Origin of the sequence: Phnomibacter sp., assembly GCF_036803085.1 — a bacterium.
Lineage (GTDB): Bacteria > Bacteroidota > Bacteroidia > Chitinophagales > Chitinophagaceae > Phnomibacter.
On sequence record NZ_DAIRUZ010000009.1, the window covers coordinates 57,672 to 115,342 of the forward strand.

A 57,671-nucleotide genomic window follows, 5' to 3' on the forward strand; every position below is an offset into this window, starting at 1 on the left:
GGATTTTGGGCGGCATGGTCGCACTAAACAGCAGGTTTTGCCGCTCTTTGGGCAGGTAGTTGATGATGCGGAGGATATCGCCGTGGAAACCCATGTCGAGCATGCGGTCGGCTTCATCGAGCACCAGGTATTTGAGGCCGTGCAGTTTTACATAACCCATGTTGAGGTGGGCAATCATGCGGCCGGGCGTACAAATAATGATGTCGGCACCAGTGCTGAGGGCTTTTTTTTCCTGGCTAAACAAATCGCCATCGCCACCACCATACACGGGTATGCCGCCAATGTCGGTAAAGTAGCTCATGCCTTCCAGCGCCTGGCTGATTTGTACTGCCAGCTCACGGGTGGGCACAATCACCAAACAGTTTACGGAGTGGTGGTCTCGTGGCTCGGTGAGGAGTTTGTGAATGATGGGCAACAGAAAGGCGGCGGTTTTGCCCGTGCCGGTTTGGGCACTGGCTATCAGGTCGCGGCCTTCCATAATGAGCGGTATTACCTGCTCTTGCACCGGCGTGGCGTTTTGGTAGCCCATCGACTCGATGCTTTCTTGTAACCGGGGATCGAAATTAAATGCGGAGAATGTCAAGGGAAATTGATGTGTTTTTTTCAGCACAAAAATGTGCCGGTTCTTGTGTTCTTATATCAAAAAAGGAAGCTACACTATTTGGGTGTAGCTTCTTTACTTATTCTACATGATGAGAGTTCTTTGTTAAACAGTCAGGCAAACCTTTCAACTTACCAAACCACAAACCCACTACCCCAAAATCTCCCAGGTTTCATTGCCACGGAGCAGCTTCGCCAGGTTGCCTTTGCCTTTTTTAGCTACGGCTTCTTCCAGTTGCATGGCCATTACGTCTTCGTAGCAGGGGCGGTCGGTTTGGTAAAACACGCCAAACGGACGAGGCAGGTGGCCCGGTGTACGGGGGTCATCAAACAAACGCACCAGTATTTGTGCTTTGAAAATATCGTGCTCGTCGTGTACCCACAGGTCGTCGGCCGTAAAGCCTTCGCCCAGTGTTACCACTTCTGGTGTAAAGCCGTTCAGGCGAACACCCTTATTTTTTTCCGCACCAAAAATCATGGGCTGGCCGTGTTCCAAAAACAGCACTTCGTCCGCCTTGGTGCCTTTCTCTGTAAATATTTCAAAAGCACCATCGTTGAAGATGTTGCAGTTCTGATAGATTTCTACAAAGCTGGTACCCTTATGGCCATGAGCACGTTTCAGTGTTTCCTGCAGGTGCTTGGGGTCGCGGTCCATGCTGCGGGCAATAAACGTCGCATCGGCACCCATGGCCAGCGCCAGTGGGTTAAACGGATGATCGATACTGCCCATGGGCGTACTCTTCGTAATCTTATTGGTTTCAGATGTAGGTGAGTATTGGCCCTTCGTCAAACCATAAATCTGGTTGTTGAACACCATCAGGTTTACGTCGAGGTTTCTGCGCAGCAGGTGAATGGTGTGGTTGCCACCAATACTCATGCTGTCACCATCGCCACTCACAATCCACACACTCAGCTCGGGGCGGCTGGCTTTGAGGCCACTCGCTATGGCAGTAGCACGGCCATGAATGCTGTGCATGCCAAACGTGTTCATGTAATACGGAAAACGGCTGCTGCAACCAATGCCGCTAATGATGGCAATGTTTTCCTTCGGAATACCCAGGTCGGGCATCACCCGCTGTACCTGTGCCAATATGCTGTAATCGCCGCAACCGGGGCACCAGCGTACTTCCTGGTCGGTTGCAAAATCTTTTGCGGTAAGCTTGGGGGCTGTTGCCACATCTGTACTCATGCTCAAACAATCATTTTAAGTATTCCTGCGAATTTACCGGTTTCACACATTCCATAGTGTGACAAAAAGCAGGCCGGCTGGCGTGGGCCTCATTTTTGGCCCGGCTTTTTTACGAAAACGTTGCCAACCAGTTTATGCAGTCTCCTGTGCCTGCAGCTCTTCCCAATACTCAGCTGCCCGGCGGGTATGGGGTATCACTATGGTGCCACCCACAATATTGGCCACGGCAAATATTTCATACATCTCTGCTGTGTTCACACCCAGCTCATGGCATTTGCCCAAGTGGTATTTAATGCAATCATCGCAGCGCAGCACCATACTGGCTACGAGGCCCATCATTTCTTTGGTTTTGGTGCTGAGGGCACCTTCGGCATAGGTGTTGGTGTCCAGGTTCCACAGGCGTTTAATCACCAGATTATCCTTGCTCAAAATCACCTCGTTCATGCGGGTCCGGTAGTCGTTGAATTCTTGTATCAGGTTGCTCATAAAATTTGCTAATTTGAAAATGGAACAATTTGACAATAACATGTCGCTGTAAGCAGCGGAGCGAAATTAGGGGCTGTGTGCGTATGTGCACGGCTCAGCCGTAGTTCGGGCTGTCACTGCTACTCCTCGCCCTTGCTGCGCTGCGGCCTGCGGGGTATCCGCTCCATCCCGCAGCCCTTCGGCTTTGTGCTACTATCAACAAACATCCGGCTGCACAGTTCACCGGCATTTGCCGTCAAACAATCTTGGCATATCCTTACATTTCATGTTCAAAATTTATTCTTCATGACATCCATTCGCTTGCTTCTGATTTGTGTTTTACTGGCTGCATCCCAACTGCCCGCCGCTGCCCAAAGCAACCTCATTCAGCTCACCGATATGCTGAAAATAAAACAACCCGGTAGTGTAGATGTAAGTGCCGACGGTAGCAAAGTGGTGTACACCGTTACCAGCATTGTACCCGACGAAAAAAACAAGTGGGAGTACAATTACCAAACGCAAATCTGGCTGCAACAGCTCGATGGCAAAAGCCAGCCCCGCCAGCTCACCACCGCCAAAGAAGGGGCCAGTGCTCCCAGCCTCAGCCCCGATGGACAAACCCTCGCCTTCGTTCGGGTAGCCGATATGAAACCACAAATCTTTTTGCTGTCATTGAGTGGTGGTGGCGAGCCGGTGCAGCTTACCCGCATGACCAACGGCGCCGGCAACCCACAGTGGAGCCCCGATGGCAAACACATCTTGTTTTACAGCAGCTACAGCCCGCAAGACATTGTGAAAGACAGCCTGCTCAATCCCGGAAAAAAACTGCCTACTTGGAGCCTCGAAAAACCGGGCTTTGCCGGCAATGAGCAACTGCTGCCTTCTAACGCAGCCCTCAACCCCGATGGCTCCATAGCCGAAGTGCGTGCATGGCTGGAGCAAAACGAAAAAGACAACAAAGCGAAAGTCATCAGCAAGCTCAACTTTCAGCAGGAAAGCAGCACTTCTTCCGCCATCAGTATCGCCCATGCATTTGTGATAGATGCCATACCCGGTGCAGTAGCCCAAAACATCAGCGCTGGTTTCATGAGTGTGAGCAATGTGCAGTTTATAGGCAACAGCGGCGATGTATTGCTCGAAGCGGCCTTCAACCCCGAGCTGCACCCCGACAGGGTACAACAGGAAACAGCTATCTATCGAAAGTATGCCGGCAGCAATGTGTATCAAATGCTGCTCGGTGCTGCAGACAGCGGCTTCGGCGGCAGCAGTCTATCGCCCAACGGCACCTGGCTGGCCTACAGCTATGGCAAAACCAGTTTTGTAAGCCAACGCAAACTGGCCATTGCCAAAACAGGTGATTTGAGTAAACGCATCAGCATTCCTTTCGATAGAAACATTAGCCAAATAGATTGGACCGCTGATGAGCAGTACCTCTATTTTACCAGCCAGAGCAATGGTGGTGTGGTGCTGTATCGCCTGCACATCGCCAGCAAAAAACTGGAGCAACTCACCAGCTTCAACGAAGGCATAGGCAGCTTTGAAGAAGAAGCGGGCAAACTCGTGTTTTTAAAAACAGACATCAGCAATCCGTTTGAGTTATACCAGGCAGATGCTGTGGCCAAAAACCAACAACGCCTCAGTTCCTTCAATCACGATTGGGTATCGAAGAAAACATTGAGCATACCGGAAAAGCGCAGTTTCAAAAATGAAAAAGGATTGGAAGTAGAATACTGGGTGATGAAGCCTGCCAACTGGGAGCCGGGCAAAAAATATCCCACCATTCTGGAAATACACGGTGGTCCTACTGCTATGTGGGGCCCCGGCGAAAACAGCATGTGGCATGAGTTTCAATACTACTGTGCCAAAGGCTATGGTGTGGTGTACAGCAACCCCCGCGGCAGTGGTGGTTATGGCGAGGCATTTATGCAAGCCAACATCAACGACTGGGGCAATGGCCCTATGAACGATGTGCTCACTGCCCTCGACAAATCGGCCAAAGAATTTTCTTGGATAGATACCAGTAAACTGGCCGTAACCGGAGGCAGCTATGCCGGCTACCTCATTGGCTACATGCTGGGCCACGACCAGCGTTTTAAAGCCGCCTGTGCTCAAAGGGGTGTGTATGACCTGCGTACGTTTTTTGGAGAAGGTAACGCATGGCGATTGGTGCCGAATTATTTTGGCGGCTACCCTTGGCAAAAAGCCACCTACGATGTGTTGGAAAGAGAGTCGCCTATCAACTATGTACACAATGTAACCACGCCACTCATCATCTTCCATGGAGAGAATGATTTGCGGACGGGCGTTATTCAAAGCGAACAGTTTTACAAGAGCCTGAAAGTGCTGGGCCGCACGGTAGAATATGTACGCCACCCCGGTGCCACCCACGAAATCACCCGCAGCGGCAACAACCGCCAGCGCATGGATCAAATGCTACGCACCTGGGAGTTTTTTGAGCGGTTTATCAAGCATTGATAATTCAGTTCATCAATATCAAAGAAGGGAATAACATCAAGCGTTATTCCCTTCTTTTTTTACCTACTGCATTGTTCCTTTCTCAATCAATCGCCACCGCATGCTGTTGCTTGGCGGGTTGGGTGGATATGGTGGTGGGCAAACTTTCTAAAATGGTTTGACGCAAAATATCCAGCAGCCTTTCCTTCACAAAGTGGCGGTACGTTACCAGGCTTATTTCCCGCACCGGTGCTGGTGGTTTAAAAAACCGGATGCAATCCAGTTCGGCTTCGGGCATGTCTTGCAGGGCCAGCTCGGGTATAATGGTGCTGCCTTCGTTGATGGCCACCAGCTTCTTCAACGTTTCAATACTACCCGCTTCATAATCGAGTTGAAAACCTTCGTGTTCCTGCTTTTTCAGTTCGCACAAGTTGAGGGCCTGGTTACGCAGGCAATGGCCCTCTTCCAGCAGCCACAGTTTGTTCACATCAATATCGCTGGCCAGTACATATTTCTTTTTCATGAGCTTACTGCCCGGCGAAGCATACACCACAAACTGCTCGTAAAACAAAGGTTGCTCATTCAGCGTGGGCCGCTTGAGCGGTGTCGCCAGTATAGCCGCATCCAGCTGTTGGCTTTCCAATTGCTTGATGATGAGCTCGGTATTCATTTCCGAAATGTGCAGCTTCACCTGCGGGTATTGCGCCAAAAAACGGGGCAAAAACAATGGCAGTAAAAAGGGGGCCAACGTAGGAATAATGGCCATGCGCAAATCGCCGCTGAGCTGGCCTTTTTGCTGCTGTACCACTTGCTCCAGTTGCTTCGCTTCTTTGAGCACAATGCGGGCCTGATCAATAATGGCTTTGCCTACATCGGTAGGAATAACGGGCACCTTGCTGCGGTCAAAAATTTTCACACCCAGCTCTTCTTCCAGCTTTTTAATCATCATGCTGAGTGTAGCCTGCGTTACAAAACAGCTATCGGCTGCTTTTACAAAATGCCGGTGTGTATCTACGGCTACAATGTATTCGAGTTGCTGCAGGTTCATGCGTGGTTGCCGACAGATTTTGATGGCCCATCGATATGGCAAAATTATAGCAACTATCTATGAGCACATTGTCATTATCAGTTTGATTGATGCTAAGTTCCTGTTTACTTTGAAATGATAATACGAGTACTTTCTATCTGCAGCCAAAATATTTATGTGTGGTGTGATGAAAACGGCCTGCCCCTGTGGCGGGCTTTTTTCATGAAGACAAATTGCGGAGATACGTGGTATACACTGGCCACCATTGGCGCCCCAATGCATCGAGCCCCAATAAATGATTGTGCCAAATGCTGATCATTTGCCCGCCCGATTGCTGTACCCGCTGCTGCATCAGTTGCAGTTCGATGGCCGCATCTGCTGGTGTATCTTTTTGTTCAAATATGGAGTTGGCGTCCATCCAGCCAAAGGGATGAATTTCCAAATCGGTACTACACTCAGCTTCCAAATCGTACCAATAGTAAGGTACACTTGTACCGGCTCTAAAGCCATTGATGGTACCATAACCCATGCTGTATTCTTTGAGAATACCAACTTGTAAGAGCTCCCGAAATGTTTGCGGCAACCGGAAGTTGATGTAATGCATGCGGTTGCTTTGGTTGGGCATTTGCAAAATGTGTTGCAATACTTCTTGCTCTTGTTGTAGAACCGACGCTTGCAATGAAGCAGCCCAACTGGCATGCAAACCCACAGCACTATGCGTGGCTGTTTGCCGCATCAGCGCCTGCAAAGCCGTGCTATTGGGTGAAATGTTTTTATCGTAACCCTTTTGTGTTTGTGCCAACAGAAAAAAATACTGTGCCGGAATGTGTGCAGCTGTATGTTGTTGCTGTATCGCTGCAAATACATCAAACGGATCGGGAGCTTTGTGCTGCAATACAGCTAAGCGTTGTTGTAATGCCGTTTTATCATTGCGCAGCAACGACTTTACAGCGCCGCCCACATTGCGCCAAAAGCCTTTGTGCAAATAACTCCATGCCAGGTCTACATCAAAACTGAGCAAGGTGCTGGCTTTTGTAGGTACAGGTTGCCATTCTGGAAAACGTTCTTGCAAAGCAGTGGTTAACTGCAGCAACCATTCATCTACAATGGGTCTTTTCAACCAGCCCAGCTGAAACAACACGCTGTTGGTATGACTGTACCTACCGTACTCATCTGGTTCATATTTGGGCAAATATTCTTCGTAGCGGGTAATGCAATAAAACGCAGCCGCTAACACATCAAAAGGATGATCGCCGGCTGTGGCTGGGAAAATGATGGCTTGGTTTTGCCAGCGACCTTGTGGCACAGCTTTGTCAGCAATTCCCGTTTCGTACAACAACCCGTCGGGTTGTATCTGATATTGTATTTGTGTAAGCTGTTGCGTTGAATAATTAATGACCGGTTCTTGCAATGGCAGCGCTGCAACAGTAGTAACCAGTGGCAAGGGTTTGCCTTGCAAACGCTGCCCCAGCCATGCCGCCATGTATTGCAGCCGCGGCGTTATTGTATCTACCAGCATTACCATGCGCTGAAAATAAAAAAGTCGGCCTAATGCCGACTTGAAAGTTTTTGTACAGGGCTGCTTATTGCATGCCCCGCTCCAGAGCACTTTTGATGATGCTTTCAAATAAGGTTTGCGAAATGTATTGCGGCACATACGTAATGCCGCTGCTCTGCAGGCCACGGTTAAAGGCCCGCATGTGGTTGCGGCTTCCTTTTGCCAAATTGCCATACACCATGTCTATGTCTTGGTTGTCTGATTTTTCGATGGCTTCGGCCAAATCAAACAAATCGAGGTCTTCAATAGTGGCGCCAACTGTTAATGCAGCACTGGCACTTTGCATGCCATCAGCCACCAGTTTGTTGTAGAGTTGTTGCAATCCGGCATCTGCAAATTCGCCGGGTTGTTTGTTGGCTGCCGGGTCGGTCAGGTTGTACTTGTTGAGCAAATTGAGTACCGCATCCATGTGGCGTTGTTCGCTGGCGGCAATGTTGCCAAATTGCTGCAGGCCCCACTTGACATACAATGCCTGATACACATCCCGGGCCAGTTTTTCTTCTTCCCGCATGTGCAGCAAACTGGCTTGCTCATAAGCACTCAGCGGCTCTGCAGGCAAAGCCATGATTTGCGTATTCATCATGGCGGAATTTTTTCCGGGGCTGGCTTGTACCCGATCGGTTTTGGCACAGGCAACCATCAGAACCAACATAGCAGCAAGCAGGGAAACGGGAGATTGGCGTGTCATACGTGTTGTTGTTAACTGCGAAAATGATACTCCAAAGTGACCACATTCATTGCCGGTGCAATGTGAGCATAGTCACCACAACGTTACTATCATGCCAACCAAGGTTAATGAATGTTATAAAAGAGAACAGCCAGCAATGATTGCTGGCTGTTGTTAAAAATCTATAGTTGTTGTACTTACAGCTGATCCCAGTCGCCAAAGCGCAGGCCAATGTTGTAGGGTGCATGATCCAAACCAGATTTGTACATGCTCTTGGGCGCATAGCTACCGTAGAGCAAAATAGGTCCGAGGCCAATTTCTCCTACGTATTGAAATTTCCAGGGTTCAATATCAAAGTTGCCTTTGATTTTTTGCTTGCCGGCTTCGTTGCTTATTTGCTTGTTGCGGCTGCTGTAAAGGTAACCGGCACTTACACCAGCACTCAGGCTAAAGCCACCACCGTTGGGTTTGGTATCAATACCAATCATCAGCGGAACGGTTATATAATCCAGTGCCAGTTTATTTTTTTCAAAGGTTTTGCTGTCACGAAAAACATGTGGATCGCTGCCTTTTACATAAGAAGTTTTCAGGTCTGTGTCAAAGCGATAGTTATTCAACTCCAGCATCAAACCGTACGATACATTCAGCACCCGGTTTTTGGTAATGCCGGCCCGCTGGCGAACAATCCACAGGTTTACGTTTACGCTTTTACCATTGCGGAGGTTAAAATCGCTGCCGTTGAATGCTGGCGCACCAGCCGCCGGACGAGCATAGGCTTGTGCCGCTGCACTACCATAGTTGGTATTGTCGGTAAAATTGGAGAAGCCGAAATCAAAAGTCATCCAGTTGGTGGTTACATGCTTGGGCTTCTTTTTGCCTGAAGTCCAACGTACGGTGTTATCGCCTTTAGATTCTACCGTAGTAGTGTTGCCCTTTTTTTTAATAATGGTCATGTTGCCTACCCGGATGGTATCCGCGGTTTCGGTGCGTGTGCTGTCTGATTGGCCATAGCTTGCCAATGCGGCTGTAGTGCAGGCCGCTGCGAGTAACATTGTCTTCATTGTTTGTAGGAATTTATTGTGTTGAAAGTGTTTCCTGAAAAATTGCATCAATCTATGCTGTTTACTTCATAGTGGCAGCGCCGTTGTCGTTGGCGGCTACTACTTCGCTTTTGTCAAACGAACGAGTGACCTTGCGGGTTACAGTTCTGAAAACGCCACGCAACTTTTGCTTGTTGATTTTGGCGCCGGCTATGTTGATGCTGTTGTCTTCTTCTTCGGTTTCCATTTCGGTCATGGCTGCATAAGAGGCCTGCATTTTGCTATTGCTGTTGGCTTGCACGGCCAGTGTAGCAGGCATGGCCTCGGTTTGAATATTGGCCTTCATGGCCTTAGGCGTTTGGCCTGCATTAAGGGCTGCCGTTTCTTCTGGCGACAAGCGATAAGCGGCAATCATGCGGGCTCTTTCTTCGTTGCTTTGTGCATTGTCTTGTGCTGTGGTAGCAGGCTGCGTGGTGGCAGTTTGCACGGTTGTGGTTATCACCGGCGTTTGCTTACCCGGCTGATTGACCGCATACTGTGCCTGAGGTGCATCGGGGGTCGGCTGCTTTGGCAACACTTGTTGGTTAGAATCTGCCTGTGCTACAGATTGCACCGATGGCTGTTTGCTGCCAGGCGTATTCACCTTGGCCTGCATTGGCTGCTCTTCGGTTACAGTGGTAGTATTGCTGTTGTTGAAAAAAGCAAACCAACCAATGCCAATCACCGCAGCTGCTACGGCCAGTTTTTTCCAGGCGGCCAACCGAACAACCGGTGCTTTTTCTCCAGCTTCGCTGCGCAACAATTTTTCTTTGTTGGGCATCAGCACGGCTTCGGGTTGCAGCAGCGTTTGCTGCAGCAGCAGCCAGTCTTTGTGCGTTTCGGCATCGGCCAGCACTGCTGCGGGTAATGTGCCGCCATTGTCCAGTGCTTCCAGCAATTGCAACTGAGTGCTGGTCAGGTTGTCGGCATCCCACTGCATGGCTTTGATGAGGCGATGCTTTTGCGGCATGGCTGCGGCTTCGGCAGTAAGGCGGGTGTGTTGCAACAGCTGCCATTCTTTTTGTACCAATGGTTCGTTGCTGAGTGTGTTGGGGTCGGCGGTGGGTGTGCGGTCGAGCAAATCGAGCAGGGATGATTGCAGCGGCGTCAGCTGGTCGGCATCCCAGAGTTCGGGTTGCAGCAGGTCGTCTTTTCCTTCAAATGCCAGTTCGTGGTCGGGTGTGAGGCGGGTGTCCATCAGCAGCTGCAACTCCTCGGCCAGGTCGGGGTGCTTTTCGCAAAAAGCATCCACCTCCAGCATCTGCTGCGGGGCCAGTTCGCCGTCCACATACAGCAGGAAGAAGTTTTCGTAATTGTTTCTGTTGATGGTCATGATTAGAAAATTATACGTCGGTGGTGGGTGTGTGTTATACTACGTTTTCGATGCGTACGAGATAGTTGCGGAGCTGCACCCTTGCCCGGTGCAGGTACACTTTTACCTGGCTTTCGTTCAGGTCCATAATCTTACCTATTTCTTCGTAGCTGTAGCCTTCGTAATCTTTCAGCATTACCAGGCTACGCTGTGTTTCGTTGAGGGTGGCCAGCGCATTTTCCAAGGCCTTTTTCAAATACAGCTTGGGCTGGTCGCCGGTGCCGAGGGCGCCTTCCGGAATTTCCTCTTTGTAGTTCATCCGCTTCACCTTGCGCAAATGATCTATCATTTGGTTGTAGGCAATGGTAAAGAGGTAGGACTTGGCCTTCAGCGGATCCACATTATCGCGGTTGGCCCACAGCTTTTCAAAAGCACTCTGCACCACATCCTGTGCGTCTTCGGTATGCCGAAGGTTTTTGACAATAAACCGATACACGTTGTCGGCGTATTGCTTTACACATTCATTGTACTCTCTTTCGGTCATAGCAGCGTGGTTGAGTGTTTCTTTCTGTGGGGTGGTTGCAAGGTATTACGCCCTTGGAGCCAATTGGTTACAAGGTTCTCAAAAAAAATTTGAAACAAAAACCAGCAACTGTACCAGCGGTCAGGAGGCTGCTATGCCATGGCGGGAAAATGCCTGCAGGTACTGATCGATATAGGCATCAATTTGGGTACGCTTGTATTGCATTACAAACCGTGGATGTGGCAGGGCTTCAATGTGGTTGAACCACTGGTGCTGCTGATTGAGCTGCTGCAGGTACTGCAGGTTTTTGCCTTCGCCTATGCAAAAGGCCACGCTGCGCTGCACGGGCCAGTTCAGTTGGGTATCAAGGCATTGCTGCGCAAAGGGCAGCACGGCTTCGGCCAGCAGGCGATCGTCGTAGTAATTCACATTTTTGCCATCGGCTACAAAGCCCAGCGGACTGATGGAGCTGATGTACAGCTGCTGGTAAAAAGCAGCCACTCCGCCAAAGGCCTCCATCATTTCATACATAAAAATGGAGCTGAGCTCCGGCTTGCGGGGCCAAGGGTTGGCAATGCCGCAACTGTCTTTCAGCCGGATGGGATCGGTAAAGGGAACACCCGTAATGCCGGCTCCCAACCTGCCGGGGTTGATGCCAATCATGATGTAGCGGGGCGCTGCATCGGCATAGTATTTTTTGTAAAACTGCCGGCAGGCCTGCAGCACATCAGCATCGGCAAAGGGGTACAGCACTTCGTAGGGCGGCGGTACCTGCGGCGGTTGTAACTGTTGTATAAAGTTGAGTACCCGTTCGTTCCACTTCATTATTCGGCATTGAAATACGTCCACACAAAATCACTCATCCGGCGGGTCAGTTCCCAGGCTTCGTTGCTGGGTTCCCAGCTGCGGTCTTCGTTGTTTTTGGTAAATACCGCAAAAATGTAAGGCGTCTTATGACCGTTTACATACATCACTTCGCTACGGCTGGCATCTACAGCGCCGTTTTTACTGGCCACAAATACACCGGGCGGAATTTTGCTCAGGCCTTCTTCATCCCAATAGTTGCGGCCCAGTATGCGCATCATTTTATCGCTGGCATTGCCATTGATCACTTCCCGTTGCAGCATTTTTTCAAACAGAGTGGCCATTTCTGCAGGGGTTGTTTGGCCCCAGCCATACTGCTTGCGGATTTCTTCGCGGCCGGGGGTGCGGCTGTTTACTTTGGTGTTGGGCAGGCGCAGTTCATCCATCAGCTGATTGATGCGGGTGCCCGTGCCTGCCAGCTGTTGCAACCACAGGCTGGCCGTGTTGTCGCTGGTGGTGCACATGAGCATGATGACTTTGCTGAGTTCAATTTTTTCGCCGTCTTTAAAGGCACCCAAAATATCTACGCCGGCATAGTACAGCGAGTCGGCATAGGTCAGTTGATCGTGGTAATTGAGTTCGCCTTTTTCCAGCTTATCGAGTATGCCCACCAGGATGGGCACTTTTACAATACTGGCCGTGGGAAACACCGTATCGGCGTTGTAACTGGCTACTTTGCCGGTCTTCAGGTTTTTGATGTAAAAGCCGATATCGCCTTTGAAACCTTGCGTCATTTTCAGCAGGGCTTCTTCCAGCGCCTTGTCATTTTTTTGAGCGGCAGCCAGCAATACGGCACCGCATGCTACCAAGAGTAGCAGCCATTTTTTGCCTTGCATACAAGCAATCATTTGTTGCAAAGTAAGTGGTTTGATATATGTGGCAATGTTTATACGTTTTGCCTTACCTCGTGGTAGAGCCTGCGAGCATCTTCTGCATTGAAGAGTTGTGAACCTTCATTCATCGTAGCTGCCGAACCGCAGGCCACACCCATGCTGATGGCATCGAGCAGGTTGCCGCCTTTTTGCAACATGTAGGTGATGCCTGCCACCATGCTGTCGCCGGCACCTACGGTACTGCGCTTGGGCACTTCGGGGGCGGGGGCAAAAAACTGTTCGCTTTTGGTCACCAGCCAGGCACCCAGCGGACCCATGGACACAGCAGCCATTTCTGCAAAACCATCGTGCAATACCTGACGGGCAGCGTGGGGCACATCCGCCTTGTCGATGTAGTTTTTACCCAACAGCTTGCAGAGTTCGCCAATGTTGGGTTTGATAAGAAAGGCATTGCGGCCACGCAGTGCTTCGAGTGCTTCGCCAGAAGTGTCGACGATGCATTTAGCGCCGAGGGCATTGGCGGTTTTTACAATGAGGCCATAGAAATACGGCGGCAGCCCCGGCGGCAAACTACCACTGGCAACAATGTAGGTGGGGGCAAAAGCTTTGATATCGTCGATGAGGGCTACAATGGCTTTTTCTTCTACCGACAAACCCGGAAAAGTAAACCGAAACTGGTTGTTGGTAGATGTTTCCAACACTATCCAGTTTTCACGGGTTTCTACCTCGGTGTTTACGGCATGGTGCAGCAGGCCATCTTTTTTGAGCAGGCTTTGCAGCATGGCGCCGTTGTGGCCACCTGCCGGAAACAACGCAAAAGATGCCGTGTCGAGTTTTTTGAGTGCCTTGCTCACGTTGATGCCGCCGCCACCGGGCTCGTGTACCACTTCGGCACAGCGCAGCTTGCTTTCTGGCTTCATCTTCTCCACTTTCGAACTCTTATCAATGCACGGATTGAGTGTAACGGTTACGATCATAATGCTGCAAGTTGCATGTAATGATAAAAAGGAACAATGATATTGCTCAATGCACAAACCCTAAGGTGATTGTATGTTTCGCAACAAAGAATCTTGCCGGCGCAGCACACTATCCATGCGTTTCATTTCCTGCCGCAGTTTGGCGGCTTCGCGGCTGGCTTTATCTGGCGCAAAATGCCAGATGACGTGGATGCTGCTGTCCATGCTGTTGGCTGCATCCAGCACCGTGCCGGCTACATCACTGCTGTCATTGAGCAAAGAGATATCGACAAACTGTTCGTCGTTTTGCCGGAACGCTTTGTGCCTCACAATCACCAAATCGGGGAAGGCGGCCTGAATGTTTTCAACATAGGTATTTACCCGGTATTCAAAGCGTTGGCTGGTCCATTTTAGAAATGCCAGCCAAATGCTGGGCACCAGCAAAGCCACACCTATCAAAGTCATCCAACCACTTAGCTTGCGCCGGTTGGGCAAGTGGCCTTTGTAAAAATGTGCATAGCCCAGCAGGGTGCTGGTAAGCCAGGTACCGAGCCCTATAAAAAAACAGTTGATGAGAAAGAAATAAAAGCCGCCGAGAAAAAATCTCCATTGCAAAGTGGCTATGCCGTAGCCTGCAGTACACAGGGGCGGAATACAGGCTGTTGCCACCGCCACACCGGCAATTACTTTCACGGCTTCTTTGCGAATGATGCCAATGAAACCCGCAATGCCGCCTACAAAAGCCAGCATTACATCGAAGATGGTACCTTCTGTAAAACTGCGCAGTTCATTGGTGCTGTAATGAAAGGGCGTTACTACAAAAAACAAGGATGAGGCCAGCAAACTGGTGCTCACCATTACCAGCCAGTTGCGTACACTCAGCCGCATCATGCTACGGCTTTGAATGCTGATGCCAAAGGCAAACCCAATGACCGGCCCCATGAGTGGGGATATCAACATGGCGCCAACGATGGCCGCACTATTGCCTGCATTGAGCCCAATGCAGGCAATAACCATTGCTGCGGATAGCAACCACAGGTTGTGCCCCTTGAATACAATGCCCTCCTGAATTTCCCGATAGGTGTCGCTTTCGTGTTCTTCTTTGGGCAGTTGCCACAATTCTTTCAGTTGCTGTAGCGGCATGTTAAGCGGGTTGGTTCTCGGCCAGCACGTTGGCAATGCGTTGCGTCAAATCTTCGAAGCTGGTGTAGCCACGGGCAATGAGATAAAACTTGCCATCGCTTACCTGCATGAGCACCGCCGGAAAACCAGTGACCTGCAACTGCTTGCACAGCGCCATGTCGTAGTAGGCTTTCTCTTTGTACTCCTCGCTTTTCAGTTTGCTGTAAAATTCATCTGCATCGATATTGTATTTATGCAGCAAATGCCGGTAGGCTTCGTCGTCGCAGAGGTCGCGGCCTTCGTAGTGCAGGGCGTATTGCAAATCGGCGGCAAACAGCACCGCATCAGCCGGATAATATTCTTTGAAAACACTCAGCGCAATAGCGGGTTTTTCACTGCTCATCACCCAGTCGCTCAAGTCGGGGTTATTGATGTGCCACAGATAATCTTCGCCAAACTGAATGCCTGTAAGCTCTTCTACATTTTTGTAGGCCCCCGCAATGTAGCCCGCCATTTTTTCAATGGGCACTGGGCTGTCCGCAGGTATCATACCACCGCTCAGCACTTCAAAATCAATTTGGTCCCGAAGGTTTTCAAATGCTTTTTTGATAACGGGGCTAAACCCATAACACCAACCGCAGTAGGCATCGTAGCAATAAATAATCAATGGCTTCATGCTGCAAAGGAATAAAGAGGGAATAAGAAATAAGCAATAAAGAATAAGAAAGTGAAAAGGAGTCAATGCTAGCTTCGGAAACAAACAATCAGTTTGCAGTTTGCAATTTTCAGTTTGCAGGAAAAGCACGTATGTCCTGCTAACAGCAAATTCCAAATAACCACTTTGTGTTCCTTTGTGCCTCCCTTGTGTCTTTGTGGTTCAAAAAAACCTTCGCACCTAGTACTTCTCCCTTCGTACTTCTCATTCCATTTGGCTGTATATTCATCCGCAAAGCCAACGCTTATGCAAGCCATCGTGTACGAGTTCATTGGAACAGCACTCATTATTTTATTGGGCAATGGTGTAGTTGCCAATACTTCTTTGCAAAAAACCTACGCCGGCGGTGCCGGTTGGATTGTCATCACATTCGGTTGGGCCATGGGCGTGTTTACGGGTGTTTATGTGAGTGCTGCCGAAAGCGGTGCCCACCTCAACCCGGCTGTTACTTTGGCGTTGGCGTATTTAGGCAAGTTTGCCTGGAGCAAGGTGGGCGGCTACCTGCTGGCACAAATAGCCGGAGCGTTTGCCGGTTCGCTGCTGGTGTGGCTCACCTATAAAAAACAATACGATGCCAGCACCGATGCCGGTGCCATCAAAGCTACCTTTTGCACCGCCCCTGCAGTCCGTAGTTTCGGCTGGAACATGCTTACCGAAATGATCGGCACGTTTGCCCTCGTGTTTGGTGTGCTACACATTGCATCGCCCGCCAGCAGCCTCGGTGCCCTCGATGCATTGCCCGTTGCGTTACTCGTGTTGGGTATTGGTCTGAGCCTCGGTGGTGCCACCGGCTATGCCATCAATCCCGCCCGTGATTTAGGGCCACGCATTGCCCACATGCTGTTGCCCATTCAACACAAAGGCAGCAGCGACTGGGGCTATGCACTGGTGCCGATTGTTGGACCTGTACTGGGTAGTGCATTGGCGGCCATGGCGTATCATTTGCTGCACTTACCGTAGTGGTTGTTACAAGTATTTGTCAATGCTTTCCGGGGTTTTCACCCATAACTATCCTTTTATTTGCAGTCTTAAGCATAGGGCTATGGAGTATATTAGTTGTCAGAGTTGTGGTATACCGTTCGACAGAGCGGCAGGTAAGGGCACCAATGCCGATGGCACAGCAAACAATATGTATTGCAGCTATTGCTTTACCAACGGTGCTTTTGTACAACCCGACTGGACGGCGGAAGACATGCGCCAGTATGCCAACAAAAAACTACAGCAAAAAGGCATCCCATCTTTCTTAGCCGACATGCTCACCAGCGGTATTCCCAAACTGGAACGCTGGAACCCAAAAAGTCAGGATTAAAAAACTAGAGCTTACGGGAAAAATACATGTGAACCACAAAGGCACGAAGACACAAAGGGGCACAAAGAGGTTAGTTTTTTTTCTTGCCCGCAACTTCTTCCACCGCGGCTGTTGCCCGAAACCACGAACCAAAAACAAAAACCTGAACCCCCTTTAGGGGGCAGGGGGTTAATGGGCTTTCTTTTCGTACTGCCAGTTGCGGCCCTTGCCAGCAGCTACCCATTCAATGGTTTGTGCCAGGCGCTTTTGGCGGGTGGCTTCCGTTTTGGCTTCGGTAATCCACTGCACGTATTCTTTGCGGTGGCTGGGGGCAAAAGCTTCCCATACGGCCAGTGCCTGCGGTTGTTGCTGCATGGCTTCCGTGATGTAAGCGGGCAGTTGTACCGGCGCTTTTTCGGCAGGCTTTTTGGCCAGCTTGATGCCTTGGTCATTCAGTGCCATCGCTTCCTCAATCCAAGCGGTGAGTTGTGCATCGGATGGCAGGTCTTGCAGGGAAGTGAGTCGGCCCAAATGGCCCATGGCTACTTCGGATGCCGCCGTTTGCTGCAACACCGGATCTTTCATGAGTGGCGCCTTCCAAAAACCAAACACGGCATGCTGCTTAAACGAGGCCATGCTGCAGAGCATATCGCCTTTGTACATAAAATGCGGGAAGCTCCATTTCATGGTTTCTTCGGCCGTGGGGCATACCCGGTGCACAAGGCTACGCAGATGCTGTAGTATGGGCTGCGCAAAGGGCTGCGCTTTCTGGATGTAGGCATCTACCCGGGCATCGGTTTTCATGGCAGGTGTTTGGAGTAAAGATAAAAGTTGAAACGCGAAGACACGGAGGCGCTGAGGAGTACAATTGGATGGCGATTTTTATTCTCATCAATATCTCCCTCAGGCAACGTTTCCTGAAACCAACCCCAAATCATTTAAAATATAACACAACATCTCTGCAATCATGCACTGTTTGCGCAACATCCAACTCACCAGTAACAACAATTGAATCTAATTGACCCAATAAAGGATTATCTATACCAATTCCTTGAATTGAAATCTCTTTAATAACCTGAGTAGATCCATCATAAGATTCAAACCGAAAGGGAACTTCGAGTTTGAGTACTAAACAATTCCAAACGGGGCCTCCTTCACCAGTTGAAGTATTAACAAGTTCCGGATGACCTTTTAAATTGACGATATTTCCAGTTCTGTAAACAACTGACGCATCGGGAATTATCGCTGCAACAGGAATTAAATCATCCTCTGCTATCCAACCGCTGGAAGTTTGTCCATTAGTATTGGTAAATACAGTATAAATAAATCCATTTTGAAAATCTCTCGCTATAATGTGATACGATGAAGGAACAAGAAAAGATTTCTTTTTCGTATTAAAATCTGGCTTTATGTAGAAAAATGCTCGATCGGATTTTACGGCATAAGAAAAATGGAATTCACGTAAGGAGCCAACAACATCAGAATTTACAATCCTATCTTCAAGTAAAACATCCTCATCACTTTTATACATTTTTATCAATAGCAAAACAACAATCAATACAAAAACGATAATCGAGATTGGTCTAATAAAATTTCTAACCCTGTGAAGCGACGAAGAGTCACCAGTTTCAAATTCAAAATTGCCAGACGATTCACTTTCGGTAGCATTTTGTAACTCCTGCAATAAATCTTCAGTTATGCCATATTTTTTGCATATTTCAGAAAGTAAAACATCCTCACTTCCTTTATACTTAGAAAGGAGATGCGGAATTGATTCAATCAAATCAGGATTAAATCTCAAATAAATTTGTCTTAGTAATTTCTCCATTCAAATTTCACTTAAATCTATATCAACTTGTTTGGAGGATAAATCATCCGTATCATCAACTCCCTTTTTACTGCCGTTCGATTTCACTTTTTCACTTTTGATATTTTTTTGACCGTCTGTCAAAATTGACAACTCTTCAAGTATTTGTCGCTTAAAATATTCATCTTGTAAGTCTTTCGAAAATGAAACAAGAATTAAACCCGATATAGGGCTTAAAAAAATACTTGCAAGTAGTGCCCACCAAAATCCAATTTTTCTACTTGCACCCACACCTGCTATCACAAGGGAAAAAATAATCCATGATATAAGAATTAGCTCATCCATATTAATTGTTTTTTAAAGCCGTCAATGCAAATTATTGAAAATGATTGTTAGATGGGTATTTCCTTATCGGCAATTTCTCCTTCAGTGGAGTTTGCATCTACCCTAATCAAACTTTCAATTACGCAACGTCCCGTACCGGAGACGTTGCTGGCAAAATATTTTTGGAGCTTTTTTGCTACGCTCCAAATACTCAACCCCAAAAGCAATGGTATTTATCTTCTTCTATTAATTGAGTAAATTCCTTTATCGATTTCACGATGGACTTTGGTGAATAGGCGTGCCATTTCAAATCAGATTTCATCCAAAATACTTTCCAATGATTGTTGGTTTTCACGAAGGTTGTTTTTGCAACAGGAAATTCAGCCATTTCATTAGGATTTTTCCAGTGAGGCCGTATTTCAAAAACAATGATACTTTGGCCTTCAATCTTATATGCAATGTCAAGTTTGGCCCTGATTTCCTCAGGTGGCCTTATTCGTTGAAGGTAATTTTCCATTACTTCAATTACATCCAATGCTTGCAAAACGTCAATCGCCATGTTTCAAACTTTTATCGATAAAAATATCACCTCATCTTTCCAGCATCGTCTCCCGCAGGGGACATTGCTGCAACGCTACACAAACTTTCAAATACGCAACCTACCGTACCGGAGACGTTGCTAGAAACCACAAACAAAAAACTAAAAACTTCAAACCCTTTAAAGGCAGGGGTTAATGCGCTTCCAGCCAATTCTCCCCCATGCCGGCTTCGGCTTCTACGGGTACGCCGTTGGGCAGCGGCAGGGCGGTACGCATGCATTCCAGTATCAGCGCCTTCAGGTCTTCGGCTTCGCTTTTTACCGCATCAAACAACAATTCATCGTGCACCTGTAATATCATGCGGCTTTCGAATTTGGCCTTCTTCATTTCGGCATGCACTTTTATCATGGCCAGTTTGATCATATCGGCGGCAGTGCCTTGTATGGGGCTGTTGATGGCGTTGCGCTCCGCAAAACCCCGTACCGTAAAATTGCTGGAGTTGATATCCCGCAGCCAGCGTTTGCGGCCCAGCAAGGTTTCTACATAGCCATGCTCTTTGGCAAAATTCACCATGTTGTTCATGTACTGCTGTATGCCGCTAAACTCCCGCTTGTAATTGTCGATGATTTCTTTGGCTTCTGTACGGCTGATGCCGAGGTTATCGGCCAAGCCAAAAGCACCCTGCCCGTAAATGATGCCGAAGTTTACACTCTTTGCTTTGTAGCGTTGCTCTTTGGTTACTTCATTTTCGGGTATGCCATATACTTTGGCAGCCGTGGCGGTGTGAATGTCTTTGCCATCGCGGAAAGCCGCACACATGTTGGCATCGCCACTAATGGCCGCTACCACCCGCAGTTCTATTTGTGAGTAGTCGGCACTGATGAGCAGGTGGTTGTTGTCGCGGGGTACAAAGGCCTTGCGTATTTCACGACCGCGGTCGGTACGCACCGGTATGTTTTGCAGGTTGGGGTTGTTGCTGCTGAGGCGGCCCGTTACAGCCACCGCCTGCGCATAGGTGGTATGCACCCGGCCCGTTTTCGGATTGATGAGTTGGGGCAGCGTATCTACATACGTGCTTTTCAATTTCGTCAATTCACGAAACGTTAGAATGTCGTCTACAATATTGTGGCCCTTGGCGGCGAGTTTCAGCAGCACATCTTCACCGGTTTGGTATTGGCCGGTTTTGGTTTTTTTAGCAGATGGGTCCAGCTTCAGTTTGTCGAATAACACTTCGCCCAATTGCTTGGGCGATGCCAGGTTGAATTTAACCCCGGCATTTTCATACACTCTTTTTTCAGCAGCCGATGCATCTTGCTCCAGCAGCTTGCTGTAGTCGTTCAAAAACGTTTCATCTACTCTTACACCTTCAAACTCCATGGCGGTGAGCACTTTCACCAACGGGTTTTCGGCTTCGTTCAGCACCCGGTCTACTTTGCGGTCGAGCACCAGTGGTGCCAGCTGCTGTTTCAGTTGCAGGGTAATATCGGCATCTTCTGCAGCGTAGTCTTTTATCTTCTCCATTTCTACGTCCCGCATGTTGCCCTGGTCCTTTCCCTTTTTGCCAATGAGTTCGGTAATACTCACAGGCTGGTAGCCGAGGTATTGCGCCGCCAGCAAATCCATACTGCGGCGGCCTTCGGGCTCGGCCACATAGTGGGCCAGCATGGTATCGTACACGGGGCCGGCCAGTTCGGTTTGGTACCATTTCAGCAGCAGCAAATCGTACTTGATGTTTTGGCCAATCCAGGTAATGTCGGGCTTATCAAACAACGGTTTGAAATGCTGCAGCAACTCCAGTGTGGCGGCTCTGTCAGCAGGACAAGGCACGTAGTAAGCTTCATGTGGCGTAAATGCAAAACTCATGCCCACCAGCTCGGCCAGGTTGGCATCGATGTTGGTGGTTTCGGTATCAAAACAAATTTCTGACTGCTGCAAAGCTGCTTGTACAAATGCATCAATTGCCTTTGCGTTATCCAGCAAGTGATAAGTATGCGGCGTGTTGTTGATGTTCTTATCCACTTCCATTTGCACCGGCTCGTCTTTTTCTTGCAGGCTGTCACTTTTGGCAGCAGGGGTGGCTACGGCATTGCCAAACAAATCTTGCTGTACACCTTGCGGGGCGGCACCAGCGGCCGCATCAAAATCGGTACCGAGTATACGGCGACCGAGTGTTTTAAATTCCAGTTCGGTAAATACTTCTTTCAGCGCTTCTTTGTTCCACTCGCCCAGCTTGTAATCTTCTTCGTGAAACTGCACGGGCACATTGGTAATAATGGTGGCGAGTTTTTTACTCATCACTGCCAGCTCTTTGCCATTGCGTATTTTTTCGCCCAAGGCACCTTTGATGTTGTCGGCATCGGCCAGCACGGCTTCCATATTGCCGTATTGCTTCAGCAGTTTGGCAGCAGTTTTTTCGCCTACGCCGGGTATGCCGGGTATGTTGTCTACCGCATCGCCCATCATGCCCAGCATGTCTATCACCTGCGCTACATTGTCAATGTCCCATTTCTGGCAAATGTCTTCGGCCTTCAATATTTCGGGGCCGTTGCCAAAAGCCGCCGGCTTGTAGATGTACACGCCTTCTTTGGTGAGCAGCTGGCCATAGTCTTTGTCGGGCGTTACCATGTATACTTCGTAACCCAAGTCCGCCGCCTGCCAGGCAATGGTACCCACTACATCATCGGCTTCGTAGCCATCTACTTCTACCACGGGTATGTTGAAGCCTTGGATGATGCGTTTGATATCGGGCACGGCGGCCAGCAGGTCTTCCGGTGCTTCCTGGCGGTTGGCTTTGTAGTCGGTAAAATCGGTATGGCGTTCAGTAGGTGCAGCGGTATCGAAGCACACTGCAATGTGCGAAGGTTTTTCTTTATTGATGAGTTCGAGCAAGGTATTGGTAAAACCAAACTGCGCATTGGTGTTGCGGCCTGTGCTGGTAATGCGGGGGTTGCGGATGAGGGCATAGTAGGCACGAAAGATGAGGGCAAATGCGTCGAGCAGGTATAGCTTTTTCATGTAGACTTTGCGTGGCCGGTTTCGGCAGCCAACGGGTCAAAGTAAACTGTTTATCGGTAAGCTGCAAACGGCTTGGGATGAGAGGCCAAAGCCCCCTAGCCCCCTGTGGGGGAAATAGCATAGGACTCGGATTTATAGGACGCAGATTTGCAGGATAGAAACGGATAAACGCAGATTGTATGAATGCAGTATTCCTACCAACTACCAACCATCATCTATCAACTTTTTTGCCGCAGATGCACAGATTATGTTGGGTTTGCTTTTCGCATCAACCACCATCAATCAACTACCAACTATTTTATGGACGCTGAGCAAACGGATGAAATGGATTTTCCCGGATTTCCTTGCAAACTGCTCACTGCAAACTTTCCTTACACCCAATCCAAACTTTTACCAATGGCTTTTTGCCAACGTAAGTGCAGGTGATGTCGCAGGTCTTGATCCATGGCTGGCTGCCAGCGTTTGTTGATTTGATGATTGGCTTTAAGGTCGTCTACGCTTTTCCAATACCCCGAGGCAAGGCCTGCTGCATAAGCAGCACCCAGGCAGGTGGTTTCATTTACCATCGGTACTTGTACAGGCACTTGCACCATATCGGCCTGAAACTGCATCAGCAAATTGTTGGCCGTCATACCACCGTCTACATTCAGTGCATCGAGGGTAATGCCGCTATCGGCCTGCATGGCCAGCAGCACATCGAGGGTTTGATAGGCAGTGGCTTCCAGCACGGCCCGGGCAATGTGTGCCTTGGTGGCATAGCCGGTGAGCCCGGTGATTACACCACGGGCATCCGACCGCCAGTAAGGAGCGTACAAGCCACTAAAGGCGGGTACAAAATAGACGTCGCCGTTGTCGGGTACGCTGGCAGCCAGTGTTTCTATGTCGCTGCTTTTGTCGATAATGTCCAGGTTATCGCGGCACCATTGCACCAGCGATCCGGTCATAGCAATGCTGCCTTCCAATGCATAATGCACAGGCTGCTGGCCCAGCTTGTAGGCTACCGTGGTGAGCAGGCCCTTGGTGCTGGGTACTATTTTCTCGCCGGTGTTCATGAGCATAAAGCAACCGGTGCCGTAGGTGTTTTTTGCCTGGCCGGGTTCAAAGCAGGTTTGGCCCACTAATGCCGCTTGCTGGTCGCCCAACACACCCATAATATTGATGCCTTTAAAAGCCCCCTGCTGTATGGTACCAAAGTAGCCGGAGCTGGGCACAATCTGCGGCAGCATTTGGCGGGGAATATTGAGTGTTTGTAAAATCTCATCATCCCAATCCAGTGTTTCCAAATGCATGAGCTGGGTGCGGCTGGCATTGGTTACGTCGGTTTTGTGTTCGCCGGTTTCCTTCCACAGCAGCCATGTATCGATGTTGCCAAACAAGGCATCGCCGTTTTCGGCAGCCTGCTGCAATCCATGTACGTTATCGAGCAGCCATTTCAGTTTTAATGAACTGAAGTAGGTGGCAAAAGGCAAACCTGTTTTTTGCTGCCAGGCATTGTGGCCCAGCTGTTCGTTCAGCTTTTTTACCAAATGTTCGGTGCGGGTATCTTGCCATACAATGGCGTTGTAATAAGGCTTGCCTGTATGCTTGTTCCACACCACGGTGGTTTCTCGTTGGTTGGTAATGCCAATGGCCGCAATATCTGTTGCCAGCAAGCCTTTGGTTATGAGGGCTTCTGCAGTTACAAGTTTTACTTTGGCGGCTATTTCTTCGGGATCGTGTTCTACCCAGCCGGGCTGCGGAAAAATTTGCTGGTGTTCTTGCTGGGCACTGGCTACAATATTGCCCCCCATATCAAACACCATAAATCTGCTGGACGTGGTTCCCTGATCAATTGCTGCAACATACCGCATGGCCTATCGTTTTTACTTTTAGAAAAAGAAAGATAGGGAAAACAATGGCGGGAAAAATGCCGGCAGATGTGCCGCATCAATCATCCATAATATCGGCGAGGGTTTTCTTTTCGAGCACACCCAAAATGGCGTCTCTTGCTTCGGCCATTACACCCTTGAGGCCGCAGTGTTTTTCATTGCAACCATCGCAGGGTTCGTAAAAGTGCAGGCTCACACAGCTGAGCATGGCAATAGGTCCATCTACCAGTCGAATGATAGTTGCCAGTTTGATGCGGGAAGGATGTTTGGCCAATTCATAACCGCCATTGCGGCCACGATGACTGATGAGCAACCCTTCTTGTTTCAGTTCGTGCAAAATGTTTTCAAGAAAACGAAGTGGTATCCCTTTTTCTTCGGCAATGAGCGGAATGAGCGTTGGTCCTTTTCCGTAATTAACAGCCAGTTTCGACAATGCCTGAAGGGCGTATTTTGTTTTTTGAGAAAGCATAATGGTAAGCGCTGTACACAAAGCTACTGTTAATTCTCCTGTATATTGTTCACTTTTCGGGTGAACAATTATATTTGCTCATCAAAACGTATCAATCATGAGCTTAAGACTTGGCGACATAGCCCCCGACTTTAATGCCAAAACCAGTGTTGGCGATATCAATTTTTATGAATACCTCGGCAGCAGCTGGGGCATCCTGTTTAGCCACCCGGCAGATTACACACCTGTGTGCACCACTGAGCTGGGCCGTACTGCACAGCTGGCCGATGAGTTTGCCAAGCGCAACGTAAAGGTGCTGGCCGTGAGTGTAGATGATCTGGAAAAACACAAAGGCTGGATTGGCGACATCAACGAAACACAGCATACCAATGTGCAGTTTCCCATCATTGCCGACGAAGACCGCAACGTGGCTACTTTGTACGACATGATTCACCCCAATTCCAGCGAAAACTTTACCGTTCGCAGCCTGTTCATCATTGGCCCAGATAAAAAGGTGAAACTCATTATTACCTACCCTGCCAGCACAGGCCGCAACTTTGTAGAAGTATTGCGGGTAGTAGACAGCCTGCAACTGACCGCACAATACAGTGTGGCTACACCGGCAGATTGGAAAGATGGTGAAGATGTTATTGTGGTACCATCCATTAGCACAGCAGATGCTATTAAAAAGTTTGACAAAGGCGTGACGGAGGTAAAACCTTACCTGCGGTATACACCACAGCCCAATAAATAATTCGTCACATCTCACCCCACACTTACTACAAAAGCCGACACTGGAAACAGTTCGGCTTTTTTAATGCAAGCCCATGAGTTTTATCATATCAACGTGGTATTTTGGACAAGTACTTTTATGCCCTCTTAGATACTATCACCAAATAATCATATTATGTTCCAATTTTTAAAAGATTTGCTCTACCCCACTGCCGACCCCACCACCGCACAAACCATTGTATTTGTAGCTGCTGCTGTTACCGGCGGTGTGTTACTTGGCCGCCTCAAAGTAGCCAAGGTTGGCATCGGTGCAGCTGGTGTATTATTTGTAGGCTTACTCATGGGTCATTTCGGTTACGGCCTGCATACCGAAACCATGCATTATATCAGAGACTTTGGCCTCATACTTTTTGTATACGCCGTGGGCCTGCAAGTGGGCCCATCTTTTTTTGCTTCACTCAAAAAAGACGGGCTGGTGATGAATGGCATTGCTGTAACAGCCGTATTCATCAGCTTTTTGGTGGCATGGATTATCATGCGCAGCACCGGCACCACTGCCGAAAATATGGCGGGCATTATGACGGGTGCCGTTACTAATACACCCAGCCTTGGTGCTGCTAAAAGTGTGCTGAAAGAAGTAGCCGCTGTAAAACAAGGCACCTACTCCGACCCGGCCAACGGATATGCCATTGCGTATCCTTTTGGTGCTGTGGGCGAAATATTGCTCATTATTCTTTTCATGAAAATTTTTAAGGTAAAAGTGAAAGATGAGCAACAGCAGTTTGAAGAAAAACGACAGAAAGACTACCCGCATCCCAGCGTGGTAAAGTGCCGAGTAACCAACCCCAACGCTTTTGGCAAAACCCTGGGCGAACTGCTGAACAAAGAGAGCCTGAAAGATGTGATTGTAACCCGCATCAAATGCAGCGGTACTACCAAAGTGAGTACACCCACTGCTGATACGGTGCTGAAAGAAAGAGACGTGCTGATGCTGGTGGGCCTGCCCGATGATGTAGATGTGGTGGTAACTATGCTGGGCCGTTTAAGCACCGACAACTTCATTACCAGCGATGAAGAAATTGAAAGCCGCGACATTACCGTTACCAAAAACAACGCTACACAAAAGTCGTTGGCGCAACTCAATATGGAGTCGGCATACGGTGTAAAAGTCACCCGCATTTTCAGGGGTGGTATGGAGCTGATAGCCACCCGGGATTTTGTGGTACACATGGGCGATACACTGCGTGTAGTTGGCCCCGTAAGTGAGTTGAAAAATGCGGAACAATTTTTGGGCAATAGCCGCCACCGCTTAGCAGAGCCTGAGCTGGCCACCATTTTTGTAGGCATTATTCTGGGTCTCATTTTGGGTTCTATTCCGCTGGCCATACCAGGCCTGCCCGTACCGGTAAAACTGGGTATTGCAGCTGGTCCGTTGCTGGTGGCCATTTTCATCAGCCGCTATGGCGGTGTAGCGCATTTACACAGCTACATGAACCAAAGTGCTGCCTGGTTTATGCGGGATTTTGGTATTGCCCTGTTTTTTGCAGCCGTGGGTATCAACGCCGGTAAAACCTTGTACGAAAGCTTTGTGGCCAACAATGGTTGGATGTGGCTCGTATATGGTATGGCCATTACTTCCATCCCTGTCATTTTTATAGCGCTGGTAGGCCGGCTCGTTTTCAAAATCAACTTTTTACAAATAGCCGGTATGATTGGCGGTACCTACACCAGCCCACCTACATTGGCGTTTTGCAATGGTTATTTTAAAGGCGATGTACCGGCTCAGGCTTACGCCACCGTGTATCCGCTGGTAACCATTGCCCGCATTTTGGCGGCCCAATTGTTTATTCTTTTGTTTTTACAATAGCCCGGTAAGCTTGCTATAAACCCCAACACCTGTCGGTCTTTTCCGGCAGGTGTTTTTTATGGCGGCATAGTGGTTCTGTTAATTTCTTGACCGCATTGGCACCGCTGGCTAAATTTGTGCCATGCGTATAGTTTGGATATGTATGGTCAGCTGCCTGCTGAGCAGCACCGCCTGGAGTCAGGATGCACAACAGCTGCACGAAAACGGTGTGCGGTACCTGCAGCAAAATGATTACGGCAATGCCATTATTGTATTGAAAAAAGCGGCCGAGCTGGAACCGGCCAATACCGAAATTGTCAACGATTTGGGCTTTGCTTATTTTTTGGCCGGCCAGTACAAAGCAGGATACGATTTGATGAAGCCCATGGCTGAATCGAAAAACGCCGACGACCGTACTTATCAAATTACCTGTATGCTGCTGCGGGGTGGCCGCAACATCAAAGAAGCGGAGCTGGTGTACCGCATAGGCTTGCAAACCTTTCCTAAAAGCGGTGCCTTGTATGCCGACTATGGCGAGTTTTTAGAACTGGTGCAGCCCGGCGCCAACGCTGGCATTGTGTACTGGGAAAAAGGCATACAATTCGACCCGGCATATCCGGGCAACTACTACCACGCAGCACGGTACTATGCAGAGCAAAACGATCATTTTTGGGCAGTGATATATGGTGAGATTTTTGTGAACATGGAAAGCTATACCACCCGTACTGTAGAAACCAAAAACCTGATGTATGACAGCTACAAACGCTTGTTTGCCTTTGGGCTGGAAGCCACCAAAAACGCTTCGCCTTTTCAGCAGGAAGCGTCGAAAATGTTGCTGAAGCAAGAGCCGCTGGCCACCAACGGCATCAACCCTGAAATACTCACAGCCATGCGTACCCGCTTTTTGCTCGATTGGTACAATGGCCCGGTAGCAGCAAAATTTCCTTTTAAGCTATTTGAGCACCAGCGGCAGTTGCTGCAAGAAGGGGTGTTTGATGCCTACAACCAATGGCTGTTTGGCAGTGTTGCCAATTTAAATGCCTTTCAAAACTGGACCAAAACACACCCCGATGAGTACGTGAGTTTCAACCAGTTTCAGCGAAACAAACTGTTCAAAATGGCCGAAGGTCAATATTACCATTAAGTCATTCACCCAATTGGGGCACCTTTTTTGGTGAACAAAAGCAAGGCTTTTTTTGTCTTGCTTTTTTATTACCATCATCTAAAACCATTAAACGTTTATGAAGAATCAAGCATTGACTGCTTTACTGGCCGCAGGTCTGCTGATGACCGCCTGCCAAAGTGCTCCCGAAGCCGATAGCGCCAACACCGGCGAAGCCACAGCTGCAGCCACCGGTACCGGTAGCAACTTTACTGTAGATACCGTAAGCAGCTCTATTGGCTGGATTGGTACCAAGCAAAACGGCCAGCACAACGGTACTTTTATGCTCAGCGGTGGTAGCCTTACTATCGACAGCAGCAACAACATTGCCAGCGGTTCATTTACCATCAATATCGGTTCGCTCAATGTACTCGACCTGCAAGGCGAAGACAAGGGCAAACTGGAAGGCCATCTCAAAAGCCCCGACTTTTTTGATGCCGCTACTTTTCCCGTTGCCAAGTTTGAAATTGCTAGTGTAGCACCATACGACTCTGCCACTGCTACCAGCAAGCTGGCCGGTGCTACCCACATCATCACGGGCAATCTTACGTTGAAAGACTCTACTAAAAGCATTTCCTTTCCCGCCATCGTTACTATTGATGCAGCCAGTGTAAGCACTACTGCCGATTTCAACATCGACCGTACGCTGTGGGGTATGAACTATAAAGGACCCAACAATCCTGCCGATTGGTTCATTAAAAAAGAGGTAAACCTGAAGCTCAATATCAAAGCCAACAAGGCCCAATAAGCTGCGCTTTCCCATCTATAAAAAGACCATCGATTGTGAAACGGTGGGCTTTTTATTTTTTACAGCTCTTGCATTAACCATCGGTTATCAGAAAAGTAACTGCATTTGCTGGTGCTTTCGTTCAATTCCCCGAATTTTCAGCCTTAAACGATTGCCCCATGACGACGAATGGCTTGCCTACCCGCCTGTTTGATTTATTGCCCCATCGGCTGGAACGATTTGGAGACAACACCTTGCTGGCGGCAAAAGAAAATGGTGACTGGAAAACGTATTCAACCCAACAGGTTCAGGAAATAATTGATACGCTGAGTGCCAACCTGCTGAGCCTTGGCCTGAGTGCCGGCGATTACAGCCCAACCGGTGCCGATAAAGTAGCCATGCTGAGTGCTAACCGGCCCGAATGGGTGTTTGTTGATTTGGCTTGTCAGCAAGCAGGCTTGATTCTTTGCCCGATCTATCCCACCACAAATCCACGTGAGTTAGAATTTATTTTCAACGATGCAGAGGTAAAATGTGTGTTTGCCGGTTCGGAAGATTTGTATGAAAAAATCATCAGTGTATCGCCGCATGTGCCATCACTCAAACATATTTTTTGCTTTGACGAGGTAACTGGTGCTGCCAGCTGGACACAGCTGCAGCAAACACCCACGGCCGAAGCCGCCGAAGCATTACAGCAAGCCAAACAGCAGATACAACCGCATCATTTGGCCACCATTATTTACACCAGTGGCACCACCGGTGTACCCAAAGGGGTAATGCTGTCGCACCACAATATTTTGAGCAACGTATTCAACTCTGCCAAGAGCTTTCCGTTCGATAATCAGCCCGGTAAAAAGGTGTTGAGTTTTCTGCCACTCAATCACATTTTCGAAAGGATGATTACGTACATCTACACCTTGAGTGGCATTAGCATTTACTATGCCGAAAGCCTTGAAACGATTGGTGAAAACCTGAAGGAAGTACAACCCACCGGCTTCACCACAGTGCCCCGGTTATTGGAAAAAGTTTTCGAAAAAATTATGGCCAAAGGGCAGGAACTCAGTGGCACTAAACGCAAGCTGTTTAACTGGGCTGTTGATTTGGGTTTGCAATACGACAACCTGCAATCAAAAGGCTTGCTGTACAACGTGCAGCTGAAACTGGCCAACAAACTCATTTTTAGTAAATGGCGTGAAGGGCTCGGTGGCAATATTGAGTTCATCATTACCGGTGGTGCCGCTTGCCAGGAGCGATTGCTGCGCATTTTTAATGCGGGTGGTATTCCGGTGTTTGAAGGCTATGGCCCCACCGAAAACAGCCCGGTGATTTCGGTAAATCGACGCATGGATGGCCAAACCAAATTTGGCACCGTGGGGCCCATTATTGAAGGGCAGGAAGTGAAGCTGGCCGAAGACGGAGAAATATTGGTAAAAGGCCCAAGTGTAATGCAGGGCTATTACAAACGCCCCGATCTCACGGCAGAAACCATTCAGGATGGCTGGCTACTGACGGGTGATATTGGGGTATGGGAAGAAGTGAAAGGCATTCGTTTTTTAAAAATTACCGACAGAAAGAAAGAGCTGTTTAAAACCAGTGGTGGTAAATACGTGGCGCCCCAGCCTTTGGAAAACAAGTTGAAAGAATCGCCTTTCATTGAGCAAATAATGATTGTGGGTGCCGAGCGAAAATTTGTAGGTGCGTTGATTGTACCGGGCTTCCCCACCCTGCGGGAGTGGATGCGGCACCAGGGCATTGCTTTTGCGAGTCCGGAAGAAGCCATCCGTCACCCTAAAGTACTGGCACATTACCAGCAATTGGTTGAAACCTTCAACTTGTTTTTTAACCATGTAGAACAGGTGAAAAAGTTTGAACTGTTGCCACAAGAGTGGACCATTGATACCGGAGAACTCACCCCAACGTTGAAGATTAAAAGGAAAGTGGTGATGGAAAAATACAAGGAGGCTATTGAGCGGATTTACGAATAACGAACTCAATAGCTGATTTTCAGGCTGAATTGCAGGCGCAGTTCAGCCTTTTTTTATGCTTATTGAAGATGCGCCAATACATGCTTCTATAAACAATTGAAAATGTATAAACCACAGTTTTTCAATTATTTATGCCATTTCAACCCCGCAGACTGCTCATTCTTTGCAAATGGCAGGCATTTATAGAATGGAAAGTTTTTACCGCAAAAAAATTAATGTTGTAACAAGTTGTGCAAAAGTTGTTAATTTCGTTTGGTACTTTTCAAACCCATGAAGAAAAAATCTCCGGCAATTATCCTTTTGATAATGCTGCTGTGGTGCGGTTTCGCATACAGTCAGCCCAACACTGCTATTGTTTCCACTGCCGCTGGCTGCGATACCATTAACTTTCCCATACCTGCAGCCTGGAGCCGGGCTAATTACATCATTGTAGATGCAGGCAACACCGGCTATCGTACTGGTACCAACAGCTTTGGCGATAAAGAAAAAGCCCATTTTTTCGACTTGTCTGCAACGGCTAACACCTACATTACCCGCTGTTACATACATTTTGCCAAAGCCAACAGCATCAACCAGGCAGGACTTAATAAAACCATCAACATTAAGGTGTACGATGGTACCAGTAATACCCCCGGTGCATTGCTCGGTTCTACCAGCACAACCCTCGAAAACATTCGGATAGATGTGCAGCTGAATGATAAAACCGACATTTATTTTCCTGCCGCCATTAGCTTACCCGCTTCTAAAAAGTTTTTTCTTTCGGTCGATTTTTCATCGTTGAGCTGGCCTAGTGATACTTTGGCCATTTACTCCTCCCTTTCTGGCCGTACACCCAACTATGCCTGGGAAAAATGGTCGGACAATAGTTGGAATACGGTGCCTTCCGAATCGGGCCTCAATTTGAGCCTGTACATGAACCCATTTGTAAGTACCAACACCACCTGCCAGCTGGTACAGCCGGTAACTATGGGTCAGTTTAGTGGTACACTAGGCAGTAAAGGTCACGAACTGAACTGGCAAACACTGTCTGAACTCAATAACAAAGGCTTTTACGTACAATATGCAGCCAACGGGCAGCAGTTTGAATCGGTTGGATTTGTAACCTCCAGAGCCGTATCTGGCAACAGCACACAACCCATTCAGTACACATTTACTTACCAACCCAATGCTGCTACTCTGCAAAGCCACTACCGGCTGATGCAGGTAGACACAGACGGCAAAACGAGCTACAGCAAGCAAATAGCGCTGCGCAATTCAGCTTTGAGCAGCGGCATTATTGCCCGCATGGTAAATACAGCAGGCAGCGGCGTATTACAGTTGGGTTTTAGTAAAAGCACCACGGGAAATACCCAGATAAGAACTATAGATGCTACGGGCAGAGTAATGCTGCAACAAAACTTAGCTGCCAATGCGCTGCAAACCAGCATCAACACCAGCAAGCTGGCAAAAGGTTTGTACGTGTTGCAAATTGTAAATGAACAAGGACAATTGATTGATACTGAAAAATTCTGGATACAATAAGCGTACCTGCGGCTGAATAACCCACAGCCCCCCTGGTAACCCTTTCGAAACCTTGGCCCTTAACAAGATACCCAAAAGAAAGGAAAGCTTATGTTTACCCAAACTTGGTTAAATGCCTGTATAGGTATTGGCCTACTCAAGCCTGGAAAAAAGTACAGCCGGTATTGGCTGCTATTGGCTATTGGCCTTATAGGTCAAGTTGTGTCATTTGCACAATTCATTACTGAAGATAATTTTAACCGGGGGCAGGAAGATGCCAACTTGGGCTTTATCACTTTTACTGGCGCCTCAGGCCAGAGCAATTCTAATGCTTTGTTTAGAACAGGTGCCCGCAGCTTGCTGGTAACCACCAATAGTACTTCGGGCAACTATGCCCGTTATACAGGGTACATTCTTTCTGTTGCTCCCGGACAATATGTGCACATGATTGCTTGGGGCAGAAGATCTGGGTCTACTACAAATGGACAAATGAGAGGGGGAATTACTTTTGCGGGTATTGGAGATATTGCAACAGGAAACGTCATTACTACTAATTCAAACACTTGGCAACGTTTTACTCAATCCCGGCAAAACAGTACCCTTTTGCCACTTGATGCCAATCCATTTGTTCGTTCATACATAACCGGAAGTACATCAGTTTCAATACACCATGATGACGTGTATATGTATGTTCACAGCAGCAATAACATAGACCTTACTAAACCGAATGCACCATCTTGTGTCAGTATCACTAATACTTCCTCTACAGCCATTTCACTCAGGTGGACACAAGGATCGGACCCGGGTACCCCAAGTACGGGTGTGCAAGGAACGTTGGTGATGAGATTAAATGGAAGCGCTGGTACACCCACAGCCCTTTTAGATCAGGGAACCTATGCAGATATTTTAAAAACGGTGAATGATGGAGAACGAGCTATCGGAAGCTGGAACATCATTGCCAACTTACCTGCTGGCCAACAAGAATATATTGATAATTCAGTGGTAGCTGGCCAAAACTACCGGTACGTTCTGGTACATTATGATTTAGCACTAAACTATTCTGCCAACTCTACGGCGGTTAATGCAACTGCTGCTGCACCAGCTGTATCTTTAATTCCCCGCATTTCTCAAAGTGTATCGAACCTTACACGCCCAAACGGTGGCACTTTTCAACCGGGTGATCAGGTAGAAATTAAAGTCACTGTTGACTACGCCAGTTCTACCCCTATTTACAACGTGAAGACCAGAATTTTCGTGGACCCACAGTTTACCTATGTGTCCAATTCCATGAAAATTACTGACAACAAGGGTTTCAACTTTGCCGATCCCAATGGCGCTCCTGCTTCACCATGTGGTACAACCTACACAGGTGCAACTGGTAATACTACCGGTTTGACTGATGGTGGTGGAGATGACAGGGGCATATACAATTCAACAAGCGGTTTTGCAGATATTATTTTAGGAGATTTACCTACGGCTCCCTCATTAGCCTCGCTTGAGGCCGGAACAAATGACAAATGGGGTGGACGTATTATTGGACAAGGAGCGAATACGACAATCCCAAATTATTATAACTCTCGTTCCATAGTTATTGCTTCACTTACAGTACAAATACCTGCTGGTATAAGTGTAGGTACTGTTTTAGATATCAGTTCAACTACATTTTACAGCTATTCGGAAAATGCTACTGAATCTTTTCTTTTACAATTCAATGTTAATGAAACCAATAATCCAGACTTATTTACACAAATAGTAGTGAGTGACCCTGCGTTGCCTGCTTCATATACTAGTCGCGGAGCCAACCTGTTTACAGCTTTTGACAATGGTACATTTGGCAGTGGCACAAATATAGATGGACCGGGTACTCTTGGTAGTTCTGCCCTTACTAAAACCACAATTGCTACAACCGCTCCTGGAGATGGTTATTATTCCATTTCAAAAAATAGCTCAGGCAACCAGTTACAAATCAATAATGGTATTTCAATCGATCATGCTGATAGGGTTTGGGGCCATTGGTATATTGCTGGTGACCATACAGGTACCAGTGATGAATTCGGAAATATCGCTGCTCATCAAGATAGCTTAGGTGGATATATGCTTCTTGTAAATTCGGATTACGTACCTACTAGGGTTGTTGAGCAAACCATTTCTGGTTTGTGCCCAGGTACATTTTACAATTTCAAAGCGTGGTTAAAAAATGTGTGTCCCAGCTGTGGAGTAAATTCAAATTTGACTTCAAATAATATTCGCAACAACAATACCGGTGTACCAAACACTGCAACTGACCCCCGTCGCCAAGGTGTAAAACCCAGCCTTACGTTTGATGTTAACAATCAGGCATACTACACCACCGGCCCTATTGATACCAGCCTTGGCTGGGTGCAAAAACAATTTGTATTTGCAACGGGTGCCAGCAGTGGTAATTTCAACTTTAGTATTCGCAACAATGCGCCGGGTGGCGATGGTAACGACTGGGCTATTGATGATATCAGCATTATTACCCGTGGCCCGAGTGCCAGTGTAAACGTAGATGCTGATCCGGTTATTGATCCGGAACCAACAGCGTTTTGTGTCGGGCAGCGTTTTCAGGTTTTGGGCAACTGGATAGAATCAACCGGAAGCTTTACCCAGTATGATGCATACCAATTTCAATGGTCGTATAACTCCAACGGCCCTTGGAATGCCATTGGTGCTGTGCGGGAGTTGTCAACACCGAATGATCCGTTCAATCTTGCCAATGGCCGGATTGATTCCATTATCAGCGACCAGTTCAACGATGCCAACAGGGAAGTTTATTTCAGGGTGGTAATTGCAACGCAGCCATCCAACATTTCGTTAGCAGATGCAGCGCCTTGCCAGGTAACAGCATATAATAGTTCTGTTATCCGAATTGGCACTTGCGTACTTCCTATTAAACTACTGCGTTTTAAAGCAGCATCTTTTGGCCAACAAGTACTACTCAATTGGGCTTCTGCCGATATAGACAGGTTGCAGCATTTCGTTATTGAGCGAAGCACCAATGGCGTTGATTTCACACCGGTTTCTACAGTTGATCCTAAAAGCTATGTACGCCAGTACCAGTATCAATTAACAGACCTGCCCAATACAAATGCCGATCAGCTTTGGTACCGGCTAAAAATGGTACACATGAACAATGAAATAACTTACTCATCTATTGAAATGGTAGGTTGGAAAAAATCGGTTCTGTCTGTAAATATTCAACCCAATCCGGCCAGAGATGTAGTGCAATTAAATTGGTCGGGCGTAAAGCCAAATCAAAAAATGAAGTTGAGTATTTCAAATGCTACCGGCACTATTATACATACACAATCCATAACCATTCAACAAGGGCCTACACAGCAACTTCGCCTACCGGCAAACATGAGTGCAGGCTTATATTTTGTACATGTAGAAGATAACGTTAGCGGATTTAAGCAGTCTATAAAATTGAATAAGTTATAACCAAGACATTTTCAATAGGGTTTGTTTTAGCATCAAAAAAGCTCAGGTGTCTGAGCTTTTTTGATTGTTTCAATGTTGGTGTGTATCGCCAGGTTGTATGATTTTAAAACCTGCTTTTTTCTTCGATTCATCTACAATTCTTTTAGCATCGTCCAGCAACTTTTTAGCATCATATACAATCCCATCTTTGATGGTGTACTTTACTCCACCCTTTCGAACAATTTGATTATCCGCCGTTAATTCGATAGCTCCGGTGCCGTACAACACTTGTAAATTTTTCAGCGGATTGGCATCTACCAAAACAATATCTGCCAGCTTTCCTTCTTCCAGTGTTCCTAAATCTTTTTCGGCACCCAAAGCTTGTGCACCAAATAAAGTAGCAGAACGAATAACTTCTAATGGATGAAAACCCGCTTCCCGCAAGAGTTCCAGCTCACGGATGTATCCAAAGCCATAGGTCTGGTAAATGAATCCGTTGTCTGATCCTGTAGTTACTCGGCCACCTCTGTTTTTGTATTCATTTACAAATGTCATCCACAAATGATAATTTTTCTTCCATGCCACTTCCTGTTCTGTTCCCCAATTGAACCAAAAAGAACCATGGCTAATTCTGCTCGGTTCGAAGAATTTCCAGAGTGATGGCAGGGTATAATAGTCATGCCACTCGGCCCGTCGGGCTCTTTGTAAGTCTCTTGTGGCATCATATATATTAAAAGTTGGGTCCAATGTAAAATCCAATGCCAACAAACGATTCATTACTTTATTCCAATGGTCGCTATATGGTGCAGCCGCCTGCAACCACAGTTTTCCTGCTTCTTCAAAGCGGTGTTCCTCATTACTGTAATTGTAATCGAGTGGATATTGCTGAATAGTTTTGTCGGTAAACAAAGCTTCTGGCAAACCATACCAGTGCTCCATACTGGTAAGACCGGCTTCTGCGCTGTTGAGCACATTCCATCGAGCCACATCCATTTGTGCATGGTGCATACATGAACGAAGACCTAAGCGTTTGTTTTCTCTTAGTGCCGCATCCATCACTTCTGGTCGGGCACCAAAAAACTTAATGCCATCCGCTCCTTTTTTTGCATTCTCATTTACCCAAGCCCTTGCCTGCTCTCCATTGATGATGGGTGTTGCACTACCCTGACCGAAAGCAGTATATGCATAAATACGTGGTGCAGTAATTTTATTGTCTGCACTTTTTCTCTTTTGATCGAGTACCCACTCCAAACCATTGCCACATGAGGGTTCACGAATAGTTGTGATACCGTGAGCCATCCACAACTTGAATACATACTCTGCTGGTGTTCCCTGGCCGCTTCCACCTATATGACCATGCATATCAATAAAGCCAGGCATGTCATACATGCCTTCACAATTTATTTCCTTTCCACCAGCTTTTAATTGTACTCGTTTTTCGGGATCGTTTTTTACTCCCGGATAGCCGGCACTAGCAATGCGAACAATCCTGTTTTGCTCAATCACAATATCCATTGGCCCTTGTGCAGGTGCTCCGGTACCATTAATAATAGTTACACCACGCAAAATCAATTGGGTATACGGACCTTCCCCTTCTTTTACTTCTGGCGCCTTTGCAATGGGTTGTGCGAAAATGTTGGTAGTTATCAGCAGCACAAATACAAACAACGATATTTTTTTCATATAGCTTTTTTAGTTCTCCAGTTCAACAATCATTTCAATTTCAATGGCCATGCCATTGGGCAATGCATTGGTTCCAACTGCACTCCGGGCATGTTTTCCCTTTTCGCCCAACACTGCTACCATCAAATCACTGAAACCATTCATCACTTTCGGTTGATCGCCGAAAGAATCGGTACAATTCACCATACCCATCACTTTTATAATCCGTTTCACTTTACTCAAATCGCCAATTGCCGATTTCAAAGTGGCCAGTAATTGCAATCCGGTTACTCTTGCGGCATCATATCCTTGTTCGATGGTTAACGTTGCACCGAGTTTTCCTTTTATGGTTTCGCCTTGTGCATTGGTTGGCCCATGTCCCGAAGTGTACAATACGTTTCCCACTTTCACCCATTTTACATAATTGGCAATGGGAGCCGTAGTTGGCGGTAGTGAAAAACCAAGTGCAGCAATTTTTTCTTCCGGGGTTTGTTGTGCACTTACCCTAAAACTGCTGAAAAGCAATACGAGTAAAATAAACGACATTCTCATTGGCAGATAATTTGCTAAAAGATAGGTGCAAAATGCTGCCGAAAAACAGAGAGCCAATCCTCAAAAATGAACCGCCTGAGAATTGAATATTTAAAGCCCTTTCGGGGTGTTGTAGGGGTTATTGTATTCTGAAGCGTCTGAAATCGGTCTATTTTTATTGTAAGACGTTGTATTTCAATTGATTACGAAATAACATTCGTGACAGCACCGGAATGACGTTTTTGGGGAGTTTTTGGCTCATTTCAGCGGTATTGGCCAAAAAAATCGGGAAAACTTTTTTGTTGTCTTCCCGATGAATAAAATTTGAGCATTTCCACTATCGACCCATATATACCATCAAAATTTGAACATCGCTGGGGTTGACACCACTAATACGGCTCGCCTGACCCAGCGTGGCCGGCTTAATTTTGTTGAATTTCTGCCGGGCTTCGTTGCTCAATGCATGTACTTTGTTGTAGTCGAAGGTTTCCGGAATCTGTAAATCTTCTAACTGCGCCATGCGGGTTACCAGTTCCTTTTCCTTTTCGATATACGTTTCGTATTTCAGCTGAATGGATGCTTGCTCCAATGCTTCTGAGTTAAACGACCGTAATGCTTCGGCAAGGCGTGGGACAGCTTTCAGCAGGTCGTCTATTTCTACATTTGGCCGCAGTAAAAGCTTTGCCGCTTTGTATTTTTCGGGAATTAGTGATGAGCCAATACGTTCGAAATAGGGATTAATTTCTGCTGGTTCTACGCCAAAACTATTCATCAATTGCTTGATCTCGGAAGTTTCTTGTTGCTTTTGCTGCATGAGTTCGTACCGCTCGTCGGTAGCAAGACCCACCTTGTGGCTCATTTCGGTGAGGCGGAGATCGGCATTGTCTTGCCGGAGGAGGGTTCTAAACTCTGCCCGGCTGGTAAACATCCGGTAGGGCTCATCGGTTCCTTTATTGATAAGATCATCGATGAGGACGCCTATATATGCATCGCTACGCTTCAGCTGGAAGGGCTCCTGCCCTTTTGCCTTGAGGTGTGCGTTCATACCTGCGATTAATCCCTGGCATGCCGCCTCTTCGTATCCGGTTGTACCGTTGATTTGACCAGCGAAAAACAGGTTCTGAATCAGCTTGGTTTCTAGGGTGTAGCGTAGCTGTGTAGGTGGAAAATAGTCGTATTCGATGGCATAACCAGGTCTGAACATGCGACAATTTTCGAAACCCGGCACCATGCGGAGGGCTTTCATCTGCGTTTCTTCGGGCAAAGAGCTGCTGAAACCATTCACATAAATCTCTACGGTATTCCAGCCTTCGGGTTCTACAAAGAGCTGGTGGCGGTCTCTTTCAGCAAAACGACTGATTTTATCCTCGATGCTCGGGCAATAGCGTGGGCCAACGCCCTGAATTCTGCCCTGATACATGGGGCTTTTATCGAAGCCTGTCTTCAGAATCTCATGTACGGTTTCGTTGGTATAGGTAATCCAACAGGGTATTTGTTGCTCCGGACTAATCTTTGGGACGTTCAGATAGGAGAATCCAGTGATGGTTTCATCACCACCCTGACGCTCCATTTTGCTATAATCAAGGCTTCTGCCGTCTATTCGGGGTGGTGTTCCTGTCTTCAAACGGTCGGCTTCAAAGCCCAATTCCACCAACTGTTCGGTAATACCTGTAGCGGCTTTCTCTGAAATGCGGCCGCCGCCCAGTTGTTTTTCGCCAATATGAATAACACCATTCAAGAAAGTACCACTGGTAACTACCACAGATTTCGCTTCAATATGATGACCCAGACCGGTAATTACACCGTGGCAGCGGCCATCTTTTACCAGCAAACCCTTCACCATATCCTGATAAAAGTCCACATTGGGGGTTTCTTCCAGCATTTGACGCCAGGTAGTAGCAAACAGCATGCGGTCGTTTTGGGTACGGGGGCTCCACATAGCAGGGCCCTTACTCCTGTTCAGCATCCTGAACTGGATCATGCTTTTATCCGTAACGATACCGCTATAACCACCCAACGCATCTATTTCCCGAACAATTTGCCCTTTGGCAATGCCGCCCATGGCCGGGTTGCAGCTCATTTGGGCAATGGTTTGCATGTTCATGGTAATGAGCAGCACTTTGCTGCCCATATTGGCAGCCGCCGCGGCCGCCTCGCAACCGGCATGACCGGCGCCTACAACAATCACATCGTATTCTGGAAACATGCGGCAAAATTAGCCTGTGGAACCCAATAGTATTGTCGAATCCTGATGTTCCACGTGGAACAAGCCAATATTATTTTGCCGTGAGTAAAACCGTTTGTTCCACGTGGAACAAACTATTGAAAACCCGGGAATGCGGAAAGACATCGTTCTTCAGCAGCCCGCATGGCAATCACATCGTCTTTCTTTTTATCGCGGTAACCACACAAATGAAGTAAACCATGACAGGTTACCCTTACTAATTCACTTTCAAAAGAAACCATATGAAGAACAGCATTCTCTTTCACTCTATCCACAGAAATATAGATCTCTCCCACTACTGATAAATCCTTCTTGTTTTCCCGAAGGTCAAAAGTGATAATATCGGTATAATCATCGTGATTGAGAAAACGTTGGTTGATATCAAGTAGGTAAGCATCAGAACAAAACACATAATTCAGCGATTCAACCATATACCCTTCCTGAGTGGCCATATGAGCAATGAATCGTCTCAGTCGTTGCTTCTGGTTATAGTTGAGCCGTACATCGGCATAAGAAAAAATGACAGCCATTTCGCTTTTGGAAAACAGGGGGTTATAGAAAGAAATACTTTTGCAAAGTAATGAACTCAATACTTAAGAAACTCTCCGAACTGGAACCCGGCGAAAAAGCTACTGTGCACTCTTTCAGCTCAAACGATATCTTTTTGAAACTGATGGAAATGGGTTGTGTTCCAGGTGAATCTTTATTGGTAGAAATGAGAGCACCACTGGGTGATCCCATCTCCATCATGATAGCCGGCTATCACCTGAGCCTGCGCCTGAGTGAAGCTGAACATATTTTGGTAGAACCTTTTGTTGCCAACTAATGTCTGTATGAAAATAGGCTTATACTTTGGTTCCTTCAATCCCATTCATAATGGCCACTTAATAGTTGCCAATATTGCACGGCACACTACTGACCTGCAGCAGGTATGGCTGGTGGTTTCTCCTCAAAATCCTTTGAAACCTTCAGGTACATTATTGAATGAATATCACCGTCTACACTTAGTGAAGCTGGCAATACAGGATGATGTACATCTGAAAGCATCAGATATTGAATTTCACCTGCCCAAACCTTCATACACAATAGATACACTTACATATCTCAAAGAGAAATATCCGCAACACGAATTTGCCATCATCATGGGCAGTGATAGTTTACAAAACCTCCCCCACTGGAAAAACTACCAGCAACTCATAGCGGCACATTCAATTTATATTTATGAGAGACCGGGCTTCCCCATTTTGAATGAAGTAGGTGCCAATATTCATACCATAAAAGCTCCGCTATTAGATATCTCTTCAACCCAGATACGCCAGTTTATACAGCAAGGTATCTCCATCCGCTACATGGTGCCCGATGCAGTAGCTACAGAAATAATGGATAATAACTATTACAAATGATAAATACATTAATATTTATAATAATGTATTTAGTGTAGCAAGAAACCCAATGCCAAACATACCATTACGATAATTGGACTGGGCAATTTGGTAAAACTGAGTAACAAAAAAGTGCCTACCATAACTACCAAGTTGGTTATAGCAATGGTTTGAAAGGAACCAATTGAAATATCCTTCATTACATAAAATGAGGATGCAGCCATAATACCCACCACTACTGCATTAATACCCTCTAAACTTCTATACACAACTGCATACTTTTTTAAGTAGTTCCAAATAGGGTAAAAAAATAAAACCAATAAAACGCTGGGCAGAAAAATAAAAACCAATCCTGCCACACATCCTACAACCTGCCACCCAGCGCCCCATTTACGCATGGCCATACCACCATGAAATGCAGCCACAGAAAAAACTGGTCCGGGTATGGCCCTCACCATTCCACTACCAGTAAGAAACTCTTCACTGGTCATATACTTGTTCTCCCCTTTGGGCCGAACGACAAACTGCTCATACATAAGTGGAACAAGTACATCGCCACCACCAAATACCAAACTACCAAAACGATAAAAGTTTTCACTAAGGTTCCAAACACGATATTGTGGTTCCTGGTGACCAATACGCACCTGTTGCTTTCGGGCCCATTCAGACATAAAACCTAATAAAACAAAAAACACGACGAAGAGCCAAATATTACCCCAAGCAATCTTTCGTTTGTTTACTTCAACCTGCGGTATACGTTTCTTACTAAAATTAGTAACCACTCCGCCGGCAACAAGAAGAACAGGAAATACCCAAGGGGTTTTGAACCATAAAAAAGTTATTGCTGCACTAACCACGGCAATAACAACTGTAATCAAATTGTGAATAGCAATTCGGCCCATACGTAAGGCGGCAAATGCTAAAAAACCAACAGCCATGGGCTGTATGAACTTGAAAATATCAGCCTCCTTAGATTGCTGATCAAAATAGTGTAACAAAAAACTAAGCAGGCTCATGAGGATGCCGGCCGGCAATACCCAAATAAAAAGAGTTAACAAACCAAGTACCAAACCACCACGTTTGTAACCGATTAACGTGAGTGTTTGAGTACTACTCGCACCTGGAAGTAATTGAACAAAAGCAGTAAACTCCATCAATTCCTGCTCTGTTACATCATGTCGCTTTTGTACAAAACGCCGAACCATCATTCCATAATGCCCTTGTGGCCCACCGAAAGCAGTGAGGCTATGCAACAACACCATGCGTAAAAAAGGTATGTGTCTCAACAACTTCATGTAACGCAATAGGACAAAGCAGTCATATCTTCATTAATACAGTAAATATAACAGCAACATGGCAACAGCATTCAGGAAAAACTTGCCCAAAATAACATACCGTACATTCCTCAGAAATATTGCACGGCAAAAAACAAGAGCGGTTGTAAAACCACATGTTGCTACCGTAAAGAGCACTCAACCAAAAGAAAGGCACATCAGTGTATTTGATTATAATCCTTCAACCATTAATTATCACCAACCTCAGGACATAACCGAATGTTTTTCATTTAAGCATACTCCTACCATCACCTGGATAAATATGGATGGAATGGATAATGAACAAATGGAAAAAATTTGTTCTCATTACAATATACACTGGTTAATACAAGAAGATGTAATGAGCCATGGACAAAGACCAAAGGTGGATGAAATTGAAGGTGTAGTGTACTGCTTGCTCAATATGTTGTTCATCAATACAAAAACGAACGAAATAATAGAAGAACAAATCAGTATTGTAATGGGCGAAAACTTTATTCTGTCCTTTCAGGAAGATGCAGAAAAGGATGTGTTTGACCCTATCAGAAAAAGATTGAAAATAAGTACCAGCAGGGAAAGAGAGAAAGGAGCTGATTATCTTTTTTATGCATTGATTGATTTGATAACAGATAGCTACTTAGCGGTGATAGAACAACTTGGCAATCAGATTGAACAAATAGAAGAACAGATTATGCAACGTACCAGCAAGCATACCTTCGAAAAAATATCACAACTCAGGAAAGATATCATATTGCTAAAAAGGAACATTGCACCAACAAAAGATGTAGCAGCATCATTAATAAGAACAGAATCTGACCTGATACAAGAACGTACGTCCAAATATTTTAAGGATGTATACGACCATGTGGTACAAGCCAACGATTTGATTGATAATTATCGGGATTTGATTATAGGATTACAGGATATGTATGTAAATAACATTAACCTGCGTATGAATGAAGTGATGAAAACCCTTGCCATCATTACATCAATAATGGCACCAGCAACTGTAATTGGCGGAGTATTCGGAATGAACTTTGACATCATTCCGTATGCACACCATAGTTATGGATTTTATGGAACGATAGCAGTGATGATCATTATTCCAATAGTAATGATACTGTGGTTTTACAGAAGAGGTTGGTTTCAAAATGAAAGCAGACCAGGCAAAATAAAAGTGGAAGACTAACCTTTGTTTTTGTAAATAGGCACAGTGCTGCAAGGCTCGCCGTACATAATGCTTTTAACAACCGGACGAAGCTTTGCTGTAATAGCAAGATAAGCAGCCTCACTGATGGGCAATTCGCCACAACCTTTTACAACTACCCTTTTATCAGCAAATATGGAAACATCAATATGACTAATACGATCTAATAAAACAGTGTTGGGTAAATCTTTTCCTGCTGAGAGATACACGCCTTTAGCAACTTCACTTAGGTAACTGGCAGCCAACATATAAGCCCACACTGGAATAATTGCATCTGCTGTACAAGTAACAGCAACATATTTGTTAAGATAAACAGACCAATCGTGTTCCTTCAAACTTGCACGGAAGTCCTTTTCACGAAGTATTAATTCCATGAACAAAAAAGGCTTCAAATCAAAGACAGCAGTTTCTTGCTCTGCAGGATAATACGCTGCCAGATCTAAACTGGTCAATGCACTTTCAGCCACACGATTTATAATCACCTCATCCATTGCTCATACTTGAAATACAAAATTATCAATCCTACACAGTGTACAAACTCATAAAACAAAAACCTCGCCACATTGGGCGAGGTTTTTACCTATTTAGTAAGAATACTATAAAAACTTAGTACGGTTATCGGTCACACTTGCGGTTTTGCGCAGTGCTTCCATACTTCCATATAAAAGGGCACCTTTTTGCTGACTCATCAGTGTCTGCATCATTTCATCCACAGAAGTAGTAACGGGTTGAGCAAATTGTGCTTCTGGTTTCACCACAAATACACCAGAACCACCCATAATTGGTGCACTTATTTTACCAATGTTGTTCTTGTTAAAACCAAAACCACCAGCTTTCAAATCATAACCACTGCCACCCAGCAATGGGCTTACAAATGAAACACTATCAGCCCGAAGAACAGGAACGTTAAGCTTTTGTGCAGCAGCTTCCAAAGTAGTTACACCAGCAAGTTTGGCAGCCAGCATTTTACCTTTCAATTCATTGCGTACAATAGATTCAATCATAGGACGAAGCTTTCCTACAGAGGGCAATCCTTTTGGCTCTTCACCAGTAATGGCGATGGCCAAAAACTGATTGTTCAGTTCAAAAGGCTCAGGCAAAACATCACCTACATCAGCCTTATAAATTTCACGCACCAATTCGCGGTTTACTCCTAGCATACCCACCTGATAGTCAGCAGCCTTAATATCCTGGGCTATTTTCTTCGTCAGCTTATCAGCAGAAAGAGTGGCTTCAAAACTTTTCAAATCTTTACTCTTTGAAAGAAAAGCATTTGCTTTCAGTTGAGCTTCATTAATAGTAGTTTGACTAGCATCTATGTTTTTTGCCAAGTAAGCAATTTTGTATGCAGGATTAAAATCCTTTTGATCTGTTACCTGAATAATATGATAACCAAATTGAGTTTGTACGATATCCATGGTTCCTTTTGGCTTACCGAAGCAGAAATCGTTGAACTCCTTCACCATAGCACCGTTGGCAAAATAACCCAAATCGCCACCTTTAATTTTACTGCCTTCATCATCGCTGTTCATTAAAGCCAACATAGTAAAATCAGCACCGGCTTTTATGGCAGCCAATAAACTATCAGCTTTTTTCTTAGCTACTACAGGATCATTGGTAGGCTGCTGTGTACGAGGATCAACTGTACCAATTAAAATATGACGAGCCTTAACACTATCAGGCAACACTTTCATATCAACAACCTTACTCAATACATAACTCTGTACATCGAGGTAAGGACCATAAACTTTACCAATACCAGCACCAATAATAGAATCCTTTTGTGCAATCTGGATACGGTTTTTGCTATTGTAACCATCGAAATAAGGAAGTGTACTTCCATTACGTGCAACGAAAGCGCCTGCATCGGTGGTTTGTTCAAATTCGGCTTTCAATGCTGCCAATGAATTGTATACATCGGCAGTATCTTGTGTACTTGGTGAAGCGTCAAAACTTACATAAGCAATGCTGCGGCTACCTTCTTCTGTTTCATACTCACTGGCATGTGCTTTTGCATAAGCCATAATATCAGCATCACTCACTTTTACAGCGCTATCACTTACACTGCTGAAAGGTGCAACCACGTAACTCATATTAGCCATTTGGCTATTGTCAGCTACTGTTTTTTCAGCCATCCATTTTGGTACATAAGAACTGTTTTGCAACAACGCAGCATACTTATTCCGCTTGGTTCCTTCAATCATAGGATTGAGGTACAGGTTATTCACCATATCACGGTTCGTATTCGCTTTGTTTTTCTTCAATTCATTTATCGCCTGACGAGCAGCAGCAACATCAAATTCACCTTTATCATTGGTAAACTGTTGTGTAAGCCATTGTGGTGGGTTTTTACCAAACAGCATGTCATTAAACTCTTTGTCGGAAACATCAATACCCAACTTGGCATATTCCTGATTCAACAATTCATCGGTAATGATGGTGTTGTAGGTTTCAGTATAAATCTGCTGACGGGTATTTTCATCCACCACGTTGCCCTGCATTTGCTGAATTTCTTCATTCAGTTTTACCTTTTGCTGAAAGGCTTCCCAGCTCAGGTCAACACCATTTACAGAAACAACAGCATCTTTGGGACTAACCCCACCACCAAGACCACTACGGCCGGCATCCATCAGGATAAAACCAATAAGGCTAATGGCAATCACACCAATGGTAACAGGTGCGGCCTTATCACGAATCGTTTGAATAATAGACATACAGTACTATATAGTTTATAAAGGATGGCAAAAATAGGGGAAACAGACCTATGAAAAAATTGTGGAAAAGCGGGTAAAAGGCAATACTGGCAAGGCTTCAAAACAAAGGTGAAAATGTGAACAACCCAGAGTATTGCAAAAAAAAAATTTGAAGTAAGACAAAGAACAAAACAAGTGGAACATGCATGTGAAACAGCAATTAGAAAACCCTGTTGAAAAGCGAAAATAAAAGTGAACAAACCAGTAAAAGCACTACCAGAAAAAGGGAAAAAAGAAGAACAAAAAAAGGACCATTTAAATCAACAAAACACCATTGTACGCGGGTAATCCATAACCTAAAAAACAATCCACAACCTCAGGTAAAACCACATCAGTTCACAAATCAGAAACTAACACAAGCAATAGAAAATGGGGAAAAGAGCAACAAACCCAATACGCTGTAGTATTTGGAGCGTTTATAACATGGTGTATAAAACAAAACAACAACACACTATTACCTTTACAGCCCACATTGAGAAACAGAAATACGGATATACACACTCCTAATAATAGTAGGTAGATTTATAAATAATAAATATTAATACATATTATGGCAGTTATAAACACACAACAGATGGAGCTACAGGAAAAAGGATTTCTCGACATCAACGTAGATCCCAACCTCGATCTGTTTGCTGAAATCGAACGCCTGAAAAAGGAAAAGAACGCCATCGTACTGGCACACTATTATCAGGAGCCAGATATTCAGGATGTAGCCGACTATATAGGCGATAGCCTGGGCCTGGCACAAAAGGCCAAGGATACCAATGCCGATATCATTTTATTTGCCGGTGTTCATTTTATGGCCGAAACGGCAAAAATTCTCAACCCCACCAAAAAAGTGGTGCTCCCCGATTTAAAGGCCGGCTGCAGCCTTAGCGATAGTGCTCCTCCCGCTTTGTTTGCCAAATGGAAGGAACAGTACCCCGATCATATTGTGGTCACCTACATCAACTGTAGTGCCGGCATGAAGGCATTGAGTGATATCATATGCACCAGTAGTAATGCTAAAGCCATCATCGACAGTCTGCCTGCCGATCAAAAAATAATTTTCGCTCCCGATAAAAATCTGGGTGCCTACCTCAATAAAGTGACCGGCAGAAACATGGTGCTGTGGAATGGCGCCTGCATGGTCCACGAAATTTTCAGCCTCGAAAAAATTACCCGCCTCAAAACCCGTCACCCCGAAGCCAAGCTGATTGCCCATCCGGAGTGTGAGGAACCCCTGCTGCGGATAGCCGATTATATTGGCAGCACTACCCAGCTGTTGAAATATACTCAAACCGATAGCAGCCAAACCTACATTGTAGCTACTGAAACCGGCATTTTGCACCAAATGCAAAAAGACCAACCGCACAAAACTTTCATTCCTGCCCCGCCAGATAATTCCTGTGCCTGCAATGAGTGTCCGCACATGAAACTAAATACCCTTGAAAAACTCTACCTCTGCCTTCAGTATGAGCAGCCGGAGCTTACTATGGAAGAATCGCTTCGGGTAGCCGCACTCAAACCCATCGAACGCATGCTCGAAATCAGTAAGGCTGCAGGCCTTATCGGATAAAAATTTGCTCATAGTGTTAAAGGCGCTACTGTAAACAAGCTGTTTCGGTAGCGCCTTTTCCCGTTTTAACAACCTTCAGTTATATGCCGTAGCTTCTGGTACAATCTTTGGTTTTGTAAAGAAGAACACAATCCATCTTCAACTAAAAACAATATTGTATGCAAATGAAAATCAGAAACGTAGCTGCTGTAGTGCTACTGCTCGTAGTAAGTCTGTGGGCCTGCCAAAAAGAAATAAGTGATACCGGTAACACTCCTACTCAACAGGTAAGCCTCTACCTTACCGATGATCCTGCTGTGTTTGATAGTGTGCTGATTGACATTCAGGCAGTGCGGGTAAAACTGGACACCTGCACATTGAGTGATGATGACGATGATGATAATAATGATGACGATAATTGCTATGTATGGCACACACTCAATATAAAGCCGGGTAAATACGACTTGCTGCGCTTACGCAATGGCGTAGATACACTGTTAGCACAGGGCACCATACCTGCCGGAAAAATTAAAAAAGTAAAATTGGTATTGGGCACAGGTCATTATCTGGTAAAAGACGGTATCCGCTATCCACTCAACCTGATGCCGGGCAACCGCAGCGAAGTGGAAATAAAACTCCGCGACAGCGATTGGGACAATTTTGCCAATGGCCGCCGCCGCATCTGGCTCGATTTTGATGTGGCCCGCAGTATTGTAAAAGTTCGGGATGGCCAGTTTTATCTGGTGCCGGTGCTCCGTCCGTTTACGATTAAAAAGACAGGCTCAATAGAAGGTGAAGTAGTACCCCGCGAAGCAATGCCCGTAATTAGTGTGTACAACAGTGCAGACACCGCTTACGCCATTCCTGATAAAGATGGTGATTTTAAAATCCGTGGTTTGAAAGAGGGTACATACTCTTTGTTTGTAAATGCTTCAAACGGATATCGTGATACCACTATCAATAATATTGAAGTGAAACCTGGTAAAGAAACAGAGTTGCGAAAAATTACGCTCCGCAAATAATTCATTGTAAATAGGGTAAAGCAAAAGGGAATCCGACATACTGGATTCCCTTTTTAGTATTATTCATTTCGCTTATAATAACTTTTCAAACACTTGTTGATGTAGTACAACACATCTTCTTCAGCCGGATGTTTTCTTAACCAATCCCAGGTGGGACGGTAGGTTTGCATAAATTCAAGTAACGTATCTCCGGAGAGTTTGGTGTATTTTTTCACGATGTTTTCATTCCATCTGAAATTGATGTACGCTTCCTCTTCGGTAATGTCGAATAATGTTCTGGCAGTCCGTTTGTTTTTCTCTCTTTTGCTAAAGCGATCAATGTTAATACCTACACCAAAACCCAACTCGTTTGTTCGGCTAACGGTAGTAATGCGAGCCTCGCCAACCGTTGCCAGAAAGGCTTTCCGGCGATAAATGCTATCAATTTGATACGGACTAAGTTTAGCACTTACTGTTACACCAGGCAGTGTAGCAGGTAGCACATGCAGTTGCAAAACAATAAAGCCAGAAGAAAGAATACTGTCTGTGATAGTAAGTGTATCACTCAAATACCCCGATGCTCCAACTGCAAGTATGTTACCTTTTTCTACAGCAATAATAAATTTACCATCACTCCGGCTTACAACAGTTGTTCCGGTAAATACATTGCGGATACTGGCAGAACGAAGCCCTGTATTTTGCACACTATCTTTTACAACGCCTTGCAAAAAAATTTTTTGGCCGGCTGCGCCGGGCACGTTCAAACACAACACAACAAACAATAACGTTACAGGCAACAACCGCATACATCAATACTTTTGTGAAATCCAAAGGTAATTGGCCGAAACGGTAATACACGCATCATGAAAATCATTAGCATACAAACAACTACTTGCACCCTGCGCAATTTGCAGGAAAGAGATGCCGCTGCATTTGCTACACTGGCCAACAATCCTGATATTGTATATAACCTGCGGGATTATTTTCCCTATCCGTATACCATGCAGCATGCCATCGATTTTATACGTATGGAAATAGCCAAACCGTTGCCTATGAACCTAGCGATAGAAGTGAACGGCGAAGCTGTTGGTGCCATTGGTATATCACCACTCAGCGATGTGTACCGTTACGGTGCCGACTTTGGTTATTGGCTTGGTAAACCCTATTGGGGCAAGGGCATAATGACTAGTGCTGCAAAAGCCATGGTCAATTATGTTTTCCAAAATTTTCCGCTGACACGGCTGCAAGGAAGTGTATTTGAATTTAATGTGGGCAGCATGAAAGTGTTGCAACATGCAGGCTTTCAATTGGAATGCATTGCCCGGGATGCGGTGTTTAAAAACGGCCGACAGTATGATGAGCATCGATTTGTGCTCCTTAAAAAAGACTGGATGAGGATGCAATTTTAGGGTTGCTGTTTTTCCTGACGCCACCAGCGGTAACCAATGTATCCGCCTACCACAAATGGCACAATCATTAGGTAAACAATACCACCATTCAATCCTTCGGCGCTTTTTTTACCCAGCTGCGATGCAGTTTTGGTACAAATAGAACATTGTGCCATTGCACCGCCAGCAATCATCAACATTACTGCCGCTATCATTCCCACTTTTTTCCAACTACTGGCCATAAGGTTCAAATTGATGTGCAAAATTACAGGTTATACCTGCTGTAAAACAGTTATGGTCCTGATAATGTTGGCCATGAAAAAACCAACCCTTTTGAGGTTGGTTGTAAGTATAAAAAATCACGCATTTATTTTTTCAATCCTATTTCCCGAAGGCGTTCGTCAAGATATTCTCCGGCAGTAGCATCGGGATATGCTTTAGGGTGGTCGGCATCAATACAATTGTCGAGGCAGGCCAGGCTCATGCTGCTTTTTGGGTGCAAAAAGAAGGGAATACTGAAACGGCTGCTCCCCCATTTTTCTCTTGGCGGATTTACCACCCGGTGTGTGGTACTCTTAAGGCGGTTGTTGGTAAGGCGCTGCAGCATGTCGCCCACATTTACCACAATTTGGCCAGGCAGCGCAGTTACGCCTACCCAGTCGCCCTGCTTGCTTAAAATCTGGAGGCCTTCTGCACTGGCACCTACCAGCAAAGTAATCAGGTTGATGTCTTCATGTTGCTCTGCCCGAATAGCTGACTTCGGTTCTTGCGTAATGGGCGGATAATGAATGGCCCGCAAAATGCTGTTGCCATTCACTACATATGGTTCAAAATAATCTTCATCGAGACCGAGGTAAATGGCGATGGCTTTCAACAAAGCCCGACCACTTTTTTCGAAATGCCGATAGGCACGGTAAAGGGTTGGTGTGAGCTGCGGCACTTCATTTACCGTTACATTAGCCGGATATTCTACCGCTACAGGATCGTCGTCTTCCACCGTTTGGCCATATTGAAAAAACTCTTTCAGATCAGGCGCATCGCTGCCCTTGGCATGTTCTTTTCCAAAACTGGTGTAGCCCCGCTGGCCGGCCAGTTCTGGTTTTTCGTACTGCTTTTTTACATCGCCCGGCATGCCGAAAAATGTTTGCACATAATTGTACAATTCATCAATCAACTCTTCGGGAATGCCATGATTTTTGACGGCTACAAAACCTACATCTTCGTAGGCACGACCCAACTCATAAACAAATGCAGTGCGGTCGCTATCGCTGCCCTGATTAAATTGGGCAAGGTCTACCACTGGAATACTCATATGAAAGCAAAAATTTTGAGGAACAACCTGCAAGCAGGCTTGTTGTTATTGGTTAAAGTACGAACAAATTTCAGACCAACACACGCCATGCAAAAAAATCGACTGCTGTTATGGTTGGCTATTGCCATTGTACCTCTGCTATTGTTGCAATCTTGTAGCAGCAGTAAATATCCCATGGAAAGCTATGTGCCACCGGCAACGGCGGATAGCATACCCAATTATGCAAGCCTGTATTATTGGGCAGCGCATCCTTACAAAAAGGATTTGGCCGACTCTACGCCGAAGCCATTTGCACTTGAAAAAACAGATACATCGGTGGCGGTATTTTTCATACATCCCACTACCTATAACGATGCCGCTGCTGTAGAAGGAAAACCCTACAGCATGCAGTATTGGAATGCATCGGTAAACGATGCGGCACTCAATGCTAAAACAGATTACAGCAGCATGCTCAATCAGGCAAGTGTGTTTAACAGGTTTGAGCTCTTTGCGCCCCGCTATCGGCAGGCACATATCAGTTCGTTTTACATTAATGATAGCATTGCCCAATCATTTTTCGATACTGCCTATGCCGATATCGAACGTGCATTTATGTTGTTTTTGCAAACGATTGGCAACAAGCCTTTCATCATTGCCTCACATAGCCAGGGTACATTGCATGCAGGCCGATTGCTGAAAGCGCAGGTGGAAGAAAAACCACTTCAAAAAAAATTGATAGCTGCGTACATTATTGGCTTACCAGTACCCGAGCAATATTTTACCCAATTGCCAGCCTGTACCACGCCCAACCAAACGGGTTGTTTTGTTAGCTGGCGTACGTTTAAAAAAGGACACGTACCCGAATTTGTGCAGCGGGAAAATTTTAAAGCAGTGGTAGTAAATCCGCTTACGTGGATGATGGATACAATGCCGGTACCCCGAAGCCAAAGCAAGGGTGCTGTGTTGTACAAATTCAATCATCCGAAGCCACACAATGTAGCCACGCAAATACAAGGCAATATTTTGTGGAGTAGCAAGCCGCGGTTTTTGGGCAACTGGTTTTTCACCACCAAAAACTACCACATTGGCGATATCAATTTGTTTTGGAAAGACATCCGCGACAATGCAATGGATAGGGTGAAAGCTTACAAACAAGAAGTACATTAAGGTGTAACATGTTTTGCCATTAAAACAGTTTCCTGTTCGTTTATATTGGCCATGGCGTAGCGTTTAATACCGCAAATCGTCATTTCATCGTACAGATTAATGACTTGCCCAAAGCTGCTGTTGTCCATGGGTTTGATGAGCACGAAAAGTTTGTCATCATTGCCATTGGCTGCCATTACTTGTTGCTTTGCTTGTATCAATGCCTGCCGCAATTCCTTTGGTTGTTGCCACGAAAAACTTTTTGCCGAAGCAAGGTCTTCGCCCAATACCATCACCACTTTTTGCTGATGCGCCAGTAAAGTAACCGCACCACTTGCTGCTACTTTGGTATCCGGTCCATCAGCAGGCATCACCAACTGCATGGCCACCGATTGCGACATGGTGGTGGTGAAAATGAAAAAGGTAATCAATAAAAAACCCAGGTCGACCATAGCGGTGAGATCTACCCGGGTGCTGCGCCTGTTGCGGCCGCCTTTTTTACTGCTCAATTGTATGTCTGCCATAAACAGTGTTTACAACAGAGATGCACCTTGTATCAGTCTTCCATAATGCTATTGCATCCAACTGCGTTAGTAGTCTTGCTCCAGCGGATGAATCATAAACTCATCAATAACTACATGTGCCGGTTGATTGATAATGAACACAATGGAACGAGCCATGTCTTCATTTTTTAGCCACCAGTTGTGTGCAGCATCGCCTTGTGGTTCGGCGTGAAAATAGCTGTCTACCAAACCACTGTATACGGTGCTCACTTTTACTTTGTGTGGCCGCAGTTCTTTGCGGATGGCATCGCCAAATGCATGCTGTGCAAACTTGCTGCTGCAATACAAAGCACCAGTTGGATAAGTACGTTTGGCTACATCGCTGGCAATGATGAGTATGTGTCCACTTTGTTGTTGTTTCATGGCAGGCGCCACCGCTTTGCTCAACAAGAAAGTGCCTTTTACATTGGTGGCATACAAGTCGTCCCACTCTTGTACTGAAAACTGTTCAAAGGGTTTGCTGTTTCCATAGCCAGCATTGTTGATGAGCACATCAATACTGCCAAAACGATCCTGCATTTTGGCTACAGCTTTTACAGCAGTAGATTCATCGGCAACATCACCTACAAAAATTTCGCATTGGCAACCCAACGCTTCTACTTCTTTTTGGAGTGTTATCAAATCTTGTTCGCTGCGGGCCACCAAACCCAGCTTTACCTTATGATGTGCCAATGCCAATGCAGTAGCTCTGCCAATACCTTTACTGGCGCCTGTAAGTAAAATGGTTTTGTGTTGTATGTAATCCATATTACAATCTTGATTGTTGAATGAGTAATTGAATTTGCTGCATGTATTCGGTTGTATAACGAGCTTCTTGTTGTGTAGTCCATTGCATGTATTCACCCATCCATTTACCCACTGGCTTGGCCAGCTCAATGGCCATCTCCCAATTCAGTAAATCTACGCCCCATCTGCGGCTAATTACATCTTCAATGGTGAATGCCATTTCTTTCGAAACGACGTATTGAAGCTCTGCATAGGTATATGGTAAACCGGGCAGAATTAATGCGGCAAGTGCTGGCTGTTGCCTTGCCAGTTGAATGATGACGATACTTTGGTCGCCGTATGTTTTTAGTAAATGTTGTACAATAAAATCGGGTAAAAAATCTACTTGATTAATTACAGTTGTCGAATTGTATTGTTGACTGCCAACCAAAGATAGTGTTGCAGTAATACAAGCACGTGGTGTACCAAGCATGTTGCCGGCTGCATCCACAGCATCTTTCGCCATCAACCGGTAAGTGGTCCATTTTCCACCCAGCACACTTATTAAACCTGATGGTGCATCTATTTCTATTTCGTGATCACGGATAAGATCTTTGGTGGAATTACTACCCGCTTGTTGTACCAATGGCCGCTGACCACCAAACCCAGCCAGCACTTCATTTTCTGTAACCGGATGTTGCAAATAATCATTTAAATACTGGAGCAAGTATTGCACATCTTTTGTAGAAGGGCCAAATGCTTTTTCAGTAAGATTGTCTTCTTCGTCGGTGGTGCCAATCAGCAAATGCTGTTTGTAAGGAATGGCAAAAATGATACGGCCATCGGCAGTTTTTGGAATGAGCATAGCCGACTGACCGGGCCACACTGTTCGGGGCAAAACCATGTGTACGCCTTTGCTCACTCTAATGCGGGGAGTGAGTTGTTTATTTGCCATCAATCGTATATGATCGGCAAAAGGACCTGTTGCATTGATGACTACTTTGGTTGCTAATGTATAGCTGTTGCCGGTAAGTGTGTCGCTGCAATGCAAGCCCGTTATTTTTCCGGTTTCGTTTTTTTGTAATGCTGTAACCGATATATGGTTGATGCAAATGGCGCCATATTGCTGAGCAGTTTGTATCAATGCAAGATTGTAGCGGCTATCATCGAGCTGCCCATCGTAGTAAGCTACGGCTGCTACCATTTTTTGTGCGGCCAATGCAGGCAATGCTTGCAGTGCCTGCTGTTGGCTCATCCAGCGGCTTTTGCCAATATGGGATTTGCCGCTGATGAAATCGTACAGTTTTAAACCAACATAATAATAACAGGCTTCGAGCCAGGTGCGGCAGGGCGTAATGAGCTGCAATGGTTGGGTAATGTGTGGGGCTAAACGGAGGAGTGTGGTTCTTTCGTGCAAGGCTTTTTTTACCATGCGGTACTGGCCGACACTCAATTTTTTAAAAGCCTGTTCGAGATAACGCACCCCACCATGAATGAGCTTGGTGCTTTTAGAAGAAGTGGCGGCACCGAAATCGTTTTTTTCCAGCAACAGTACTTTGTAGCCACGGCTGGCAGCATCCAATGCGGTGCCTGCGCCGGTAGCACCGCCACCAATTACTACCATGTCGAATAGCTGGCCGGAGAGTGCATCAATATGGTTGGCTCTTTGCATCGTAAAAAAAACCATCACGCAATGGTGATGGTTTAAAGATAGTAGGTTATGCAACTGCTATTGTTTCAGCCAGCGCAATGTTTGGCGAACACCATCGGCGGTTTGCACTTGCAAGAAGTATATTCCTTTTGGTAATGGTTGTGCTGCCACTTTCAGTTGATTATCGCCACGCAGCAATTGCTGCTGTTGCTGAGCCAGGAGTTTGCCGCTGGCATCGTAGAGGCTGGTTTGAGCTGTCTGGTTTTGCTGCGACCACAGGTTCACAACAGCTTGCTGGCTTACCACTGTACTTTGCATTCCGCTGATGAATGTGGCACTATTGCCCGCTACCAGCACCACAACTTTGCTGTAGAAACTGCGGCCGTTTTTCTCTTTTACTTTCAGGCGGTAAAAATGCCTGCCCGGCATGCTTACCAGATGGTTGCTGCTGTAAGTATTGCCAGCTGGCAGCAATGTATGCACCGTTGTAAAGGCAGTGCCATTGGTACTGTGTTGCAATTCGAAATGCAGCACATCTTTATCGCTGTCTATTTGCCATTGCAGATTGGCTTTTTGAAGCTGCATACTACCGTTGAACGCCAACAGTTTTACCGGCAGTGTACCTAAAATGGTATTGAAATTGAAGCCAATGGTAAAGGGGCTGAAACTGCTAAGCTCACCACTCTGTATGAAGCCGGATTGATTGTAGTATCGTGCTTCTGGGTAATCTGTGCTTATGTCATCAAAATTGTTGTCGGTTTTGGTGAAGTACCAGTTGCCAGAGTTTCCTGCATTTGTGCTTCTTTTCACCACAGCTACGTTGCAATCAGCACACGGGGGAGAATCACCTCCGGCAGCATCTCTCCATTCGCCTGTAGTACCCGGAAACTGGTATGTGATGGCAAGCTTACCTGTTGCAATACTGCTTGGTATTCTATCAAACTGCCAGTATTCATTTTTAAGGATGCCACCTATGGTACTTCCGAAAAGATCATCTTGACCAGCCGAAGGGGTAGCATCTGTAAACGAAAAATACTCGCCGGTAAATTCATCACCGTTGCCCAAATTATTCATGGTGCTAAACCTCAATGGGCGATAGACTCTTCCTGTTCCTGTTTTTTTACCTACAGGATAATGATAGTTGTTTGGGGTGCTGGCTGTTCTTCTGATTAATGGACCATTTACAAAAGAAGTAGCACTTCCGCCAATAATGGCATCGCTGTTTTTATTAATGATGACGAGATAGTTGCCTGTTGTGGAAGTGATGA

The 57,671-nt window shown here is 46.1% G+C and carries 52 protein-coding genes (2 of these 52 cut by a window edge); 17 read left to right on the top strand and 35 right to left on the bottom strand.

What is annotated here, in order from left to right; genetic code table 11:
- The 3 genes from V7Q13_RS15690 to V7Q13_RS15700 all read right to left on the bottom strand — a co-directional run.
- On the bottom strand, positions 1 to 583 hold the start of the coding sequence (locus V7Q13_RS15690) for a DEAD/DEAH box helicase (protein WP_333801616.1). The gene continues 755 nt to the left of window position 1, outside the view; only the first 583 of its 1,338 coding nucleotides appear in the window; its start codon is at positions 581 to 583; the stop codon falls past the left edge of the window.
- 168 nt (positions 584 to 751) lie between these two features.
- Complete coding sequence (locus tag V7Q13_RS15695; protein WP_333801617.1) at positions 752 to 1,789, bottom strand: 2-oxoacid:ferredoxin oxidoreductase subunit beta; 1,038 nt, start codon at positions 1,787 to 1,789, stop codon at positions 752 to 754.
- A gap of 132 nt (positions 1,790 to 1,921) precedes the next feature.
- Positions 1,922 to 2,275, bottom strand: coding sequence for a carboxymuconolactone decarboxylase family protein (locus tag V7Q13_RS15700; protein WP_333801618.1), 354 nt, complete (start codon positions 2,273 to 2,275; stop codon positions 1,922 to 1,924).
- 285 nt (positions 2,276 to 2,560) lie between these two features.
- On the opposite strand from V7Q13_RS15700, the gene V7Q13_RS15705 reads away from it, so the two are divergent.
- On the top strand, positions 2,561 to 4,729 hold the full coding sequence (locus V7Q13_RS15705) for a S9 family peptidase (protein WP_333801619.1): 2,169 nt from the start codon (positions 2,561 to 2,563) through the stop codon (positions 4,727 to 4,729).
- An 82-nt stretch (positions 4,730 to 4,811) separates the two neighbouring features.
- On the opposite strand, the gene V7Q13_RS15710 is transcribed toward V7Q13_RS15705, so the two are convergent.
- The 11 genes from V7Q13_RS15710 to V7Q13_RS15760 all read right to left on the bottom strand — a co-directional run bounded on the left by V7Q13_RS15710 (position 4,812) and on the right by V7Q13_RS15760 (position 15,325).
- Complete coding sequence (locus tag V7Q13_RS15710) at positions 4,812 to 5,756, bottom strand: LysR substrate-binding domain-containing protein (protein WP_333801620.1); 945 nt, start codon at positions 5,754 to 5,756, stop codon at positions 4,812 to 4,814.
- A gap of 199 nt (positions 5,757 to 5,955) precedes the next feature.
- The gene (locus V7Q13_RS15715) at positions 5,956 to 7,254 is read right to left on the bottom strand and encodes a DUF7033 domain-containing protein (protein WP_333801621.1); all 1,299 of its coding nucleotides are present in this window, start codon (positions 7,252 to 7,254) and stop codon (positions 5,956 to 5,958) included.
- A gap of 64 nt (positions 7,255 to 7,318) precedes the next feature.
- Positions 7,319 to 7,981 carry a DUF2202 domain-containing protein gene (locus V7Q13_RS15720; RefSeq protein WP_333801622.1) on the bottom strand — a complete coding sequence of 221 codons (663 nt, stop codon included), beginning with the start codon at positions 7,979 to 7,981 and terminating at the stop codon, positions 7,319 to 7,321.
- 176 nt (positions 7,982 to 8,157) lie between these two features.
- On the bottom strand, positions 8,158 to 9,021 hold the full coding sequence (locus V7Q13_RS15725; RefSeq protein WP_333801623.1) for an outer membrane beta-barrel protein: 864 nt from the start codon (positions 9,019 to 9,021) through the stop codon (positions 8,158 to 8,160).
- Positions 9,022 to 9,082: 61 nt separating this feature from the next.
- Positions 9,083 to 10,372, bottom strand: coding sequence for a hypothetical protein (locus V7Q13_RS15730; RefSeq protein WP_333801624.1), 1,290 nt, complete (start codon positions 10,370 to 10,372; stop codon positions 9,083 to 9,085).
- 34 nt (positions 10,373 to 10,406) lie between these two features.
- Positions 10,407 to 10,895: an RNA polymerase sigma factor gene (locus V7Q13_RS15735; RefSeq protein WP_333801625.1), complete on the bottom strand. Its 489-nt coding sequence runs from the start codon at positions 10,893 to 10,895 to the stop codon at positions 10,407 to 10,409.
- Between the two features lie 120 nt (positions 10,896 to 11,015).
- Positions 11,016 to 11,699, bottom strand: coding sequence for a uracil-DNA glycosylase family protein (locus tag V7Q13_RS15740; protein ID WP_333801626.1), 684 nt, complete (start codon positions 11,697 to 11,699; stop codon positions 11,016 to 11,018).
- Positions 11,699 to 12,574 (bottom strand): serine hydrolase, encoded by an 876-nt coding sequence (locus V7Q13_RS15745; RefSeq protein WP_333801627.1) that lies wholly within the window; start codon positions 12,572 to 12,574, stop codon positions 11,699 to 11,701. The genes V7Q13_RS15740 and V7Q13_RS15745 overlap by 1 nt, the downstream gene beginning before the upstream one ends.
- A 50-nt stretch (positions 12,575 to 12,624) precedes the next feature.
- Positions 12,625 to 13,548, bottom strand: a complete 924-nt coding sequence (locus V7Q13_RS15750; RefSeq protein WP_333801628.1) for a 1-phosphofructokinase family hexose kinase — start codon at positions 13,546 to 13,548, stop codon at positions 12,625 to 12,627.
- 60 nt (positions 13,549 to 13,608) lie between these two features.
- Complete coding sequence (locus V7Q13_RS15755) at positions 13,609 to 14,670, bottom strand: DUF389 domain-containing protein (protein WP_333801629.1); 1,062 nt, start codon at positions 14,668 to 14,670, stop codon at positions 13,609 to 13,611.
- A gap of 1 nt (position 14,671) precedes the next feature.
- Positions 14,672 to 15,325 carry a DsbA family protein gene (locus tag V7Q13_RS15760; RefSeq protein WP_333801630.1) on the bottom strand — a complete coding sequence of 218 codons (654 nt, stop codon included), beginning with the start codon at positions 15,323 to 15,325 and terminating at the stop codon, positions 14,672 to 14,674.
- A gap of 285 nt (positions 15,326 to 15,610) precedes the next feature.
- Here V7Q13_RS15760 and V7Q13_RS15765 point away from each other — a divergent pair, with 285 nt between their 5' ends.
- On the top strand, positions 15,611 to 16,324 hold the full coding sequence (locus tag V7Q13_RS15765; RefSeq protein WP_333801631.1) for an MIP/aquaporin family protein: 714 nt from the start codon (positions 15,611 to 15,613) through the stop codon (positions 16,322 to 16,324).
- A gap of 82 nt (positions 16,325 to 16,406) precedes the next feature.
- A complete protein-coding gene (locus V7Q13_RS15770; RefSeq protein ID WP_333801632.1) occupies positions 16,407 to 16,673 on the top strand; it encodes a zinc ribbon domain-containing protein in 267 nt (88 codons plus the stop codon).
- 168 nt (positions 16,674 to 16,841) lie between these two features.
- Here the strand turns inward: V7Q13_RS15770 and V7Q13_RS15775 are convergent, their stop codons facing one another.
- The 7 genes from V7Q13_RS15775 to V7Q13_RS15805 all read right to left on the bottom strand — a co-directional run bounded on the left by V7Q13_RS15775 (position 16,842) and on the right by V7Q13_RS15805 (position 24,674).
- Positions 16,842 to 17,456, bottom strand: coding sequence for a YdeI/OmpD-associated family protein (locus V7Q13_RS15775; protein WP_333801633.1), 615 nt, complete (start codon positions 17,454 to 17,456; stop codon positions 16,842 to 16,844).
- Positions 17,457 to 17,586: 130 nt separating this feature from the next.
- Positions 17,587 to 18,480 carry a hypothetical protein gene (locus tag V7Q13_RS15780; RefSeq protein ID WP_333801634.1) on the bottom strand — a complete coding sequence of 298 codons (894 nt, stop codon included), beginning with the start codon at positions 18,478 to 18,480 and terminating at the stop codon, positions 17,587 to 17,589.
- A complete protein-coding gene (locus tag V7Q13_RS15785) occupies positions 18,481 to 18,804 on the bottom strand; it encodes a hypothetical protein (RefSeq protein WP_333801635.1) in 324 nt (107 codons plus the stop codon).
- Positions 18,805 to 18,994: 190 nt separating this feature from the next.
- Entirely contained in the window at positions 18,995 to 19,342 is a 348-nt protein-coding gene (locus tag V7Q13_RS15790; protein WP_333801636.1) for a DUF3024 domain-containing protein, read from the bottom strand.
- A gap of 172 nt (positions 19,343 to 19,514) precedes the next feature.
- Positions 19,515 to 22,337: a DNA polymerase I gene (polA, locus tag V7Q13_RS15795; RefSeq protein WP_333801637.1), complete on the bottom strand. Its 2,823-nt coding sequence runs from the start codon at positions 22,335 to 22,337 to the stop codon at positions 19,515 to 19,517.
- 371 nt (positions 22,338 to 22,708) lie between these two features.
- On the bottom strand, positions 22,709 to 24,187 hold the full coding sequence (gene glpK / locus V7Q13_RS15800; RefSeq protein ID WP_333801638.1) for a glycerol kinase GlpK: 1,479 nt from the start codon (positions 24,185 to 24,187) through the stop codon (positions 22,709 to 22,711).
- A gap of 76 nt (positions 24,188 to 24,263) precedes the next feature.
- Positions 24,264 to 24,674, bottom strand: a complete 411-nt coding sequence (locus V7Q13_RS15805) for an RrF2 family transcriptional regulator (RefSeq protein ID WP_333801639.1) — start codon at positions 24,672 to 24,674, stop codon at positions 24,264 to 24,266.
- 97 nt (positions 24,675 to 24,771) lie between these two features.
- Here V7Q13_RS15805 and V7Q13_RS15810 point away from each other — a divergent pair, with 97 nt between their 5' ends.
- From V7Q13_RS15810 to V7Q13_RS15840, 7 genes are all read left to right on the top strand, one after another.
- Entirely contained in the window at positions 24,772 to 25,407 is a 636-nt protein-coding gene (locus V7Q13_RS15810) for a peroxiredoxin (protein ID WP_333801640.1), read from the top strand.
- A 153-nt stretch (positions 25,408 to 25,560) separates the two neighbouring features.
- The gene (locus V7Q13_RS15815) at positions 25,561 to 27,252 is read left to right on the top strand and encodes a putative transporter (RefSeq protein ID WP_333801641.1); all 1,692 of its coding nucleotides are present in this window, start codon (positions 25,561 to 25,563) and stop codon (positions 27,250 to 27,252) included.
- 121 nt (positions 27,253 to 27,373) lie between these two features.
- Positions 27,374 to 28,375: a tetratricopeptide repeat protein gene (locus V7Q13_RS15820; protein WP_333801642.1), complete on the top strand. Its 1,002-nt coding sequence runs from the start codon at positions 27,374 to 27,376 to the stop codon at positions 28,373 to 28,375.
- A 97-nt stretch (positions 28,376 to 28,472) separates the two neighbouring features.
- Positions 28,473 to 29,141: a YceI family protein gene (locus V7Q13_RS15825; protein ID WP_333801643.1), complete on the top strand. Its 669-nt coding sequence runs from the start codon at positions 28,473 to 28,475 to the stop codon at positions 29,139 to 29,141.
- 158 nt (positions 29,142 to 29,299) lie between these two features.
- Positions 29,300 to 31,105 (top strand): AMP-dependent synthetase/ligase, encoded by a 1,806-nt coding sequence (locus V7Q13_RS15830; RefSeq protein WP_333801644.1) that lies wholly within the window; start codon positions 29,300 to 29,302, stop codon positions 31,103 to 31,105.
- 270 nt (positions 31,106 to 31,375) lie between these two features.
- The gene (locus V7Q13_RS15835; RefSeq protein WP_333801645.1) at positions 31,376 to 32,626 is read left to right on the top strand and encodes a T9SS type A sorting domain-containing protein; all 1,251 of its coding nucleotides are present in this window, start codon (positions 31,376 to 31,378) and stop codon (positions 32,624 to 32,626) included.
- Between the two features lie 90 nt (positions 32,627 to 32,716).
- Entirely contained in the window at positions 32,717 to 36,067 is a 3,351-nt protein-coding gene (locus V7Q13_RS15840; protein WP_333801646.1) for a T9SS type A sorting domain-containing protein, read from the top strand.
- Between the two features lie 69 nt (positions 36,068 to 36,136).
- Here the strand turns inward: V7Q13_RS15840 and V7Q13_RS15845 are convergent, their stop codons facing one another.
- From V7Q13_RS15845 to ybeY, 4 genes are all read right to left on the bottom strand, one after another.
- Positions 36,137 to 37,729: an amidohydrolase family protein gene (locus tag V7Q13_RS15845; protein ID WP_333801647.1), complete on the bottom strand. Its 1,593-nt coding sequence runs from the start codon at positions 37,727 to 37,729 to the stop codon at positions 36,137 to 36,139.
- A 9-nt stretch (positions 37,730 to 37,738) separates the two neighbouring features.
- Positions 37,739 to 38,260 carry a RidA family protein gene (locus V7Q13_RS15850; RefSeq protein WP_333801648.1) on the bottom strand — a complete coding sequence of 174 codons (522 nt, stop codon included), beginning with the start codon at positions 38,258 to 38,260 and terminating at the stop codon, positions 37,739 to 37,741.
- A 316-nt stretch (positions 38,261 to 38,576) separates the two neighbouring features.
- Positions 38,577 to 40,445 (bottom strand): tRNA uridine-5-carboxymethylaminomethyl(34) synthesis enzyme MnmG, encoded by a 1,869-nt coding sequence (mnmG, locus tag V7Q13_RS15855; RefSeq protein WP_333801649.1) that lies wholly within the window; start codon positions 40,443 to 40,445, stop codon positions 38,577 to 38,579.
- 113 nt (positions 40,446 to 40,558) lie between these two features.
- Positions 40,559 to 40,993 (bottom strand): rRNA maturation RNase YbeY, encoded by a 435-nt coding sequence (ybeY, locus tag V7Q13_RS15860; RefSeq protein ID WP_333801650.1) that lies wholly within the window; start codon positions 40,991 to 40,993, stop codon positions 40,559 to 40,561.
- Positions 40,994 to 41,043: 50 nt separating this feature from the next.
- Here ybeY and V7Q13_RS15865 point away from each other — a divergent pair, with 50 nt between their 5' ends.
- Together V7Q13_RS15865 and nadD are read left to right on the top strand one after the other, a co-directional pair.
- Positions 41,044 to 41,289 (top strand): FeoA family protein, encoded by a 246-nt coding sequence (locus V7Q13_RS15865; protein WP_157480467.1) that lies wholly within the window; start codon positions 41,044 to 41,046, stop codon positions 41,287 to 41,289.
- Between the two features lie 7 nt (positions 41,290 to 41,296).
- A complete protein-coding gene (nadD, locus tag V7Q13_RS15870; RefSeq protein ID WP_333801651.1) occupies positions 41,297 to 41,866 on the top strand; it encodes a nicotinate (nicotinamide) nucleotide adenylyltransferase in 570 nt (189 codons plus the stop codon).
- Positions 41,867 to 41,895: 29 nt separating this feature from the next.
- Here the strand turns inward: nadD and chrA are convergent, their stop codons facing one another.
- Positions 41,896 to 43,140 carry a chromate efflux transporter gene (chrA, locus tag V7Q13_RS15875; protein ID WP_333801652.1) on the bottom strand — a complete coding sequence of 415 codons (1,245 nt, stop codon included), beginning with the start codon at positions 43,138 to 43,140 and terminating at the stop codon, positions 41,896 to 41,898.
- 58 nt (positions 43,141 to 43,198) lie between these two features.
- Here chrA and corA point away from each other — a divergent pair, with 58 nt between their 5' ends.
- The gene (gene corA / locus V7Q13_RS15880; RefSeq protein WP_333801653.1) at positions 43,199 to 44,347 is read left to right on the top strand and encodes a magnesium/cobalt transporter CorA; all 1,149 of its coding nucleotides are present in this window, start codon (positions 43,199 to 43,201) and stop codon (positions 44,345 to 44,347) included.
- On the opposite strand, the gene V7Q13_RS15885 is transcribed toward corA, so the two are convergent.
- Both V7Q13_RS15885 and V7Q13_RS15890 read right to left on the bottom strand, forming a co-directional pair.
- Positions 44,344 to 44,856, bottom strand: coding sequence for a DUF2480 family protein (locus V7Q13_RS15885; protein WP_333801654.1), 513 nt, complete (start codon positions 44,854 to 44,856; stop codon positions 44,344 to 44,346). The two genes, corA and V7Q13_RS15885, sit on opposite strands and share 4 nt — an antisense overlap.
- A gap of 105 nt (positions 44,857 to 44,961) precedes the next feature.
- Positions 44,962 to 47,079, bottom strand: coding sequence for a peptidylprolyl isomerase (locus tag V7Q13_RS15890; RefSeq protein WP_333801655.1), 2,118 nt, complete (start codon positions 47,077 to 47,079; stop codon positions 44,962 to 44,964).
- A 589-nt stretch (positions 47,080 to 47,668) separates the two neighbouring features.
- Here V7Q13_RS15890 and nadA point away from each other — a divergent pair.
- Both nadA and V7Q13_RS15900 read left to right on the top strand, forming a co-directional pair.
- Positions 47,669 to 48,679, top strand: a complete 1,011-nt coding sequence (gene nadA / locus V7Q13_RS15895; RefSeq protein ID WP_333801656.1) for a quinolinate synthase NadA — start codon at positions 47,669 to 47,671, stop codon at positions 48,677 to 48,679.
- A gap of 158 nt (positions 48,680 to 48,837) precedes the next feature.
- Positions 48,838 to 49,680 carry a DUF4382 domain-containing protein gene (locus V7Q13_RS15900; protein WP_333801657.1) on the top strand — a complete coding sequence of 281 codons (843 nt, stop codon included), beginning with the start codon at positions 48,838 to 48,840 and terminating at the stop codon, positions 49,678 to 49,680.
- 59 nt (positions 49,681 to 49,739) lie between these two features.
- Here V7Q13_RS15900 and V7Q13_RS15905 read toward each other — a convergent pair whose 3' ends face one another.
- Complete coding sequence (locus tag V7Q13_RS15905; RefSeq protein ID WP_333801658.1) at positions 49,740 to 50,465, bottom strand: hypothetical protein; 726 nt, start codon at positions 50,463 to 50,465, stop codon at positions 49,740 to 49,742.
- Positions 50,466 to 50,522: 57 nt separating this feature from the next.
- On the opposite strand from V7Q13_RS15905, the gene V7Q13_RS15910 reads away from it, so the two are divergent.
- Positions 50,523 to 51,068: a GNAT family N-acetyltransferase gene (locus tag V7Q13_RS15910; RefSeq protein ID WP_333801659.1), complete on the top strand. Its 546-nt coding sequence runs from the start codon at positions 50,523 to 50,525 to the stop codon at positions 51,066 to 51,068.
- Here V7Q13_RS15910 and V7Q13_RS15915 read toward each other — a convergent pair.
- A complete protein-coding gene (locus V7Q13_RS15915) occupies positions 51,065 to 51,289 on the bottom strand; it encodes a hypothetical protein (RefSeq protein WP_333801660.1) in 225 nt (74 codons plus the stop codon). The genes V7Q13_RS15910 and V7Q13_RS15915 overlap by 4 nt on opposite strands.
- A gap of 125 nt (positions 51,290 to 51,414) precedes the next feature.
- On the bottom strand, positions 51,415 to 52,359 hold the full coding sequence (locus V7Q13_RS15920) for an isopenicillin N synthase family dioxygenase (protein ID WP_333801661.1): 945 nt from the start codon (positions 52,357 to 52,359) through the stop codon (positions 51,415 to 51,417).
- Positions 52,360 to 52,446: 87 nt separating this feature from the next.
- Between V7Q13_RS15920 and V7Q13_RS15925 the strand changes: the two genes are divergently transcribed.
- Complete coding sequence (locus V7Q13_RS15925) at positions 52,447 to 53,505, top strand: DUF3089 domain-containing protein (protein WP_333801662.1); 1,059 nt, start codon at positions 52,447 to 52,449, stop codon at positions 53,503 to 53,505.
- Here V7Q13_RS15925 and V7Q13_RS15930 read toward each other — a convergent pair.
- From V7Q13_RS15930 to V7Q13_RS15945, 4 genes are all read right to left on the bottom strand, one after another.
- The gene (locus V7Q13_RS15930) at positions 53,502 to 54,008 is read right to left on the bottom strand and encodes an ExbD/TolR family protein (protein ID WP_333801663.1); all 507 of its coding nucleotides are present in this window, start codon (positions 54,006 to 54,008) and stop codon (positions 53,502 to 53,504) included. The genes V7Q13_RS15925 and V7Q13_RS15930 overlap by 4 nt on opposite strands.
- A gap of 66 nt (positions 54,009 to 54,074) precedes the next feature.
- Positions 54,075 to 54,794, bottom strand: a complete 720-nt coding sequence (locus V7Q13_RS15935; protein ID WP_333801664.1) for an SDR family oxidoreductase — start codon at positions 54,792 to 54,794, stop codon at positions 54,075 to 54,077.
- Position 54,795: 1 nt separating this feature from the next.
- Positions 54,796 to 56,439: a glycerol-3-phosphate dehydrogenase/oxidase gene (locus V7Q13_RS15940; RefSeq protein ID WP_333801665.1), complete on the bottom strand. Its 1,644-nt coding sequence runs from the start codon at positions 56,437 to 56,439 to the stop codon at positions 54,796 to 54,798.
- Between the two features lie 42 nt (positions 56,440 to 56,481).
- On the bottom strand, positions 56,482 to 57,671 hold the final stretch of the coding sequence (locus V7Q13_RS15945; protein WP_333801666.1) for a beta strand repeat-containing protein. 4,021 nt of this gene lie beyond the right edge of the window; 1,190 of the gene's 5,211 nt are visible here — the last part of the coding sequence; its start codon lies beyond the right edge, outside the window — the gene reads right to left on this strand; its stop codon occupies positions 56,482 to 56,484.

Excerpts from the sequence above, each read along its gene's own strand:
- V7Q13_RS15695 (WP_333801617.1), bottom strand. The coding sequence starts at position 1,789 with ATGAGTACAGATGTGGCAACAGCCCCCAAGCTTACCGCAAAAGATTTT.
- V7Q13_RS15700 (WP_333801618.1), bottom strand. The coding sequence starts at position 2,275 with ATGAGCAACCTGATACAAGAATTCAACGACTACCGGACCCGCATGAAC.
- V7Q13_RS15705 (WP_333801619.1), top strand. The coding sequence starts at position 2,561 with ATGACATCCATTCGCTTGCTTCTGATTTGTGTTTTACTGGCTGCATCC.
- V7Q13_RS15710 (WP_333801620.1), bottom strand. The coding sequence starts at position 5,756 with ATGAACCTGCAGCAACTCGAATACATTGTAGCCGTAGATACACACCGG.
- V7Q13_RS15715 (WP_333801621.1), bottom strand. The coding sequence starts at position 7,254 with ATGCTGGTAGATACAATAACGCCGCGGCTGCAATACATGGCGGCATGG.
- V7Q13_RS15720 (WP_333801622.1), bottom strand. The coding sequence starts at position 7,981 with ATGACACGCCAATCTCCCGTTTCCCTGCTTGCTGCTATGTTGGTTCTG.
- V7Q13_RS15725 (WP_333801623.1), bottom strand. The coding sequence starts at position 9,021 with ATGAAGACAATGTTACTCGCAGCGGCCTGCACTACAGCCGCATTGGCA.
- V7Q13_RS15730 (WP_333801624.1), bottom strand. The coding sequence starts at position 10,372 with ATGACCATCAACAGAAACAATTACGAAAACTTCTTCCTGCTGTATGTG.
- V7Q13_RS15735 (WP_333801625.1), bottom strand. The coding sequence starts at position 10,895 with ATGACCGAAAGAGAGTACAATGAATGTGTAAAGCAATACGCCGACAAC.
- V7Q13_RS15740 (WP_333801626.1), bottom strand. The coding sequence starts at position 11,699 with ATGAAGTGGAACGAACGGGTACTCAACTTTATACAACAGTTACAACCG.
- V7Q13_RS15745 (WP_333801627.1), bottom strand. The coding sequence starts at position 12,574 with ATGCAAGGCAAAAAATGGCTGCTACTCTTGGTAGCATGCGGTGCCGTA.
- V7Q13_RS15750 (WP_333801628.1), bottom strand. The coding sequence starts at position 13,548 with ATGATCGTAACCGTTACACTCAATCCGTGCATTGATAAGAGTTCGAAA.
- V7Q13_RS15755 (WP_333801629.1), bottom strand. The coding sequence starts at position 14,670 with ATGCCGCTACAGCAACTGAAAGAATTGTGGCAACTGCCCAAAGAAGAA.
- V7Q13_RS15760 (WP_333801630.1), bottom strand. The coding sequence starts at position 15,325 with ATGAAGCCATTGATTATTTATTGCTACGATGCCTACTGCGGTTGGTGT.
- V7Q13_RS15765 (WP_333801631.1), top strand. The coding sequence starts at position 15,611 with ATGCAAGCCATCGTGTACGAGTTCATTGGAACAGCACTCATTATTTTA.
- V7Q13_RS15770 (WP_333801632.1), top strand. The coding sequence starts at position 16,407 with ATGGAGTATATTAGTTGTCAGAGTTGTGGTATACCGTTCGACAGAGCG.
- V7Q13_RS15775 (WP_333801633.1), bottom strand. The coding sequence starts at position 17,456 with ATGAAAACCGATGCCCGGGTAGATGCCTACATCCAGAAAGCGCAGCCC.
- V7Q13_RS15780 (WP_333801634.1), bottom strand. The coding sequence starts at position 18,480 with ATGGAGAAATTACTAAGACAAATTTATTTGAGATTTAATCCTGATTTG.
- V7Q13_RS15785 (WP_333801635.1), bottom strand. The coding sequence starts at position 18,804 with ATGGATGAGCTAATTCTTATATCATGGATTATTTTTTCCCTTGTGATA.
- V7Q13_RS15790 (WP_333801636.1), bottom strand. The coding sequence starts at position 19,342 with ATGGCGATTGACGTTTTGCAAGCATTGGATGTAATTGAAGTAATGGAA.
- polA (WP_333801637.1), bottom strand. The coding sequence starts at position 22,337 with ATGAAAAAGCTATACCTGCTCGACGCATTTGCCCTCATCTTTCGTGCC.
- glpK (WP_333801638.1), bottom strand. The coding sequence starts at position 24,187 with ATGCGGTATGTTGCAGCAATTGATCAGGGAACCACGTCCAGCAGATTT.
- V7Q13_RS15805 (WP_333801639.1), bottom strand. The coding sequence starts at position 24,674 with ATGCTTTCTCAAAAAACAAAATACGCCCTTCAGGCATTGTCGAAACTG.
- V7Q13_RS15810 (WP_333801640.1), top strand. The coding sequence starts at position 24,772 with ATGAGCTTAAGACTTGGCGACATAGCCCCCGACTTTAATGCCAAAACC.
- V7Q13_RS15815 (WP_333801641.1), top strand. The coding sequence starts at position 25,561 with ATGTTCCAATTTTTAAAAGATTTGCTCTACCCCACTGCCGACCCCACC.
- V7Q13_RS15820 (WP_333801642.1), top strand. The coding sequence starts at position 27,374 with ATGCGTATAGTTTGGATATGTATGGTCAGCTGCCTGCTGAGCAGCACC.
- V7Q13_RS15825 (WP_333801643.1), top strand. The coding sequence starts at position 28,473 with ATGAAGAATCAAGCATTGACTGCTTTACTGGCCGCAGGTCTGCTGATG.
- V7Q13_RS15830 (WP_333801644.1), top strand. The coding sequence starts at position 29,300 with ATGACGACGAATGGCTTGCCTACCCGCCTGTTTGATTTATTGCCCCAT.
- V7Q13_RS15835 (WP_333801645.1), top strand. The coding sequence starts at position 31,376 with ATGAAGAAAAAATCTCCGGCAATTATCCTTTTGATAATGCTGCTGTGG.
- V7Q13_RS15840 (WP_333801646.1), top strand. The coding sequence starts at position 32,717 with ATGTTTACCCAAACTTGGTTAAATGCCTGTATAGGTATTGGCCTACTC.
- V7Q13_RS15845 (WP_333801647.1), bottom strand. The coding sequence starts at position 37,729 with ATGAAAAAAATATCGTTGTTTGTATTTGTGCTGCTGATAACTACCAAC.
- V7Q13_RS15850 (WP_333801648.1), bottom strand. The coding sequence starts at position 38,260 with ATGAGAATGTCGTTTATTTTACTCGTATTGCTTTTCAGCAGTTTTAGG.
- mnmG (WP_333801649.1), bottom strand. The coding sequence starts at position 40,445 with ATGTTTCCAGAATACGATGTGATTGTTGTAGGCGCCGGTCATGCCGGT.
- ybeY (WP_333801650.1), bottom strand. The coding sequence starts at position 40,993 with ATGGCTGTCATTTTTTCTTATGCCGATGTACGGCTCAACTATAACCAG.
- V7Q13_RS15865 (WP_157480467.1), top strand. The coding sequence starts at position 41,044 with ATGAACTCAATACTTAAGAAACTCTCCGAACTGGAACCCGGCGAAAAA.
- nadD (WP_333801651.1), top strand. The coding sequence starts at position 41,297 with ATGAAAATAGGCTTATACTTTGGTTCCTTCAATCCCATTCATAATGGC.
- chrA (WP_333801652.1), bottom strand. The coding sequence starts at position 43,140 with ATGAAGTTGTTGAGACACATACCTTTTTTACGCATGGTGTTGTTGCAT.
- corA (WP_333801653.1), top strand. The coding sequence starts at position 43,199 with ATGGCAACAGCATTCAGGAAAAACTTGCCCAAAATAACATACCGTACA.
- V7Q13_RS15885 (WP_333801654.1), bottom strand. The coding sequence starts at position 44,856 with ATGGATGAGGTGATTATAAATCGTGTGGCTGAAAGTGCATTGACCAGT.
- V7Q13_RS15890 (WP_333801655.1), bottom strand. The coding sequence starts at position 47,079 with ATGTCTATTATTCAAACGATTCGTGATAAGGCCGCACCTGTTACCATT.
- nadA (WP_333801656.1), top strand. The coding sequence starts at position 47,669 with ATGGCAGTTATAAACACACAACAGATGGAGCTACAGGAAAAAGGATTT.
- V7Q13_RS15900 (WP_333801657.1), top strand. The coding sequence starts at position 48,838 with ATGCAAATGAAAATCAGAAACGTAGCTGCTGTAGTGCTACTGCTCGTA.
- V7Q13_RS15905 (WP_333801658.1), bottom strand. The coding sequence starts at position 50,465 with ATGCGGTTGTTGCCTGTAACGTTATTGTTTGTTGTGTTGTGTTTGAAC.
- V7Q13_RS15910 (WP_333801659.1), top strand. The coding sequence starts at position 50,523 with ATGAAAATCATTAGCATACAAACAACTACTTGCACCCTGCGCAATTTG.
- V7Q13_RS15915 (WP_333801660.1), bottom strand. The coding sequence starts at position 51,289 with ATGGCCAGTAGTTGGAAAAAAGTGGGAATGATAGCGGCAGTAATGTTG.
- V7Q13_RS15920 (WP_333801661.1), bottom strand. The coding sequence starts at position 52,359 with ATGAGTATTCCAGTGGTAGACCTTGCCCAATTTAATCAGGGCAGCGAT.
- V7Q13_RS15925 (WP_333801662.1), top strand. The coding sequence starts at position 52,447 with ATGCAAAAAAATCGACTGCTGTTATGGTTGGCTATTGCCATTGTACCT.
- V7Q13_RS15930 (WP_333801663.1), bottom strand. The coding sequence starts at position 54,008 with ATGGCAGACATACAATTGAGCAGTAAAAAAGGCGGCCGCAACAGGCGC.
- V7Q13_RS15935 (WP_333801664.1), bottom strand. The coding sequence starts at position 54,794 with ATGGATTACATACAACACAAAACCATTTTACTTACAGGCGCCAGTAAA.
- V7Q13_RS15940 (WP_333801665.1), bottom strand. The coding sequence starts at position 56,439 with ATGGTTTTTTTTACGATGCAAAGAGCCAACCATATTGATGCACTCTCC.